The sequence below is a fragment of the Sphingomonas sp. SORGH_AS_0789 genome (assembly GCF_031453055.1).
In the GTDB taxonomy this organism is placed as follows: Bacteria; Pseudomonadota; Alphaproteobacteria; order Sphingomonadales; family Sphingomonadaceae; genus Sphingomonas.
Genome location: NZ_JAVIYV010000002.1, coordinates 1 through 57,671, shown reverse-complemented (window position 1 = coordinate 57,671; position 57,671 = coordinate 1). Strand labels below are relative to the sequence as shown.

Sequence of the window (57,671 nt, the reverse complement as noted above, 5' to 3'; positions counted from 1 at the left end):
CACGTATCTACCTTATTAAAATGATTGACCCAGGTTGGCGCGGCATAATTCTCCATGGCATGAATTTGCCGTAATCTCTCGGGGGATGAATGACAAAAATTCAGTATGTGATTTTCCCAAGACGTCGCGTCCAGAGGGTCGATATAAGTTGGTATATCCCCGGCAATTTCACGAAATACAGCCAGATTGGATGCTATCACTGGCGTACCCGCCTTTAATGCTTCCACGACGGGCATGCCAAAGCCTTCGGCATGCGATGGCATCAGTAATGCACGAGCACCTCTCAACAGCGACGAGAGTTCATCATCTCGGCAGTGGTTGTGTTCGATGACCTTTCCGGCAATGACTGGACAGCGATCAAGCATTGCAAACGCGGCTTGGGCTTCCCAGCCACGCTGGCCGACCAGTATCAATTGAGGGGCAAGTGCTCCCAATCGTTGAACGAGTCTTTTCCAGATTTGCAGCAATAACAGATGATTCTTGCGACCTTCGATCGTACCCACCATCACAAAATATGGCTGATCGTTCGCCGGGTGAATATCATTTTTAGGCAGCGCATCGCTTGCCAACCAAGCCGCGACCATAGGAGGTGTAGGGAGGCTATTGGCCAACGCAAAGCTATGCAGTGAGTCAATCGTCGCCTGTGAATTTCCAATAATACCGCTGGCGCTCTGCAATGCATTAGTTATACGTTGCACATGTCGCTCATATTCTCCCGGCCGACAAAATTCCGGAGCCTCGATCGGGATAATATCATGTATGAAGTGAATAGCGTTTGCTTGGTTTTGACAAATCCAATTTACCAATTTTAAACTGTCAAGACCAGTATGACCAATGTTAAGATAAATATAACCAGCCTTGGGGGGTGTGACACATGCCCTTGGTAGCATATGGACCAATGCCTTTACCATTTGGCGCTGAAAATTTGGATGATGGTTTTTCAGTAAGTTCAAAAGATGCTGGGCGTCCTTGCCCGTGAAGACAGCATATCTACCCTTCCACTGTAGCAAAAGATCAGCATCGCCACCAAAATGGTCGATATAGGCCAAGCAAACCCGATCAATTCCCGTTGGGAGCCGACCCGACCAAAGTCGCCATATCAAGCGACTGATATCAATCAGAAAGGTGCCTTTCGCCACGGCGTGCGTGTTAAGTATGCTAGAGCGAGTCATGCTGGTTGGCATCACGCGCCGCCCCTATTGGCGTCATGGGGATTGGGAAGGTGTGATGACAGGCGGACCATGCAACGCGCGATAGATGATTTGGTCCGGCCCGTCATCTGATGAACGGAAATCTGCCAAAATTCGATAAGTCGATTGCGGCGGATATTGCTCGGCTTCTATAGGCGCGTGGTGCATTCCATCGTCCAACTCATTCACCCTCGCCGTCATGGCGATGCCCGCGGCTGGTTCACTGAGACCTATAACCGCACCACGTTCGTAACGCGGGGCATTGATTGCACCTTCGTGCAGGACAACCACTCGCTATCGGCCCCCGCCTTCACCCTGCGCGGCCTGCATTTCCAGACGCCGGATCGCGGCCAGGACAAGCTGGTCCGCTGCATCCGCGGGCGGATCTACGACGTGGCGGTGGACGTGCGCCGGGGATCGCCGACCTATGGCCAGTGGGTCGGCGCCGAGCTGTCGGCCGAGAACGGGCATCAGCTGTTCATCCCGATCGGCTTCGCGCACGGGTTCCTGACCCTCGAGCCCGACTGCGAAGTCACCTACAAATGCTCGGACACCTATGCTCCGGCGCATGATGGCGGCATCCGCTGGGACAGTGTCGGCATCGACTGGCCGATGCCCGACGGCACCATTCCCGAGCTGAGCGAGAAGGACAAGGTTCAGCCGACGCTCGCCGAGTTCGACAGCCCCTTTGCCTATGACGGCCACCCGCTAGCCCCGCTTTCCTAAAGAGGAATCCACAATGCGCATCTTCGTCACCGGCGGGGCCGGGTTCATCGGCTCGGCGCTCGTCCGCCATCTGATCGAGAACACGACCCATGAGGTCCTGAACTTCGACAAGCTGACCTATGCGGGCACCCTGTCCACGGTCGAGCGGGTGGCCGACAGCAACCGCTATCGCTTCATCCAGGGCGACATTTGCGACGCCGAGGCCGTGCGCACCGCGATTGCCGAGTTCAAGCCCGACGTCATCACCCATCTGGCCGCCGAGAGCCATGTCGATCGCTCGATCGACGGGCCGGGCGCGTTCGTCCAGACCAATGTCGTCGGCACCTACACGATGCTGGCCGAGGCGCGCAGCTATTGGCTGAGCCTGGACGGAGAGGCCAAGGCCGCCTTCCGCTTCCACCATATCTCGACCGACGAGGTGTACGGGACGCTGGGCGACACCGGCCTGTTTACCGAGGACACGCCCTATGACCCGCGCTCGCCCTATTCGGCGTCGAAGGCGGGGTCGGACCATCTGGTCTCGGCCTGGGGGCATACCTTCGGATTGCCGGTGCTCATCACCAACTGCTCGAACAATTACGGGCCTTATCACTTCCCCGAAAAGCTGATCCCGCTGATGATCGCCAAGGCGCTCGATGGCGAGGCCCTGCCGATCTACGGCAAGGGCGACCAGGTCCGCGACTGGCTCTATGTCGAGGATCACGTCCGCGCGCTCCAGGCGGTGTTCGAACGTGGGCAGCCCGGCCGCACCTATAATGTCGGCGGGCATAACGAGCGGCAGAATATCGAAGTGGTGAAGACGCTGTGCGCCATCCTCGATGAACTGCGTCCGCGCGCCGATGGCAAGCCTTATGCCGCGCAGATGACCGAGGTCGCCGATCGCCCCGGCCATGACAAGCGCTATGCGATCGACGCCAGCCGGATCGGCACCGAACTGGGCTGGACCCCGGCCGAGACGTTCGAGACCGGCATCCGCAAGACGGTCGAATGGTATCTGGCCAACGAAGCCTGGTGGCGCCCGCTGGTCGCCGCCAAGGCATCCGAGCGGCGCGGCGTGGCGGCATGACGGCGGATAGCCCCCGCGCGATCCTCGTCACCGGCGCTGGTGGCCAGCTCGGCACCGAGCTGCAACGCTGCGCCTGGCCGCAGGGCTATGAGATCGTCGCCATCGACCGCAACGCGCTCGAGCTGTGCGATACCGCCGCCATCGCGGCGGTGGTCGCCTCGCGTCCTTGGGCGGCGGTCATCAACGGCGCCGCCTATACCGCGGTCGACAAGGCCGAAAGCGATGTCGTGACCGCCTGGGCGGTCAACGCGATGGCCCCCGCCGCCTTTGGCGAGGCGTGTGCGAAGGCGGGCATTCCGCTGATCCAGGTATCGACCGACTATGTGTTCGCCGGCGACAAGCAGGGCGCCTGGGATGTGAACGATCCGGTCGCCCCGCTCGGCGTCTATGGCGCGTCCAAGCTGGGCGGCGAGCTGGCGGTGCGAACCTCGGGCGCACGCCATGCCATCGTGCGCACCGCCTGGGTCGTGTCGGCGCATGGGCACAACTTCATCAAGACGATGCTGCGCCTGGCGGAAAGCCGCGACACCTTGTCGGTGGTCGCCGACCAGCATGGCTCACCGACCAGCGCGGCCGATCTGGCGAACGCGCTGATGACCATCGCGCTGCGGCTGATCGAGGACGAGGCGGGGCCGACCGGCACGTTTCATTTCAGCAATGCCGGGGCCATCAGCTGGGCCGATTTCGCCACCGAGATCTTCCGGCAGTCGTCTGCGCGCGGCGGCCCTTCGGCCGATGTGGTGCCGATTCCCAGCCGGGATTACCCGACGCCTGCGGCCCGTCCCGCCAATTCGCTGCTCAGCCACAGCGCGATCCGCGCCGCCTACGGCATCACCCCGCGCGATTGGCAGATAGCCTTGAGCGACATTCTCGACGAACTGATCGGAGCCACGAAATGAAGGGCATCATTCTCGCCGGAGGCTCCGGCACCCGGCTTCATCCGGCGACGCTGGCGGTCAACAAGCAGCTGTTGCCCGTCTATGACAAGCCGATGATCTATTACCCGCTCAGCGTCCTGATGCTGGCGGGCATCCGCGACATCCTGATCATCTCGTCGCCGGAGTTCATCGACAATTACCGCCGCCTGTTCGGGGACGGCTCGGCCTTCGGCCTGACCATGTCCTATGCCGAACAGCCCAGCCCCGACGGCCTGGCGCAGGCCTTCACCATTGGCGCGGACTTCATTGGCGACGATAACGTCGCGCTGGTGCTGGGCGACAATATCTTCTTCGGCGCACACCTGACCGATCTGCTCGCCAGCGCGGTTGCGCGGCCCAAGGGTGCGACCGTGTTCAGCTACCGTGTCGAGGATCCCGAGCGTTACGGCGTGGTCGAGTTCGGTGAAGGCGGCCGCGCGGTCAGCCTGGAGGAAAAGCCCGAAAACCCGAAGTCCAACCATGCGGTGACCGGCCTGTACTTCTATGACAATCGCGTCGTGCAGTTCGCGCGCAACCTGAAGCCGTCTCCGCGCGGTGAACTCGAGATCACCGATCTCAACCGGCTCTACATGGAGGCGGGCGACCTTTATGTCGAACAAATGGGCCGTGGTTATGCCTGGCTCGATACCGGCACCCATGACAGCCTGCTCGAGGCTGGCGAGTTCGTTCGCACCCTTCAGCACCGGCAGGGCGTGCAGGTCGCTTGCCTTGAGGAAATCGCCTATGAGATGGGCTTCATCTCCGACGATCAAGCACGGGCTGCGGGCGAACGGTTCAAAAAAACCGCCTATGGACGCGCCATCCTCAACGCGGTGGGTGGCCACGATAGGCTGAAGGCGTGAGGAAATGAGCCGTTTCGGTTAAGCGGTAAATTGGATAAAAGCTGTTCTTAACCGCGCAAGATCTGGCAGTGGTGATTTGGTAACATGCGCCCCTGCCAGCCGACTTGTAGGAATCTAGTCGTTGCCAAGCCGAAAGGACTTTACCGCGTGAGCGGTCGGACATTTAAAGATAAGGGCTTTTCATGGCGCATGGCCCTGACGGTACAGGGCAGGGTTATAGGCGCCGTCTTGATGCGTGAGCTACATACGCGTTACGGGCGTGAGAATATTGGCTATCTTTGGCTCATCGCCGAACCATTGATGCTCGGTAGCATTATTGCTCTGCTCCATAGCGGACAAACAGCACATGAAGGCACTATCAATCCGGTAGCCTTGACGGTCACCGGCTATACGATCTTCATCATGTTCCGCGGAATCGTGAACCGGGCGGAAGGGACGTTGCACAGCAATCTACCCTTACTCTACCATCGCATGGTAACAGTGTTTGATATATCTCTCGCTCGAGCACTGCTGGAAGCAGCCGGTACATTTGTAGCATTCACCATATTACTCGGTATAATCATCGTCTTGGGGTTCGCAGATTTGCCAGCGCGGCCTTTGATGCTACTTGCTGGCATTGCCTATATATTCTTTTTTTCGTTTGGTATTTCAATGATTATCGTTGGCGGTACGCATGATAACCGTTTGCTCGAACGGCTTGTCCATCCGTTCAGTTATTTCATGATTCCCCTTTCCGCGGCATTCTATCAGGTATCATGGATTCCCGAGCCCTATCGCCATTACCTGTTGTACAATCCGTTTCCGCAAATGTTCGAACTTGTCCGATATGGGCAATTTCAGGCAGCATCGCCAGAATATGTCGATTTTACGTATATCACCGCGTGGACGCTAATCCTTAATCTGTTTGGTCTCTTGGCCGTACGCGCGGTACGCAGTCGCATTCACTTGAGCTAAGCTCATACACCGCCTTTCAAGAGTGTACGCATGAACATGCATGGTATCATCGCCCCGTCACAGGACGACTTGCCTGAAGAGCGGCCTACTCTCATTTCGCGGATAATCGAGGCCGCACTGCGTCGACGCATGCTGATGCTAATCGTCGTCCTGCCAACTCTTTTGGTGACGGGGTATTATTATCTCATCGCCTCGGATCAATATGAATCTGAGGCACATTTTTTGGTCAAGTCAGCCGAGGGCACGACTGCCACGTCATCAGGCTTCGGCCAACTATTTGGCATCTCTGGTATTGGTGGTTCCGGTGGCGAAGCAGCAAGCGTAGCGGACTATCTCAGATCGCATGATGCGGTCGCACAGCTGCGAAAAAGCATCGGATTGGTCGAACTTTTTCGTCGCCCGGAGGCTGATCTACTCAGCCGACTGAATACGGCGGATCCGACGCCCGAAAGGTTGTTAAAATATTATGATGGCAAAGTTTCGGTAACAACGGACCATGATACCGGCATCACGACTCTAGCTGTGCGCGCCTTTCGCCCGACTGATTCGTACATGATCATCCATCGTCTCTTGGACATGGGCGAACGGCGGGTGAACGAGATGAATGCACGCAGCTACAAGGACGCCATAGCCTCTTCCCAACGGCAGTTGGCTGACGCGGAAAAGGCGCTGGCTGCCGTGCAGGGAGATATCACCGACTATCGCCAGTCCAAGGCAGACGTCGATCCGGAAGGATCTGGCAAGGCGCAGATCGGGCTTGTCTCCACACTTCGGGCCAACTTGGCGGCCGCGCAGGCGCAGTTGGAGACCACGGGAGCCTTTATCAGCCACTCCAGTCCGCAATATATCGCCTTGTCTCGCCAGGTGCAGTCGCTTCGGGCTCAGCTTGCCGCGCAATCGAACAGGCTGGCTGGCGAGACCAGCAATGCCACCATCGCCAGCAATCTCGGCGGCTATGAGGATCTGCGGCTGCGCCAGGAATTTGCAGGCAAGCGGTATGAAGCGGCCGCCGCGACGTTAGCGCAAGCACAGGAGCGAGCCCAACGCCAGCAGCTCTATTTGGTCCGAGTGGTTGACGCCAATCTGCCGGTCAAATCACTATTCCCGCAGCGCGCCAAGATCGTTCTAACCGTGTTTTTCGGTCTTATGTTGGTTTACAGCATTGGCTGGTTGATTGCGGCAGGTGTTCGGGAACACGCTGCCTGATCAAAGTCAGAGAAGCGCGTCGGGTCAACTGATCCGACGCGCGATCAGGGCGAACGGGACGGGTTTATCATTCGTCTGCGGATCAGTCGCGAAATTCAATTGCGCAACCTCTTGGCCATCTGCGATCAGAGATAGTGCCATTCGCTCGATTTCGGGGCGGCTGAAACCCGCCGACGCCGTATCGCCGGTCGCACTGGCATTCGGTCTATAGCGCAGCATGTGGATTGCCAGCCCTCCTGGCCGCAGACAGCGCATACTATTTCTAAGCATCTGAGGGAGGCGTTCCTGCGCCTCGGGAACGTCATAGGCGTCCGTCGACCATAGGAAATCGAAACCCGTCAGTGATGGTGGAATGGTAAGACGGTCAAACAAGGTCAGGTGCACCACTTCGTAGAAGCGATGCGGTGAGCAGAGGTCGTCGGCTTCTAGCAACTCCAGCGCCAGGCCGGGGTCACCATCGGGCAAATCTTCGTGATGCAGGGATGCGCTCAAGATCGCGCATCCCCGTCCAGCAAAATAGGCGGGCAGCCGGCTGCGACGTCGTCCCATTCCCAAACCCGATCCGCCTTTGGGTACAACGTCATAATAATGGAGCGCTTGAAGGATAAAAGCATCCTCCCAATTCTGGATGTCGCAGCCGGCCTGATGAAGGACCGCATTCCAGGCAATCGTCAGAGGATCGGACAATTGTGCAGCCGTCATAGGCTGCGACACCGGGCAGGCAAACAGGACGGGCTGGATCGTCGCCAGCTCGGGCTTCTCCTGCCATCCGTCGATTTTCTTCACGTCGGGTGATGGGGCGGGTGCCTTTTCGACATGATGGGGCAGCGAAGGCGCTTCCCGTTCACGAGGCGACAAGATTAGGCTCAAGGCATCGGCTCGTGCGTCGGTGTCGTCGTTGACGGCCCCGCCGATCATATACCCCATGTTGCGTCTGCTGATGATGTCGACATGGATGATTCCATCGTCCTCCATCGCCTTCGGCAGCGTAATGTCGACTTCCTTTACCAAGACGGGCGCTGTTCCGGGGTGCAGGGAGAAGGCATGTATCCGAACCGTCAAGGTGCCCGTGGCGGCGATCAGCCCATGGAAATGGAGCGTGAAACGGACGGGCCCCAGAACCGGGTAGATGTCGAGTGATTGAAAGGCATATCCGGGTTCGCTTGCCCGATGTTCGCCGCCCAGTCCGGCGATACGGCTAGCCATCTGTCGATGCGCTGCGAATGGATCGATCGGAAGGAAGGTCAACCTTTCGGGATTCGGATCGGCACTCATCGCGGGCGATTGGGTCATGCATCCTTATCCTGTGCCCGGCGATATAGATTATCGAGTGCCTGTGCGTATCGATCGGACGAAAAGCTGGCAGCCTGCAAGGCTCCTCTTCGCGCCAGATCGCGACGCAGCGTCTCGTCCTGGTCCAATCGTTGCAGAGCGGCGGTCAATGCGGCGACGTCATAGGGATCGACGAGAAGTGCCGCCTCGCCCGCCACCTCTTTCACTGCTCCCGTCGCGGAGGACAAGACCGGTGTTCCCAGTAGCATCGCTTCATGTACCGGCAAGCCGAACCCTTCGCACAGCGAAGGGAATGCCAGGGCCCGCGCACCGCGAACCAACCGCATGAGCATGTGACGCGGTAGATAGTCGATCTGGATGATGCGGCGTTCAAGATGCGCGTGACGGGGACTGGCTTTGTCATCGCTACGAGGGAGCAATACTAGTTCCGCTTCACTTTGCCACGCACGCCCTGCAACGATAATGAGTGGTGTATCCGTACCAAGCGAGAGATAGGCCTCGATCAAGCGGCCGACATTCTTCTTTGGCTCGATCGCGCCGAAATACAAAAAATACCCGTCGCGCGGCAGACCGAACGTCACTTCTATCTTGCGAGCGGATTCCTCGGTGGGCTCCTCTAGAATATCCTTGTCGATTTGTGAGATTTGATAGGTATTGATGACCTTGCCTGGGTCAGTGGCGAGAAGTTCGATGATATCGCACCGACTGGTTTCCGAAACGGTGCAGACGGCATCTGCGCGAGCCACGCATGCTGCGACAAGAGCATGGTAGTGACGCTTCTCGTCCAGCGTTGCGAACGGCAAACGCAAGGGCACAAGATCATGCAATGTATAAACATTGCACGCGCCATCAAGAAACACAGGTACCGGATAGGTCCAATGCATGATGTCCGGCGGATTGCGCATCCGCAACCGGGCGAAACGGCCGGTCGCGCGGAAATAGGCATGTGCTCGTTCGAAGAGATAAGGACTGCTCCAAAGCGCGTCGAAAGCTGTCGCTCTGCTTCCCAGGGCACGCGTGTCGACCGTACCGGTCGGTACTGGTATCGCCCTCAGCCCAGGCGCGACACCCAGCGTAGATAACGTGCGCCGCAAACCCTTGCGACGTCCGCGCCAAGGTCTGGGTCTGGCGAGCTGATCGTAGAACAACGTTTCGCGTTGATCCGCCGGACCAGTGACGTCCAACCCATACACACCTTCCACCTGATGCCCCATGGAACGGAGGGTCTGCGCCAGCATCAGGCCATAAGTGGCAACCCCTGTGCCGTTGGGCATGGCAAGATTGTAGCCATCTATTCCGATCCGCAACCGAGATGCCTTCAAACTAGAGTTCGGGCCCAGTTACCTGTGTTGCTCCGGCGCCGCAACGCATCCTCATAGACGGTCGTCAACCGTGCAGCGAACGCATCGGTGGAAAAGGCCGTTGCCCGCCTTGTTCCTCGATCGATCAAAGCGCGATGGAGCACATCGTCGTTGACCAGCCTTGCGATGCCATCCGAGAGGGCCCCGACATCCGTAGGATCAACCTTTAGCGCAGCTTCCCCCGCCACTTCGGCCATCGCGCCGCGATTGCTGGTCAGAACCGGCGTGCCGAGCGCCATCGCCTCTACGATGGGCAGGCCAAAGCCCTCAGCCAACGAGGCGAATAGCAAGGCTCGTGCCTGTGCGATTAATCCCAGCAGTACGTCCCGTTCGACATAAGGGAGGTGTATGACCCCTGAGGTAGCCGCCATGGCCTTCAGAATCGATGGGGCCCGCCATCCGTCTGGCCCGACAATCACCAGCGGTAGGCACGTATCGCTACGGCGATAAGCGGTCAGTATAGCCATCAAATTCTTGCGTGGCTCGATCGATCCGACCACAAGGAGATAGCCGCGCGATAACAATCCTGCCGGCAAGGGCCCCCATGACCGCCGGGGCGCATCGACGGGTTGGCTCGTCTGGATGACGAATTCCGAGGCGCAGTCCAAAGCCCCCATGATCGCCGTCCGTGCATCCTGGGTTACGGTGGTGATGCCGTCGCCCGTGGCGGCGATTGCGTCGAGCACGGCGCGATGCCGACGTGGATCGATAGGAGTGAGATCGGGGTGGTCGAGCGGGATGGTGTCGTGAACGGTGTAAAGGTTGATCCACCCTTCCATCCGCATCGGAACAGGATAGGTCCAATGCATGATCCCCGGTTGACCATCGCACGCAATGGAATAGAATCGGCGATGCATACTGAAATGGACGTGGGCGCGGCGGAATATGTCGCGCCCCTCCAATACTCGGCCATCTGCGTCGCACATATGGCGCAACCGCTGGGTTCCGCCAATCCAGGCGGCGCCCCATTTCCGCCATCCTGGATCGCCGGCACATCGCGCCAGCAATCGGCAGGGCTGATCGCTGATCTGCCGTATGGCGGCTGCCAGTGCACGAGCATAGGTCGATACGCCTGTCCCGCCTTCCCCGAGCATGCGCCCATCCAGGCAAATTGGCACATCCCGATGGGGGAACTCATTCATCGACACAAAGCCTGCCTTTCCAATCGCTGACGAAGCCTGTAGGGCAGCGGCGCAAGCAAGGCGAATGGGTTGGGTGTACCCGACCAATAATGGGATTGATCATGATCCGGTTCGACCATGTGTCGAAAACCTACCATCTTCGAAAGTTCGAGAAGCGGGTCTTCACCGATCTCAACTTCACGATCAAGAAGGGAGATGCGATCGGTATCTGTGGTGCGAACGGTGCTGGCAAGTCGACATTGATGAGGCTGATCGCCGGAGTCGAGCAACCCACGTCCGGTAGGGTTACCCGCACAATGACCACCTCCTGGCCGATCGGCTATGCCAATGCGTTCCAGTCCAGCCTGACAGGCGCGGATAATGCCCGTTTCATTTCGCGGGTCTATAACCGACCTGAACAGGAGCTTCTCGATTTTGTCGAGGATTTTGCGCAGCTTGGTCCCTATCTCTACCAGCCAGTCAGCACCTATTCCGCCGGGATGAATGCGCGGCTGGCCTTTGGGATCAGCCTTGCGATCGAATTTGAGTGCTACCTAGTCGATGAAGTGACTGCGGCCGGCGACGAGCGTTTCCGTCGCCGTTCCGAAGAGGCTCTACTTTCCCGGCGCGACAACGCGACGTTGATCATGATCTCGCATGATCCCGGGACACTGCAGGCCTATTGCCGGACGGGCGCGGTCCTTTATGGTGGAGCTCTCGTTCTATACGATACCATCGCCGAAGCCTGCGAAGTGCATCATCGTCTCCAGGCCCGAGCCATGCGATGAGCGATGGCAATCCCGGCATCGGCCCAGTATTGAGGCCGAGTTTTCGTGCCCGGCCCTTGGTTAGGCTGATCGTCTTCAGGAATCACTGTTCGATGTCATTGAAGTTTGTGGGTCGGCGCTTAACCGGTCTTCTTGGATCGATATCCGTTCTCACTGTCGCGGGTTGTGCGTCCCTGCCCTCGAATGGTCCCACGGCGCGCGCTATCATCCGTCAGTCGAAGGCACCTGACGGTACAGTCAGGTTTCGGATCATCGATCTGGACATGGCGACCGTGGATGCGATGAACGGTCTTGGCGAGGCGCAATCCATGGGGGCGTCGACTCTGGCTTCGTTGTATCAGGAGCGTCGAGTCGACCTGATCGGCCCGGGCGATGTGCTGACGATCACCATCTATGAAGTCGGCGTTTCGCTGTTCGGTGGAGGCGTGCGTGCGGCTCCTGGAGGTTTCGATCCCTCCGCTCATGGTGAAACCTTTCCGGATACGGTAGTCGATGCCAAAGGGCAGATCGACCTGCCTTATCTGGGGCCGATCAGTGTCGCTGGATTGACCGTCGACCAAGCGCAACGTCGCATTGCGGCAAGTCTGCGTGGGAAATCACAGGATCCACGTGTCCTGGTTGCGGTCCGCCAGAATGTGGCCAACACCATTTATGTGTCCGGCGCGGTCAACAAGCCCGGGCGTATTGCTTTGACGCTAGGCCGCGAGCATCTGCTCGATGCTATCGCCAGCGCAGGGGGAAGCGCCAATAGCGCCGATGATACCGTCATTCGGTTCGTGCGCGGCGACAGGATCATCGAGCAGCGCCTGGGTACCATCCGCTCGAACAGCGCGGACGATCTTGTCCTTTCGCCGGGCGATCGGATTGAATTGATCCGTCGCCCCCGGACCTACACCGTTTTCGGTGCCGTGCTGCGGATATCGCAAATTCCGTTCGAAACCGGCGAGGTTTCTCTGGCAGAGGCTCTTGCCCGCTCTGGGGGGCCGAACGACGCGCAGGCCAATCCCTCGGCGATCTTCCTGTTTCGTTACAATCCCGTCGAGGGAACGCAATCCGCCGAGCCGATCATCTATCGGCTCAATATGCTGAAGCCGGAAAGCTATTTCCTCGCACAACGCTTCGCCATGCGCGACAAGGATGTGATTTACATCGCAAACGCGTCGGCTAATCAGCCGGCAAAGGCATTCGGCATCATCAACCAGCTATTTGCGCCGTTCATCACCGCGCGGCAAATCACTAGGTAAGGGTATCGATCACCACCATGTTGCCTCGTGGCGTTCGTCGATCGGAGCCCAAGGTGCTGAACGCGCGCTGCGATCGATGTGACGGATGATTTCGCGGTATGAAGGGAAGCGGCAGCCGTCAAAGGGTTGGCCGACCTGGGTCCAATGGGGATTATAGGCCGGATCCTGAAACAGGGCAGGCCCCCAGCGTTCGTACAGACGAGCCAGCTCGTCCAAATCCCAGGCGACCTGTGATCTGGTGGCATTGATTCCACGCGTTTTTGATTCGTGATGTATAACGTGCAGGTCGGACATCATCACTATCCGTCGACCGGTTTCCCTCACCCGCAAGCATAGATCGATATCGTTGAAGGCGATGGCGAAGCGGAGGGCATCGAATCCCTTGATCTCTATGAAAAGGTCGGTGCGCATCGCGAGGAACGCGCCGGTGACGGCAGCAGCGCTACGCTGCACACGCCATCGGTCATTCGGTCCGGACGCTACAGCGCGCCCTACACCTTCATGAATGGGGCCGCCGCGCCCCATGCCCATGATGATCCCCGCATGTTGAAGCGTATGATCGGGATAGAGCAGAGTGGCACCAACCGCGCCGACATCATCTTGCGACAACGCGTTGCAGAGCATAGCATCCCAGCCCTGGGTCAGCATCTGCGTATCATTGTTGAGAAAGAGAAGCAGCGACGCCTCGCCGGTTTCGACCGCCAGATTGTTGGCGCGTGACCAGTTGAACGGCTCGTCCAGCGTCATGACCGTGGCCGTGCCACGTCGCTGCCACATGTTGAGCAACCGTGCGGTCGCGCTTTCACGGCTTCGATTGTCGATGACGATGATGTCTAGAAGATCGGGGCGCAATGCCTTGGATTGCAGGCTCTCGACCGCGACGCGCAGCATTTCGGCTTCGTCGCGGGTCTGGATCACGACCCGGATGTGATTCGCGTTGGATGACGGACGACTTTGCGCCTCAGGTGCAATGGCGGCGGGAATCGATGGCAATGGCGCATCGGGCAGGGCCTGATCTGCCGCCGCGGGCAGTCTGCGGCACGTGGCCAGCAACAGCGGGAGGTGAACGACCGATCCGTCAGATGCTGCAGCACTCAATATCTGGCCAGCATGACTGCTTAACCCTTCATTGATTGCGACACGCGTTGAGTCGATCATAATGGCCAGTGGCGCGTTGCGCGGATTTCTGAACCAGTCGGGATCGAACATGGGTTGGAACATTGGTTCCATAAACGTTCGCCCTGTCCGCCAATCATCGATCGAATGATCATGATCGCAATAGGCCGCTATGCATTGAGTCCTGGCCGCAGCGAAGGAAAACCATGCGACCGCCTGCCGATCAAGCAGGGTTCCCGCGGCGATCAACAGGACATGTCTGGCATCGCCCACCTGATAGGGTTGGGCATCAATATCTATAAAGCAGACCCTTTCATCGAGCGCTGCCAGACTGGCGACCGAGTGACTGCATATAGCGGACGACGCCAAAATGATGGCCGACCAACGTCCGTCGGTTTGGTCGAGCAATGTCGACAGGCTTGCCCGAACCTCAGCGGGCAATGCCAAACGTGCTTCGATGATGATGGTGAGCGTTTCAGAGAGAGCAATGCCACGTGGCGGGGCACCGATGACGAGTTCCCGTCGAAATTCATCATAACGCGACATGCCGTAGATCGCTTGATCCAGCGGCCGCTCGGGATCAGGGGAGTCGATGGCGGCCGGCTGGTGTCGCGTACTGTCAACATGGGCAGGGATGTGGTCGCGTGCACCAAGCGCGATCAGTTGGTCGATTGCATCGGCGAATGTCGGATCCCGGGAGAGGCTATTAAGGCAGCATACGATGGCGCCATCACGATCGCCCTGCCGTTTGCGGACATGCGAGAGATGGAACCAGTTTTCCGCCACATGCGGAGCCAGCTGGAGCGCGCGATCATAAGCCTCGGCAGCCGTAGTCAGGTCCCCGGCTTCCTTTGCGGCATGGCCATATTGGACCCAAGACCGCATATCCTTGGGCCTGTGACTTAGATAGGCCTGATATGCTGTGGCGGCTGCGCTCCAATCCCGGTTGCGCGCGTAATTGCGTGCGACGGTTCGCAGCCGAAAGGCGGCAAGATTCAACATCGTTCCACTCATGTCCGCCAGTCGGTCGGATTGACCTAGTGGAACAGCCCGACTTGCGCTAGCGCAGCCAGCTATATCGAGGCGATATTTCGAAGGAAACTGCGCAGTGAAGTCGTCCATTCTGCAATCGCTCGTCGCGCGTGCAAAACGATCGCAGGCTTATTCGAAAACCGCTAAAGCGAGCGGTAACCGAGCGCGTGATATGCGTGATTGGCCCGCTGCCATCGAATATTACCGCGCTCATCTCGCGGAAAAACCTAATGATATCGCGATCCGGGTACAGCTCGGCCATGCATTGAAGGAAGCCGGACTCCACCAGGATGCTTTGGCATCCTATCAAGCCGTATTGCGGATCACACCGGATGACGCCGATCTTCTGCTAAGCATCGGGCACCTTCTCAAGCTGATGAATGACCCAACCGAGGCGCTGGCCTTTTATCGCAAAAGTGCGGACATCGATGGCAATCGCCATGCCTTGACAGAAATAGATCATCTGCTGCTGGCGGGCGTATCGCTCACCCTCCCGATCGAGAGGGGGCGGATCATGGACATCCTCACCACTCGCAGTACGGGACTGACGCCGATCGATGTGTATGACGTAGCGCTCGTTGCTCAGGACGATCGATTGCAGTTTGTCTCACACGACCCTTGGATACTGTTCCACCTGGACCCCGCTCTTGCTAAAGCTGGAGGCTTGGGCATTTTGACGATTGATGCCCGTCCTTTCGACAGCGAGCACTCGCTCTCCGGGCAAATCTATCTGGATTATGGTGACGGCTTTCAGGAGAAGACCAGTCTTCCCTTTTCATCGACGAACGCCCCCATTTCTCTGCTTTTGGCTTATCCTGAGCATGTCCGGGCCGTGCGTTGGGATCCGGATCGGAAATCCAATATCATCCATCTGCCGACATTGTCATTTCGACCCGTCGACGATGTCGCCGAAGCGGAGATTTTGGTACGGGAAAGCGCTGCGTCGGACCTCGATCCTACTCCATTGATCGAATTGGCAAAGGCATGTTTCGATCGTATCGCCATGAGGCCACAGGAGGCAGCCGAGGCGACATTGGCGATGATGGTATCAAGCTTCGACCTTGATGCCCATTATCGTCGCTGGCTTTTCCGATATGAGCGCCCGTCGCCCCGCGATTATGGCATTATCGCAACCATGACGAACAGCATGGCATACAAGCCGACCTTCTCGTTCGTCATGCCGACATACAATACGCCGCTCCCACTGCTGCGCGATTGTCTGGATGCCATGCTGGCACAGACCTATACAGACTTTGAAATCTGTGTCGCCGACGACCATTCGCCCAATCCCGATGTGATCTCGGTACTGGCCGAATATGCTGCACGCGATGCACGCGTCAAATATGTCCGCTCACCCAAGAATGGCCATATCTCCGACGCCAGCAATCGTGCGTTGAAATTAGCGAGCGGCGAGTTCATCGTGTTGGTTGATCATGATGATGTCATACCGGATTATACGCTGTTTGTGGTTGCGTATTATTTGAACCTCCATCCCAATGCAGATGTACTGTTCTCTGACGAAGACAAAATTGACCTACATAACAATCGCTTTGCGCCATATTTTAAGGGAGAGTTTAGCAAATTCCTGATGTACGGCCATAATATGGTAAGCCATCTCGGCGTTTATCGCCGCTCACTTGTTCAGGAAATTGGCGGTTTTCGTTTGGGCCTGGAGGGAAGCCAGGATTATGACTTGTTGCTGCGGTGTTACGAACGCAGCAGTGACGAACGGATCGTTCATATTCCCCACGTGCTGTATCACTGGCGGACAACGCCCGGATCCACCGCGATCTCACCGGATCAGAAGGGATATGCGATCGTCGCGGCGCAGTTGGCCATCAACGGGCATTTTGAGCGGACGAACATGCCCTTCCGGTCCTGTGACGGTTTTGCGCCCGGCTGCACGGGCGTTCGCCCTGCTCACAATCTTGATACGACAGTTTCCATCATCATCCCGACGCGTAATGGGCTTGATGTCCTAGAACCCTGCATCGATTCGATTCTGAAAACCGTGCCGGAGCATGTCGAGATTCTGGTCATCGACAACGGGTCGGACGACCCCGCGACACTGGCCTATCTCGACACCATGGCGAGCGAGGGCACGCTTCGCGTCCTTCGATATGACAAACCGTTCAATTTTTCCGAAATCAACAACTTCGCTGTCACGCACGCCACTGGTGATATCCTGTGCTTTCTCAATAATGACACCGAAGTTCTTGCAAGCGACTGGCTGGCGCGGGCCCGGGCGCTCTTGTCGCTCGATGAGGTCGGTATCGTAGGATCGCGACTACTATATCCAGATGGCACGCTTCAGCATTTCGGGATCGCACTGGGTATGGGAGAGCATCGTGTGGCCGGAACGCCGCATGGCGGCTGTCACGGCACCGACCCGGGCTATTTCGGCAAGGCCCAACTGATGCAGGAATTCTCGGCCGTCACTGCAGCATGCCTGTTCATGCGGCGTGCTCACTTCCTGCAGGTAGGGGGCTTCGATCCTGAGTTGCGGGTCGCGTATAACGATATCGATCTATGCCTAAAAATTAGATCCTTGGGACTGAAAATCGTCGGCGATCCGGATATTCTACTGATCCATAAGGAAAGTCGTACGCGAGGCAGCGACAAGAAGGGCGAACGCGCCCGTCGCCTTGCCGATGAAGCCGCATGGATGCATGAGCGCTGGTCGGATCTGTTGCTGAATGACCCCTATTATTCCCCCAACTTGTCGCTTGATCGACTGGATTTTGCGCCAGCTACGCCGCCACGCGTGCCACTGCCGTGGCAGCAGGGTGCGATCACAGCGGTCGTGAAGTGATCGAGGGAACGATCGCAGTGCCGCAAGTTGCCGAAGGGGGCCTCCCCTATATTTGTTGCGCCGCGCGGCAGATGTATGGCATCAGCGCCGTTCCTCCTGGCTTGCATGGCGATGTGCCGGATGTGGACATGGCTGATCCGGCAGATTTCGGTATCAGCGCGATTAACGAGATCTATCGCACGCTGCGTTATCACTGGTGGTTGCGCGACGATATGTTCGCCAATCCGAGCGATCAAACGCGTGATCTGGCGTCATTCTACGCGTCGTTATCGACACAAAATTGTCCGACATCAATGTTGGTGCAACTCGAAGATGCCGTTCTAGCACAGAGTGTGATTTACGCTCGATCGTCGACCGCTCCGGCCATTGTTTATGAAACCCATCGTCCGAATGACCGGATGGCGGTTGGGTTGCTCGATCGTACTGCAATAAGATCGGCCGATCGATCGCGTTTTGCAGATCCGACCTGGATGAATTTCTTCGTGGGATCGGCTGGGTCATCGAATTACGGTCATTGGCTAGTCGACGATCTGCCGCGGTTGAAAGCCGTGGCGGCATTGATGCACCGTGACGAGCGACCTGTTCGAATACTGATCCATGGATATGGCCAGGCGATCGACACGGTTCGTATAGAGTCTATTCGCCTGCTTTTGGGCGAGGACACCCATATCGATCTGCTCGATCCCCATATCCCCTACCATTTCGACGAACTTTTTTACGTAACCCCTGTCACGCACCATCCCGTTCAAAAATCACCAGCGGCCATGGATTTCGTCGCTCGTGAGGTACTCTCGCGTTTCCCGTCCGATCATGATGGCGCGGGGGGGGCCATGCTCTTGTTCGTAGACCGAGCTTCCCAGTACGGGCGAACCCTATCCAACCATGACCCAATCCGACAGCTCGCCGAGGAACATGGCTTTACGACATTCGATCCAGCCGGGCAAAGCTTCGCCGACCAGGTGCGTATGTTTGCCAATGCTCAGGTCGTCATCGGGCAAATGGGCGCGGCGATGACAAATACGCTGTTTTGCAGGCCGACCACAACCGTGATCCATCTCGCTCCCGCTGGATGGATCGAGCCATTTTACTGGGACTTGTCGGTCGTGCGGGGGCATCATTACCGTGTGCTGTTCGGGGAGGTGACCGATCCGACGCTCCCCCCCCATCGCAGCGATTTCACCATTGCCCCAGACGCCCTAAAGCAGGCGATCGACTCGCTATAGGCCGGTCTTTTCCAGTCGGGCGATGACCCCCCGAGTAACCTGGTCGAGGGCTTCGTCGGAAAAGAAGCCGCCTGGGATCAAGCAGCGATCGATCAGGACACGGCGGAACGCAGCAAAGATTTTCATGTCGGGACGGCCCGGATCACTCCAAAAGGCGTCCAACCCGCGCTGGAATGTAATTCCCTCCATGTCATACACGGCTTGGCCCAAGGCAATGACCGGCACTCCGGCAGCCAGGGCCAAGGTTCCGCTGGTGCTGTTGATCGTCACCATGCCTTTCGCTTTGCGTGCGATAGGGACCATGTCACCGCTTTCCAGATAATCGATGCGGTCGACGACATTGTGTAACTCGGCCAGCGCCATCGTCTCGCCCCGCCAGTCTCGCACCCCGTTGTCGAGGGGGTGTTCCTTGATGACCAAGCGTAGCGGTGCCGGAGCATGCGATGCGAACGAGCCGATAACCAGCCTCAGCGCATCGGAAATGCCGGCAAAATCAGAATGTAGTCGGATTTGGGCGTCGGAGTCGAGCTGTAGCGGGAACAGCATATAGGGCTCGCTCTGCTGATCCAGCGCTGCGATCTGCGCTTGCGATCGTAGGGCAGCTTGCTTGCGGTGGCGAAGTCGGCGTGCCCACCCCATTGCCTCGACCAGCGGGTGCCAGGGGCGATGATTCTGCCAATGGGGATAATACCAACGGCTGAGAACGTCGGCCGTATTGTAGATGACCGCCTCCCAGGCGCGGCGTCGAAAAGACGATGGCACCTGATGATGCTCAGGTTCAGGAGGGAGGCACGCCGCCTCTGCTTGATACCATGCAGGGTCGCGGGGCAGGCTCGAATGTCCGTTGACGCCACCCGGCTCGAACGTCACCCAGTCAGGGCGGATATAGCCCTCCTCGAACACATGGATCGGGATTCCGATGTCCCGACACACCCGGGTTGCAATCATGTGCAGAGGGCGACAGTCGCCAAACAACATGACATCGGTAATATGCCGCTCGCGGATAAGCGCGGTGAGCGCGTCGGGCCAATCTTCTGGCGATCCGCGAAAATCAATTCCGTTCGGCAAGCGCCAGAATGCCCGGTCGCCGCCATTGAAATTGACCTTGTAAACCTCATAACCGGACTGACGCAGCGCCTGGCCTATCCGGCGGAACAAGGGTCCCATCAGACCTTGCAGAAGCAAAATCTTGCGCGTCGTGGACTGCTTTGCAGGGCCCAGCGCCGCGACCTTGGGAGTGAGGGCGGGCTGCCGCATTCAATCATCCTTTATGTACATCAGCCATACGTCGCCGGGCGCAACGCATCGCCGTTCCTTGCTTTTCATGGTGCCATCGGCACGGTCGATGGCGGCTAACCGATCCTGGGTTCCGGATGCAAGGCCATCTGTCGTGACAGTGTACGCATCCCTTGTTATATGGGATGAGTGTTTGGCTGTTACCGCAGATCCTTATGCCGGTGTCATGCCACTTATTGCGAGTGATGTCTTGTAAGTGACAATCATATTAGGTTTCCTGTCATTCTTCGTCGCGCAACTATGTGGTCTGACGTTCGATATATTCGTGCGCCCAAAAGGATGGCGGCATGTCTTTTGCCGAAGATGGCAGGGCATGGTACTCAATATACTATGCGTTACCATATCATTCGGCTTTTTCCTTGCTATCTCGGGCAACGCTATAGTTGCAGGTGGAATGGTTTGCGCGCTGCTCGCGCTAATCTCTACCGCGTCTAATGCAAAGTATGCAATGCTCGGCGAGCATCTTCTGTTTTCTGATTTTGCCTTACTTGCCGCACTGTTCCGCCAGCCAGGCTTCTATTTTAGCGCGCTTTCGGGATATCAGAAGTGGATATCGATCCTGATTGGATTGGCGCTCCTAGGCGCACTCGCCAAATTATTCGTGCCGGATCTTGGCCCGCACCTTGTCGGTCTTGCGCTCATGTTGGCAACTATCGTGATCATGGGTATGACGCTTCATAGTTCGGCCTTTGCCAAGCTGGCGCCGCGCCCGGATGCCGAAGCCGATTTGCGGCGTCACGGCCTTATCGCCAGCTTGCTGCTATACTGGCAACGTTGGCATGAAACTGGCGATCCGCCTGCCCTTCCCACTCCTAGTGGCGTCAAGGCAAACGAAGCAGCGACCACTCCGGAGTTGATCGTGGTCGTGCAGTGCGAATCCTTTGCCGACCCGGTCGCATTGACTGCAAATGTCGAACTGACGCTGCCCGGTCTGATGCGGGCACGGGCCGCATCATGTCGATGGGGCGATCTGAACGTCAGTGGCTTTGGCGCCTACACGATGCGAACCGAATATGGCGTGTTGTTCGGACGCAGCGAGGCCGAGCTCGGCTTTCGATGCTATGACCCGTTTCTCACAGCTCGGGGCGAAGCCTCCTATGCCTTGTCGACGCGGCTAGGCGCCATAGGGTATGATTGCGTCTTCGTGCATCCACATGACCTGCGCTTTTACGGGCGAGATCAACTGATGCCGGCAATCGGATTCGATCGCATGGTCGGAGCTGATCATTTTCCCCCTGTGCCTCCGGGTAAGGGGCGGTATGTTGGCGATCGGACAGTGGGTGCCAAGCTGTGCGATCTGATCGATGCGGCCACTCAACCCACGCTCCTTTATGCCGTGACCATGGAAAATCATGGTCCATGGATGAAGGATCGGGTCCCAGGATCGTCTGGAGGATTGGAAGCCTATCTCCATCATGTGCGCAACAGCGACGCGATGCTGTCAGATTTGATGGACCATCTGGCCAATAGCGGACGCACCGCGCTGCTGATATTTTTCGGCGATCATCGGCCAAGCATACCCGGCGCGATCGAGCCGGGGCCGGTACGTCATACCCCTTATGTCATGCTACGGTTTGCACAAGATACACAGATTTTGTCCGCAGAGCCGACTGATCTTACGCCAGACGCACTGCATCATGCCATATTGCAGATGGTAGATTAGGCACGCGCCGCGCTCAGGAGGGGCGGATGTCGCGAAGCACCCGATCACGCAGCCTGCTGGGTAAAAATGCGTCAACGAGACGCAGTAAACGAAATGGCCATGGTAAAATCAGATGGCCCCTTCCCTGCCTGCTTGCCCGGTCTATGCGTCTTGCTACAATCTCTGGTTGCATCAGCAAGGCGCCGGGCACAGGCACCTTACGCCCGGCAGGCGTATCTATCGGTCCAGGCGAAACCAGCAGCACCTGAACGCCATAGGATGCGACCCCAATCCGAAGCGCCTCGGCAAACCGCGCTAATCCGGCCTTCGTGCCAGCATAGGCAGCCGCAAAGGGAAGAGAATGAAAGGCTGCCGCCGAGCCGATCAGAATGATGCGTCCGCATCCGCGAGCCGCCATGCGTTCGGCCAGCGCAGCCGCCATGGCTGCGGGCGTGACGAAATTTATCACGCCCAACCTTAGAACTCTTGCAGGATCCTCGCCGCATTCTCCCGCAGATGCGATGTCGCCCAAACCGGCTGCTAATATGGCGATATCGACTGGTGCTCGCAGATCATCGTCAATAAGTGCGGCCACGGCTGCTGCGCTGTCGATGAGGTCGAGCGACCGTATCGTAACCGTAGCTCCGGCGAGCTGGCAGTCCCGCGCCACACCTTCCAAACGTGTCTGATCCCGCCCCCAAAGCCTTAGGCGCACGCCAGGATAGGCATGGTGGCGAGCAAGGGCGGCGCCCAGTCCGCTGGATGCACCCGTAATGAGAATATCTTCCGGTTTTTTCATCCGATTTCTGTTGCGGTGGCAAGTGGCTAGTTTGAGGCCAATCATTGCGCGTTGCAGCATGTTCGCTTGACAGAATTAACGTAGCCCTGTCCATAGCCAGCATGGGAACGCGTCAAAATGATTGGCATCCGTCTCGGCGCAGAACCGGGAAAAGAGCTTCGCCGCGTCTCCGTTTGTTCCATAATGATTTTGTGGAACGCCTGACGATCATATCGCCGCGTACCTTCTTTGTGACATGGGCGATACTGCTTTCGCTGATTATGTGGGCTGGTTGGGGAACGGTTGGGCTTTTTGGCGGATCAGGATTGGTGCTGGGCGGTCTGCTGACGTGGACTTTGTTCGAATATGCCATGCATCGCTTCGTTTTTCATCTCCGCTCGAACTCGCGAATCGGCCAGTCTCTTGGCTTCCTCATGCATGGCAACCACCATGTCGATCCAAACGACCCGTATCGGAATATGATGCCGCTGGTGGTCAGCATCCCTTGGGTGGCCGGCCTGACAGGAATGGCTGTTTGGCTGTTGGGGACCAAGGCGCTGATTTTCATGGCCGGCTTCACCGCTGGCTATGTCATCTACGATACCGTGCATTACGCCTGCCACCAACTGCCGCTACGGGGCGGATTGATGGGGGCGTTGCGCCGCCACCACCTGCGGCATCATTACGCCGGGAAAGACGGAAATTATGCCATCACGGCGATCTTCTGGGATCGCCTGTTCCGCTCTTACCTTCCCGCCAAAGGGATACATGCTCGGTCGGACATTCCGTCTTAACGACGCATTTTCATCAATCGTCCTTGTATTTGCCGGATGCGCGTTACCCATCCTAGTCGATTGACCGTCTCGCCGGTTGTCATGCGACTAATCAGGGTTTCCGGCCCGCAAGGCAAACCGGTAACGGGATCAAGATACCGCGGATAGAGGATCAGGACGGTGGCGACGAGCTGATCGAGAGTCAACATCCGCCCGCGTCGAGGTGGGCAAGGCAAGAGATCACGCGTCAATCCCCATCCCGCATAGAAGGGCATACCGTGACAAGTCACGTCACGATCACGCATCAGCGCCTCGAAGCCCGTCAAAGATGTCAGGACATGGACTCCATCGACGCGGTCGAGCAATTCGGCCATTCCCCCGCCCCGGACCACCCGATTGGCCACGGTCAAGACATCACTGTCCGGTACCCCCCCTTTGCGATGACCGGCATCGACATCGGGATGGGGCCGGAACCATATCTCAGCTTCGGGTTCGAGAGAACGAGCGCGCCGCAGCAACTCCAGATTGTCAGACAGTCCTCCGCCGCCCAACCGAACCGACATGTCATCCGAGACCTGTCCAGGCACCAGTATCAGGCGGCGTTCCGACTGACGTTCGGGGAAGTCATGCCCACCACCTCCGGCATATTTGCTGATCCGTGCTGCCACGATATTTGTTCGCAAAACACGAGCTTGTTCCAGCAATGCCGGCGACCATTGCTGGCTGGCGAGTAGAGCCTCCAGATCGCTGGGGCGGGCGGGATCATAATGAATGCCACGGCGATCAACGGTCACTGAAGAGGGAGGCACCATGTCGCTGCCAAGACCGATCGATCGAACGAAGCCATCCTCGACCCGGATCAGTGGTACACCTGCGGCTTCGGCGCGTCGTGGCATGCCCGCCGATATGCGTGAAGGCCAAACGGCGACGGCTCCCCCAACACGCGATGCATGGGCAATAGCCCGCTCTTCGGATCGCATGAAGCGAAGCCGCTTGCCAGGCGACCATAGAAAGCGGGTGATCTCCCGGCGCTTCCACCACGAGATCCCACAGGCCGCGACAATCCCGCGATTGGCGTCGAACACCCGTCGCCATAGTGCAAGCTGAGCAATTACAGTCTCGATATTCGCATCCGCCCCTGTGAACGGATCGCGGTATCGTGCACGAAGCAGGTGGTTACCGGTTCGCTCGCGAATATCGATCTCGGTCCCGCCATAAATGCCCGGAGACGTAAGTTCTACGGTTCCTCCCGCAATCATGGTCAATGCGGCCCATTCATCGTCGCCGTGTGTGATCACGTGCACATTGGGGCCGAGTACTGACCATGGGTCGATGTTCGCCGATACGGGTAGGCAGTATGCTCGGTCTCGCGGGGGCCTTGAAGGAATCCCTTCTTCGGCGGACCGCAGGCGATAGATCAATCGGTAGCTAGTATCCGGCGCGGGCGGTGCCCAAAATGCTCCTCCCACGCGAGCATGCCGAATCAAGGAAAAGACGCGGTCGATCTCGGCATCGTCAATCGCCATGTCGGGTTCGGCAGACACGATGACGGACAGGTCAGGTACACCGTCTGGGAAATCTGGCCCCCGCAGAAGGGGAAGAGAGACGCTCATAGAAAGAAAATATGTCCCATCACGGCAGGCAATTCCAACACAACAGTCGTTTGCCTAGGGCGTCCGCTTCGATCACACCGAACGCGCCCGTCCGGAGCTTCAACGATGGACGCGCAGTAGCCTGTTCTCGCAGTTGCGCATCGGCCAGCAATGCGAACCTGGCTGCGCCGTTGCTCGTGACGAGCAGCGTCGTATCGTTCGTGTCATGGTCGAACAGCGTCTGCCAACCGACGATCCTGGCTTGGCTATCGGATGTCCACCCGGGGGGGGCGGTGCCCAGGCTATCCCATGCGGCCAGTGCCGCACGCCCGATCCGCCTGATCACCACTTCTTCAGGCTGATTTTCGTCTGGGCCATGATCGATCTCAGCCAAGAGGTCCGAAACGTCCAATGGTGGGGCAACGGGTAGGGTCGAACGGATAATTTCGGCCGTTTCTCGGGTGCGCCGCAGAGGCGATGTCAAGATACGCGTCACCGCCTTTTCCTGGCTTGCGAACCATGCCCCCAGCCGTCGCGCTTGAGACCGGCCCGAAGCAACGAGCGGCAGGTCGGTGCATGCACCGATGCGGCGGGGCGTTTCCCCTTCGGCAAAAGTGTTGCCGTGGCGTACGATGACGAAAGTCCGCTTCATCGGCCGTGGGGATCCCCGAAGCGGCGTATCAGGGCTTCGGCCATCAGGATATCCTCTGCCGTGTCGATACCCGACATCGCGTGATCCGGAGGGGTCACCTCGATCGTCTGGACGTCCAGTCCCATTTCAAGAAAGCGCAGCTGCTCCAGCCCCTCGAGCTGTTCATATCGTGAAGGGGCTTCGGCCTCAAACCGCTCTAGGGCTTCCAACCGATACGCATAGAGGCCAAGATGCCGAAAAATGGGTGAGAACGACTCCTGTTCGCGTAAGGCGGCTTCGTCGCGTATCGCAGGGATAACTTCCTTTGAAAACCATAGCGCTTTCCCCACACTATTACGCACGCAGGTCGTGCCGCTGAATGGAGAGCGCTGCTTATGCGCACGCATGGCATCCAACGCCTTCCAATCAAGCCGGACGACGGGTGTGACGCAAGCCGCCATGTTTTCCCGGGCCGCAGAGATCAAGGCCGCAACCATGGCAGCGGGAATGAAGGGGGTGTCGCCCTGGAGATTGACGACGATGTCGGGACGCTTGTCATGCTGCATGGCGGCCGCAAAGGCCCTTCCTGATCCCGAGCTGATATTGGATGCGGTCATTGTGACGGGATAGCCCAAAGAAGCAGCATGATCCGCGACCCGCGGGTCATCCGTTGCAATCACCACATCGCATCGTCCGGCCATTTCCGCCGCAGCCCGTGCAACATGCGCGACACGTGCCAATAGACTATGTCCGGCAATAGGGATTAGTGGCTTGCCCGGCAGCCGCGTCGATCCAAAGCGGGCGGGGACAACGATCAAGTCCACGGGGTGTCTGTTCAAGCTATACCTGCACGAAGCAGGTCGTGCACATGCAGGGCACCGACCGGTTTTCCGTTTTCACAGACGAATAGGACGGTTACCGCATTCTCGTTCATGATGCGCAGTGCCTCGGTCGACAGCGTCGTTGAACACACGAACAATGGGTTCGGCGTCATATGACTTTCTATCTCGTCGTTAAGACGCTGAGTCGCAAAGCTGCGGCGCAGGTCACCATCGGTGAAGGCACCCACCAACTTGCCATTCGCATCGACAACGGCTGTCGATCCATAGCGTTTGCGGCTCATTTCGAACGTCGCGTCCATAATTGATGCACCCAGACGCACGATAGGAACCTCGTCGCCCCGGCCCATCAATTGCTCAACGGTCGTAAGTTGCGCACCTAACTGACCGCCAGGGTGAAAAGTGAGGAAATCAGATTTGGAGAACCCACGGCGTTCAAGCAACGCGATGGCCAAAGCGTCACCCAATACGCCCTGGAGCGTGGAAGAAGACGTCGGGGCCATCAAATGTGGGCATGCTTCGCGGACATGCGGGAGTATCAGGCAGATATCTGCTGCACGACCCGCCGTGCTGTCCGGTTTTGCGGTCGCTACGATCAGTTTGACGCCAAAGCGATGACAATAGGCGATCATGTCGCCAAGCTCGGTCGTTTCGCCTGACCATGTGATGGCCAATACCGTATCCTCCGAGGTGATCATCCCCAGGTCGCCATGGCTTGCCTCACCCGGATGGATGAATATCGCGGGCGTACCGGTCGAAGTCATCGTGGCTGCGATCTTGCGTCCAATGATCCCACTTTTACCCATGCCACTGACGATCACCCGCCCCGTCGTCGCCTCGATCGCGGTAACGGTCTGAACGAACGCCTCACGTAACGGAGAGCTTTGCAAAGCGGCAGCGAGGACACTCAAAGCCTCACTCTCGATCTGTAGGGTATTCAAACCGGACGTCAGTACGGCATCGGATATCCGCTTTGCCTCTATGGTACGCAACACACAATCCTTCCGGCGCATGCCACTTTTGCATATAGCAAACGGGCCTCTCGCTACGCTAACACGACATAACAGCTGTCGTGGTTGCCATACCGCAAGGCATAGATTGATCCAATCCTTATCGAACACCGCTTCAGGTAATGGCTTGGGTCGAACAACATTCGTATCAGACCAAGGAAAGCAGACGGCAAATGAAGCTTTTGGGCAGGCAGGTTGGCAATGATGCGCCGTTGTTCTTGATCGCCGGACCGTGCGTCATCGAAAGCGAAAATTTGGCCCTTTCCACTGCCGAGAAACTCAAGGCCATAGCCGACAGATTGGGCATTTTTCTGATATATAAGAGCTCTTTCGACAAGGCAAACCGGACCTCTGGAGATTCCTTCCGAGGAGTGGGGATCGATGAAGGGCTGCGTATCCTCGCCAAGGTGCGGACAGAGGTCGACCTTCCGGTTCTGACCGATGTGCATGAGATGGATCAGGTCGACGCCGTTGCAGACGTGGTCGACATGCTTCAGACACCCGCATTTCTGGCACGCCAAACCGATTTTATTGCCAAGGTTGCAGGCAGCGGAAAGCCGGTCAACATTAAGAAAGCGCAGTTCATGGCACCGGGCGACATGAAGAATGTCGTGGCAAAGGCGCGCGGGGCAGCCGCGGCGGCTGGAGGCGACCCAGATAATTTTACGGTTTGCGAGAGAGGGGTTTCATTCGGCTACAATAACCTAGTATCGGATATGCGTAGCCTTGCGATCATGCAGGAAACCGGATGCCCGGTGATATTCGACGCGACCCATTCGGTGCAACTGCCAGGCGGACAGGGTGACCGATCCGGAGGGCAGCGCGAGTTCGTACCGCTATTGGCACGGGCTGCCGTCGGAGCAGGTGTCGCTGGACTATTCATGGAAACGCACCCTGATCCCGATCAAGCTTTATCGGATGGCCCCAATGCAGTGCCGCTGCACGAAATGGAGCCGCTATTGCGCAGACTAATGGCTATCGACGCCGTCGTAAAAGGCTAGAGCGGTTTCCGGCCGACCTGAGTCGATGAAGGATTTCGATTGGTGCGGTGATCTGATTCAGGATGCTGGCTGGATGGAGGCCAGCATGGATGGGCAAGCCGTTGTCGATGGGCCTGCGGTCGCGAGCGTTGGCGGCTGTTGACGAGGGGATGAGTTGCCGGGCTGCGGCGCGACGGTTCGGGGTGGCGGCCGCGACGGTGATCCGCTGGCACGATCAGCGCCGCAGCACGGGTGGCTATGCCGCCAAGGTGCAGCGCGGGGACACGCGGTCGCGTCGGATCAAGGCGCATGCGCCCGTGATTCTGGCGCTGCACGAAGCGCGGCGCGACATCACGCTTAACGAACTGCGCCGGGAGCTGGGCCGCGCCGACGTCCTGAGCCAGCGGGAGGCATGGTTCGACGGCCAACTCGATTTCGACTCCGCGCGTTTGGTGTCATCGACGAAACGTGGACAGCAACCAACATGACCCGCAGCCACGGCCGCTGCCGGCGAGGCAAGTGAACCGCCCCGGGTTTGCCGGAGGCCGTGGGTTGTGAGTTACGCTGCCATATCCAGGTTCTCCGCGGCAGCATAATATTGCTTTTCGGCTTCGGCAGGCGGGATGTTGCCGATGGGCTCCAGCAGCCGGCGATGGTTGAACCAGTCGACCCATTCGAGCGTGGCGTATTCGACGGCTTCAAAGCTGCGCCACGGCCCACGCCTGTGGATCACCTCGGCTTTGTAGAGGCCATTGATCGTCTCGGCCAAAGCGTTGTCGTAGCTGTCGCCGACGCTGCCAACCGATGGCTCGATCCCGGCTTCGGCGAGGCGCTCGGTGTATTTGATGGAGACGTATTGCGACCCACGGTCGCTATGATGGACGAGACCGCTTCGATGGGCCGGCCGGCGGTCATGAAGCGCTTGTTCCAAAGCATCGAGGACGAAGCTGGCATGCGCTGTCCTGCTCGCCCGCCAGCCGACGATGCGTCTCGCGTAAGTGTCGATGACGAAGGCGACATAGACGAACCCCGCCCAGGTAGCGACGTAGGTGAAATCCGACACCCACAGCATGTTCGGCGCTGGCGCGTAGAACCTGCGGTTGACGTGATCCAGCGGGCACGGCGCTGCTTTGTCGCTCATCGTCGTGCGAACCGGCTTGCCCCGGATCACGCCCTGTAGACCCATATCGCGCATCAGCCGCTCGATAGTGCAGCGGGCGACCGGGAAGCCCTCGCGCATCATCTGCCGCCAGACCTTGCGGACGCCGTAGACCGCGAAGTTCTCGGCGAACACACGCGCCACCTCGGGCTTGAGAACCTGATCCCGCTGTGCCCGCGCCGACAGGCGCATTGGATCCTGCCGCTGCGCGACACGCTCGAAATACGTCGATGGGGCGATCGGCAAGACGCGGCAGATCGGCTCGACCCCATAGGATTTACGGTGATCGTCGATGAAGGCGATCATCGCCGGAATGGGCGGTCGAGCTCCGCCTGGGCAAAATATGCGGATGCCTTGCGCAGGATCTCGTTGGCCTGTCGAAGCTCGCGGACTTCGCGTTCTAGCGCCTTCATCTTGTCAGCGACCTCGGTCGGAACGCCAGCGCGCTTGCCGCTGTTCACCTCCGCCTTCTTTACCCACTCATGCAGCGTCTGCGGAACGCAGCCAATCTTCTCGGCAATGGAAACTACCGCTGCCCATCGCGATGGGTGATCGCGCTCGTGATCCAGCACCATCCTTACCGCTCGCTCGCGGACTTCAGGCGCAAACTTGTTCGTCGTCTTACTCATACAGGCTCCACCTTCTCAGGAGTTGGAGCCTCCGACAAACCCGGGGCGGTTCAAAGCGGTTGCGGATGGGTTACCTGCATGGCCATCGCAAGAGGACCACGCTGATCGCAGACCTGCGCATGACCGGCATGGTCGCACCGATGGTCCTCGATGGCCCGATCAACGGCGACTGGTTCGAGGCCTATATCGACTAGGTCCTCGTACCCGACCTCCGATGCGGCGACGTGGTCATCATGGACAACCTATCCAGCCACAAGCGCGCCAGCATCCCCGATCTGATCGAGGCGGCCGGTACACCGCTCATGTTTCTTCCGCCCTACAGCCCCGACCTCAACCCGATCGAAAAGGCCTTCTCCCGCCTCAAAGCCATACTCCGAAAAGCCGGCGAGAGGACGTAGCAGGGCTGTGGTCCCTTATCGGCAAGCTTGTCTGCTTCTTCCAGCCTCAGAAGTGGGCCGACTACTTCAGCTCTTGCGGCCATGACCCAGACTGAACGGAAACCGCTCTAGAATCCCGGTTAAGACCCCGGTATCGAACAACTCTATCGGGGGGCGATCTATGAAATTCGACAGTGGAAGCGGACGCACCTCGGCTCATGATCGATGGATAACGACATCCGGCTGACCGATCTCCCGAAGCGATGACATGCGTCGAAGTGCTGGACCAAGCGACGGTGGGACTGGCTCTACCCCGCGTCAGGTCAACACGTACTTGCGCGCGCGGTCGGGCAGATGCGGGGCGAGCGCCACCGCAGTCGCGCGCAGCGAGACAATGGTCGCGCGGCGCCAATTTTAAAGGTGGCGATGGGCTTGGCGCCGTCCAGCTCGACCGTGCCGACCATATGGTGTTGGCTGCCGGTGCGCGGCTCGATCGCGATCTCGAAATGCGGCTGGCTTTGTGTCAAATAGGCCATCATCGCCTTGCCGCAATGATCGGAGCCGAACAGCCGGACCACGCTGTCGGGCAGGTCATATTCGACATCGGCCAGCCCCAGCACATTCTGGCCGATCAACCCGGTCTGGCCGATATCGGTGCCCCCGACGAGGGACTCGACACGAGGGATGTCGAGCTTGGCGAGCGTGAAAATGCTCGACCGTCGCCCGCATCACACCGCCCATCCGGCCGCGAGTCACCAAAGGCGTATCAAGCGCGCTGTCTGGCCATAAATGGTATCTGACAATTTCGGCAGCGAGGCATCGGGCGGGCGCGATCCTGCCCGCCGCTCCTGCATCACCCCCTGGTCAGATACAGCGCCCGCAGCTTCGCGATCTGGCTCGGCCCCAGGCCCAGCTCGTCCTGGAGATACCCCATCGTCCCGCCCGGATGGCGGTCGGTCACCGCGAACACCGCGTCGATATAGCGGCGGTCGACCCCGGCGAAGGTGCGCGCCGCCTCGGGCGAGAGTTTCGCCCAGAAGCCGGTCGGGTGGGCGGGCGGCGGGGCCATGTGCTGGTTGGAAAGGAGGTAATCCTCGACGATCGTCGCCCTCGGCACGCCCAGCGCGGTCAGCAGGAGCGCGGCCGCGACGCCCGTCCGGTCCTTGCCCGCCGTGCAGTGAAAGGCCAGCGGCACGTCGCCCGCCAACAGCTCGGCGAACATGCGGCGGTACTGGCCGTTGAACTGGTCGAGCAGTTTCGGATAGGTCGCGGTCATCGCCGCGACCACCTGCTCATGCGTCCAGGTCGACGGATCGCCGGGCAGCGCCAGGCCGCTCATGTCGAGCGCGTAATCGTCGCTCAACACCTTCGGCTTGCGGCCCGCAGGCCAGAGCGTCGGCTCGCCCGCCCGCTCGCGCGTGTCGCGAAAGTCGCAGACGGTGCGGATGCCCAGCCTTTGCAGATAGGCGTAGTCCGCCGGGGTCAGGTCGTGCATCTGCCCCGAGCGATAGAGCAGCCCCCATTTCACCGTCCGGCCATCACTGGTGCGATAGCCGCCCAGATCGCGGAAATTGCGGCCGCCCTGAAGCGGCAGCACGCGGCGGTGCACCGCCCCCGCCACCGGGGCGGGCGCCGAAGCCCCCACCCCCGCCGGGACCGCCAGCAGCATCGCCAGGGCGACCGCGCGGCGCATCAGAACTTCACCGTCGCTTCCAGGCCATAGGTGCGCGCCTCGTTGAAGAAGCCCGACATGCCGGTCGCGGTGTTCAGCGTCTTGTAGAACAGATGCTGCTCGTTCAGCAGGTTGCGCGCCCAGGCCGACACGCTCAGCCGCGCGCCGGTGTCGTTCAGCGCGATGTCGGTCACGCCGATCCGGCCGTTGACGATGAAGCCCGGATCGCCCTTGGGCTGGTTCACCCCCGGCGCGGGGTCGTTGTAATTGGCATAGAAGCCGCTGTCGTAATTGGCGTCGAGATGCGCGACCAGGCTGTAATCGCCCATCGGCCGCTCATAATCGATCGCGCCGCTGGCGGCGTGCGCGGGGGTATAGACCGGATAGATCTTGATCGGCGTGGCGACGACCGTGCCGTTCACCCCCTGCGGGAAGGGGTTCACCGTCGCCGGGATGGTCAGGTCGTTATAGGAATAGCTGGCGGTCAGCGTCAGGCCCGCCATCGGCGCGACGGTCAGCTCCGCCTCGATCCCCTTGGCGCGGCCGGTGCCGGGCGCATTGGTCGTCTCGATCGTGGTGCGGGTGGTCTCCAGCAGCTTGCCGTTCGCGTCGAACTGCAAATAATTGGCCTGGAAGTCGATCTGGATCGACTTGTACGCGCCGGTATAGGCGGCCAGGTTCAGCCGGACGCGGCGGTCGAGGAACTCGCTCTTGGCGCCGATCTCGAACATCGACAGCGTTTCGGGGTTGAACGGCGCATAGGTCAGCGAGCGCGAATTGGCACCGCCCGACTTATAGCCCTCCGACCATTTGCCATAGACATGCACCGCCTGGGTCACGTCATAGGCCAGCGTCACCAGCGGATCGACCCGCGACCAGGCCGCGTCCAGCGCGCGCGGCGCGACCACGCCGTTGACGCTGGGGGTCTTGCCGTTGACGATGAACAGCTCGCCCCGCTTCATGTCGCGGGTATAGCGCGCGCCCGCGGTCAGGTGCAGCCGGTCGTCGGCGATTCCCGGAGTCCAGGTCGCCTGGCCGAACGCGCCGATGCTGCGCGTCGTGATCCGGCTGGCGCGGTCATAGGGGACGGTCGCGATATTATAGGTGGCGACCGTGGCGGCGGTACCGTTGGCGTTCCACAGCATCGAGTTGAACGCCTGGGCATTGTCCTCGGTATGCTCGCGGTAAGCCATTGCGCCCAGGACATATTTCAGGCGCGGCGTGTCGCCGATCAGCTGGATTTCCTGGCTGAACTGGTTCTGCGCGAACCCGGCCAGGCTGTAGCGGCTGAACGCGCCGTTCGGCTTGTAGGTCGAGCTGTTCTGCCCGCCATTGTCATACTGGCTCTGGTTCAGCTCGCGATAGGCGGTGATCGACTTGAGCTGGAGCCCCGGCGCGATGTCCAGGCCCAGGGTCAGGCGGTGGCCATGGGTGCGCCCGATGCTCTCCTGCTGCGGCACGCCGATGCTGGCGGTGCGGACGCGGTTCGGCTGGAGCGGCAAGGCGGGCGCGCGGGCCAGCGTTCCGGCCGTGATCGCCTGGAGATAGAGCGGGGTCGAGGCGTCATAGGAGGTGTCGAAGGCATAGTCGGCGCTGACGCCGCTTTCGGGCTTCCACAGTATCTCGACATGCGCGCCGTGCCGGTCGAAGCCGTTGAAGTCCGCCTGGCCGGGCAGCGGGTTGGCGACCAGGCCGTCGCGCTTGGTGACGATGCCGTCCAGCTTGACGCTGAAATTATGCCATTCGGGCAGGTTGAGATGCGCCTCGGCCTTGTGGCTGCCGAAATTGCCGATGCCGGCGGTCGCGGTGAGGCCGAACTGGCCGGTGGGCTTCCTGGTCACGATGCTGACCGCGCCGCCTTCGGTATTGCGGCCGAACAGCGTGCCCTGCGGACCCTTCAGCACCTCGATGCTCTCGATATCGTAGAGCGCGGTGCCCAGCCCCTGGGCGCGGCCGAGGTAGACGCCGTCGATATAGACGCCCACGCCCTGATCGCGCGCGGGCTGGTTGCTGTCGGCCAGCACGCCGATGCCGCGGATGTTCATGATGAGCGCCGAGTTGCGCGAATAGAAGGGCGCGACGCGAAGCGACGGGATCGCGCCGTCCTGAAGGTCGACCAGCGACTGGACGTGCCGGTTCTGGAGATCCTCGGCGGACAGGACCGAGATGGCGATCGGGGTCTTCTGCAGGCTCTGGGGGCGCTTCTCGGCGGTGACGATGACCTCGTTGAGCGAACCGTCGGCATTGGTCTTCTGGTCGTCGGGCGCGGCGGTCTTGGCCGGTTCGGGCTCGGCCGCAAAGGCGGGCGTGGCAAGCAGAAGAGCCAGTGCGCTGGACGCAAAGAGCCGCCCCGCGAAACGCAGGTTGAACGAGGTCATGATATGGATTCCCCCCAAAGGATTATGCGGCCGTCCCTTGGTACCGGATCATTGCGGCTTGATGACGTTTTGCGGGGATGCTGCGGTTTTTATGATGACGATTGTGTCATCTTGGGGGCGGGTCAATCCTACGCCGAGCCCGGCAACCCGAGAATATCGCTGCGATCCGTGCCGTCCATCAGCAACGTCGCCTTCAGAACAGGCGGTCGAGGTCGCGCACGCCTTCGACAACCGCAACGATCTCGACCTGATCGGCGTCGGCGTCATGCTCGTAGAGGATCAGATAGCGCCCATGAACGAGCGTGCGGGCGCCTGGTCGGATGTCGTCGCGGGACGTGCCGATGCCGGGGAAATCCCGCAACCTTTCGATCTTGGCGTCCAGCGCCAGCAGCAGCCTGTCGGCAGCATGGTCGTCATCCCGCGCGATATAGGTCCAGATCCGTTTGAAATCCTCGCGGGCGCGACGCGATAGGACGATCGCGGTCATCTCAGCCCGCAGCGCGTCGGCTTCGCCTCGGGCTTCTGCGATAATCGCCTTCATGTCGAGTGGACCGGCAATACCGCTGGTCTTGCCCTTGTCCCATGCGTCGCGCAGCAGCCGCAATTCCTCCGCACGAAAGGCCCGGCGCTCGTTCCACAGGCGCATCGCATCGCGCACCACTTCGCTCGCCGACGCATATTCTCCCGCCGCGATGGCGGCATGGATCGTCTCCGCCATCGGCTCGGGGACCACGACGGTCATTCTGGCATATTCACCCATCGTAGAACTCGCATCCATCGATGCTGTTCATAATAATTCATAACGGCAGAGGCTGCAAGGATATCGCCTGCCCGCTCTGTGAGGAGCAAGGGGTGGAGCGGCCTGGCCCGCTCCACCCCCGGTCGATCAGAAACGCAGGCGCAGGCCCGCCGCGATCGTTTCCTGGTGATCGTCGCGGCCGGTCTGCGCGCTGCCGGTCGCATAGAGGTCGATCCCGTTGCGGAAGCGATAGGCGACCCCGCCCGTGGCCGTGCCGACCAGCGGCGCGCGGGCGGCGCCCAGCGCGACCAGGCCCAGGCCGCCCCCGGCATAGCCGCCCAGCGCGACCGCGCGGTTGCCCTCGATCTGGTAGCGCGCGCCCAGCGTCACGAACGGGCGGAACGGCGCGTCCGACGCATCGCTGCGCCCGACCGTGATCCCGGCATCGGCAAAGCCCGCGACCAGATCGCGCCGCGCGACGGTGAGCGCGAAGGGGCTGCCCCCCGTCTCGCCCACGCCCGCCCGGCGGGTGCGCAGATAGGTGATCCCGGCGCGCGGGGTCAGTGCCCAGCCCTCCGGCATCTCGGCGGCATAATGGACCGACAGGTCGCTGGTCCATGTGTGCAGGTCATAGCGGCCGAAGCCCGAGGCCGTGCCCGGCAGCGCGCGGGTGGTCCGCGCCTGCGCACCGTCATAGACGATCGACGCACCGAAGCCGAAGCCGTTCGGCATCGCATAGCGGCCATGCACGCCCGCGACCACGCCATCGGCCCTGGTGGAGGCGGCGAGCGGGGCGATCGACTGACGCGTGTCGAGCCAGCCGCCGAACGCGCCGATCATCCACTGGCGATCGCCGTAACCGACCCCACCCAGGAAGCCATAGCCGCGCGTCTGCGCCGTGCTGGTCCCCTGGGTCCGGTCGGCGCCCAGCGTGTGCCACTGGCCGAGCGTCTGGGCGAAGGTGAAGACGCCGGCATCCTCCCGCGTGGTGGCGAAGGCGGGCCCGCGCGCCGCCTGGACCAGCCCCAATGCATTGTCGACGCCGATCTGCGATGCCGAGGCATAGGCCTCCGGCGTGATCTGCGCGAAGCCACGCGGATTGGACGCGCCCGAGGGGGTCAGCAGCGACGGGAGCGCGGCGAACAGCGTGCTGGTCGCGGGCTGCTTGGCCAGGGTCGCATTGGCATAGTCGATGCTGCGCGCCACCTGCGGGCTGAAGGCGGCATCGCCCAGGAACTGGCCGAGCAGCTGGATGCGGTCGGCGCGCTGGACGATGAAGCCGAACAGGTCGGCGGGCTTCAGGACATTGGCATAGCTGCCCGAGATTCCGCCGCTGGCGACGATCAGGTCATAGGAGGTGCCGGGGCGCAGCGCGCCGCTGGAGACGATCTGCAACGTCGATCCGCTGCCGATCGTCATCGCGCCGTTGACGATCAGCTTGTCCGACACGGTCGGGGTCAGCTCGAAATAGGACAGCGAGCCGCTGGCCAGCGTGACGTTGCCGTTCACCGTCATCGTGCCTGGCGACGCGCCGGGGCTGAGGATGCCCGCGACCGTCACATTGCCGTTGACCGTCCCCGCCGAACCGAAGGTCGCGCCCTGGCGAACCAGGAACTGCGCGGCGCTCATCGTCGACCCGGCGAAACCGACCAGGCGGCCGCTCGCCATATCGACCGAGCCGAAGGCGGCATTGCCCGACACCGTGGCATAACCGCCGGTCATCGCCAGCGCCTCGACATTGGCGACGTTGGTGAAGGCGACCGGCGCGGCAGCGGTGCCGCCCGACAGCGCGATCGTGTCGGTGCCCGCCCCGCCATCGACCGCGCCCGCAAAGGTGCCCGCGATGGTGAAGCGCTGGTTCCCGCCGGTGAAGGCGAGCTGGCCCGCGGTCAGGCTGCTGCCCGAGGCGATGGTCAGGTCGGTCGCGGCGTTGACCTGGGCATAGCTTTGCGCGCCCGTCAGGGTCAGCGCGCCGGTCCCTTCGGTCGCCAGCGTCTCGAACCCGGTCAGCGTGCCCGCCGCCAGCATCTGATTGCCCGCCAGCTCCAGCGTGGCGGTGTCGTTGCCCGCGCCGCCCGCGACGCTGCCGATCAGGACCGAACCCGCCGCCAGACGGAAGCTGTCATTGCCCGCGCCCAGGTCGATGACCCCGGCCAGCGTGCCGCCCTTGGCGACGGTCAGCGCCGTATCGCCGTCACCGAAGCCGAGCGGCGCACCCTGCGACCCCAGCGAACCGGTGACGGTCAGCGCGTTGCCGGTCAGCGACACAGTCTCGAATCCGGTCGCCACCCCGCTCAGCACCACCGGCGCATTGGCGGCGAAGCGCAAGCTGTCGGTGCCGGCGCCGCCATCGTAACGGCCCGCCGCATTGGTCGTGCCCAGCGCCAGCAGGTCGTCGCCCGCGCCCAGCGAAACGCCGGCGATATCGCCATCGACGCGCAGCTGCTCGGCCGCGTCCGAGCCCGTGACCGATCCGATCCGGTTGCCCGCCAGCGCCACGTTCAGCCCCGTACCCGCCAGCGCGACCGTGTCGAAGCTCTGGTCGAGCGTCAGCGACAGCGTGCCGGTGCCGGTCACCGCCAACTGCTGGAAATTGCTGCGCTGGCCGATGCCGCTGCGGTCGCCCGCGAGCAGCACGCCGTAGAGGTTGGTGCCCGTGCCGCCATCGAGAGTGCCTAGGACGCGCGAGCCCGCGCCCTCGACGAAGCTGTCATTCCCGCCGCCCAGCGCGACCGAACCGGCGATGGTGCCGTAATTGACGACCGTCTCGTTCGCATCGGTGCCGGTGATGGTGACCGGGCCGGTGCTGGTCAGCGTCTGGCCCGCCGCGACGGTCACCGTTCCGCCCGCGACCCCGATCGTGTCGAAGCGGAAGGTACCGGCATAGGTGACATTGCCCTGTCCGACCTGATTGAAGCGCTGGAAATTGACGAACTGGTCGCCATTGACCGTCCCGCCCCCGGTCGCGTCGACGATCAGGCTGTTCGTGCCCGTGCCGCCATCGACCGTCCCGACCAGCGTCGCGCTGGCGCGGTGCAGGAAGGTGTCGTCGCCCGCGCCGAGGAACACATTGCCCTCGATCCGGCCGTAATTCTCGATCCGGTCATTGCCGTCGCCCAGCGCGATCGACCCGAAGATGCTGCCGGTGTTGACGATCCTGTCGTCGGTCGCGCCGATGCTGTGGATCGCCCCCGCCAGATAGGGACTGCCGATCTGGCGCACGAGGGTGTCATTGGCGGCCAGCGTGGTGCCCGCCCCGCCGCGAATCGTCCCGGCATTGGTCAGGTCGAGCGCGGCGCCGTTGGCCCTGACCGCGACGGACAGCGGCCCGGTCGCCTCGATCGTGCCGGTCGCGGCGTTGGTGATCGTGGCGGTCGCGGTGCCGTTGCCGAAGACCGACACGGCCGCGGCGATATAGGTGGTGGGGGCGGTGGGATCCTTCGGGACGCTGGCGCCCGCATAGGGATCGGTGATCGTCACCCCGCCGCAATTGGCGCGGATCGTGCCGCTGTTCGTGATGGCGATTCTCTGGGCGCCGGTGGTGGTGGTGCCGGAGCCGTTGAAACCGGCGCGGACGCCATAGCCCGATGTCCCGCTGGCGTCGATCGTGCCGCTATTGTCGAGGCGGATCGAACCGCCCGTGCCCCGGTAATCGTCGATGGTCAGCAGGGCGGCCGACCCGCCCTGCCCGGTCGCGGTGATCGATCCGCTGTTGGTGACGGCGATCGCAAAGGGCTGCGCGGGGTCCGATGCCGACGCGCTGTAATAGCTGTAGCGGCCCGCATAGGCGTTGACGCCCTGCGTGACCGTGCCGCTGTTGTCGAACTGGATCGACCCGCCCAGATTATTGTAAATCTGAAGCAGGACGCCCGAACGCCCCTCGTCGGTGGAGGCGATGGTGCCGCTGTTGGTCAGCGCGATCTTCTGCGGCTGCGGCGCGTCCGGGGGCGTCGTACCGTAATAGCTGTAGTCGCTGGCAAAGGCGTTGAACCCCTGGGCGATCGATCCGCTGTTGGTGGCGGTGATCGCCCCCCCATTGACCGACAGGTTGACGCCGCGACGGCTGGCGTCGTTCAGGATGCTGCCCGAATTGGTAAAGCTCAGGTCGCCGACCGCATAGATGGAAACGGCGGTGCGCTTCAGCGCCGCATCGCCGACCGTGCCGGTGTTGGTGAAGCGCGAAACCTGGCCTGAAATGGCGCCCTTGACGACGGCCTGGTTGGTCAGGGCGGCCAGCATGGCCTGCGGCTGCGGCTGGTAGTAGTAATAATTGGCGTCACCGATGGTGACGTCGCCATCGACATTGGCGGTGTTGACGATCTGGCCATCGCCCCGGAGGCCGAGCGACGTCAGCGCAGCGTCGGCTCCGATAGTCACGACCGTATCGGCGCCGATCGCCTGGACGTCTTCGCGCTCGAAATTGATGGCGGTCAGCTTGCCCAGTGCTGCGCTCGCCGATTTGGTGAAGGCGTGACGGTACGTGTCCGTCCCGCCGCCCCCATCGATTGTCCCGGTCACGCCGGTCTGGCCGTCCGTCTCGACGAACAGGTCATCGCCATCGCCGAAGCGCAGATTGCCGGTCAGCGTGCCCCCATTACCGGTATAGACCGCGCTGGCGTAGGAACGACCGCCATAGGTGGTGTAGCCCAGATCAACGTCGCCGGTGATCGTACCGGCATTGACGATCTGGCCGCCCGCCACTTGGATCGCAGACCGGCCCGTCGCTCCCGCGATCGTGCCACCGGCCAGATTGCGGATCGTGATGCCGTAACCGGAATTATAGCTCTGGGCGATCGCGACGCCGCCCGTACTGGCGATCCGACCACTATTCTCGATCACCGTGGCATAGCCGCTGTAATCGAGCAGGACGGCCGAGCCGCCCACCTCGATCGTGCCGCTGTTGACCAGCGTGCCGATGCCGGAGACGCCGGTTGCCGCGCGGCCATTCGTGGCCTGAACGATGCGCCCGCTGTTCGTAAAGCTCTGCACGCCCTGGGCACCGACCGCGCCGTCGAGCGTGATCGTGCCCTGGTTGGTCACGGTCTTGCCGCCCGAGATCGCCGCGATCGGGTTATAGCCGTTGGTGGTCCGCCCGCTGGCCGCGATGGTGCCGATATTGGTGAAGATATCGGTGCTGCCGAGCAGGACGACCCCGCCCAGATAGAGATTGGTGTTGGCCGGGACCAGCGACAACGTGCCGCGGCTGATGATGGTCAGGGCGTTGGCGGCAGAGCTCTCGCCAGGTGCCGTCGTGCGCGAGAGGGTGGAGATCGCCGCCCCCATGGTGGTGGCGATATCGGCGGTGACGTCCACCGTTCCCTGCCCGGCCAGGGTCAGCGCCCGACCCGAAGGCGTGCCGGTCAGGGTCAGCGTTGCCTTGTCGAACAGCTCATAGCCGACTTTGGCGAATGTGGTGGAGGTCGGCAGCGTCGTGCTCGTGTCGTTGCGAACACGCAGGCGCAACCCCGCCCCCGAACCCGACACCGTGCCATTGATCCCCGCAAAGCGGTCGCCGCTGGTTCCCGCCAGTTCGGCGACCAGCAGGTCGCTGCTCGACAGCGTCAGATCGCCGTTCAGGATACCGCCGGGCAGCGCGTAATAGATGTTGGTGCCGTAGAAATAGTCCGACGACGTCCCGCCGAAGGTCACGCTGCCGTTGATCGTACCCGCATTGGCGATCTCGGCGCTGAACACGGTGAAATTGCCGTTCGGCCCGATACCGCGCGTGCCCCCGGTAACGACGCCGCCCGCCTGGTTGTTGAGCCGGCCATAGGCGTTGATGAACAGACCGGTCCCCGTCGCGGTGATCGTGCCGCTGTTGTTCAGGCTGCTCGACAGCTGGACCCCGGCGGTCGAGCCCTCGATCCGGCCGCTATTGGTCTGGGTGGCCCCCGACGACGCCGACAATATCGCACCGATCCCGCCGGTCGAGCGGATCGTGCCCGAATTGGTGAAGCTCCCGATCAGCGACACGGCGGTCCCGCCTGCCGTGATCGTACCCGAATTGACGACCGTACCTTGCGAGGAGAACGAAAGGCCGCCCATGGTCGCGGTGATCGTGCCGCTATTCTCGAAGCTTTTCACCGAACCCAGCGATACGGCAAAGCTGTCGACCTGCGATCCCGTGCCGGTGATGCTACCGGCATTCTTCACGATGGCCGCGCTGTACGAGGCATATTCGTCGGCCAGGACCGTGCCGGTGCCGCTGAGCGCGGTATTGTTGACCAGCGTGCCGTCGCCGCCAACGCGCAAGGTCCCCGTCGTTGCAAAGCCGCCTGCCAGCGTGGCGGTCATCTTCGCATCGGTAACCAGGGTCAGCTGTTCGAAATTGGTCGGCAGTGTCAGCGCGGAGGACAGGCTGGTGTCGCTCGTCAGGCGAACGCGCAGCGTGTCCGTGCCCGCCCCACCGTCGATAGCGCCGCTGATTCCGGTACGGATCGCGCCGTTCGCATAGCCGACGGTCAGCGTGTCGTTGCCAGTGCCCAGACGAAGATCGCCCGTGATCGTGCCGAGCGTGTTGTCGACTGTGCTGGTATCATAGCCATATTGGTTGGCGGTCGTCGTGATGCCACCGACGATCGTGCCGCTGTTGACCAGATTGACCCCGCCACTACCCTGGATGGCGATGGTGCCGGCGGTGGTGATCTGACCGCCGGCCTGGTTGACGAGCGACACGCCGATGCCGGCGATGGCCGCGCCCGTGCCCGTATTCGCGATCGTGCCGCTGTTGGTCAGCGTCGAGGTACGGACATTGGCCAGCGTCGCAGTGGTGCTGGCGCTGCGGATCGCGCCACTGTTGGTCCAGTTGAAACCATAGACTACAGAACTGTAGGTCGCGCCCACATCGATCGCGCTGCGGCTGCCGCCATCGATGGTGCCGGCATTGGTCAGCGTGCCGACGGGGCCGCTGATCGCGCCGATCGTGCCGCCTGCGCGGTTGGTGATCGTCTGGAAGCCCGCATAGGTCGGGTTGCTCGACAGCAGCGCATAGCCGTCCGAGCCGGTCCCCGTGCCGCTGATCGTGCCGCTATTGTCGATCGACGCGGTCGTGCTGCCATAGCCGTTGCCGGTCTGGCCGAGGACGATGCCGTTCGCGCCGCTGATGCTGCCGCCCGCGCGCACCGTCACCGACAGCTGGCCGCTGGAATAGCTGTTGGCGGTGGTCTGGCGGACGAACTGCACGCCGGTCTGGCCTGCGCCATCGACCCGGCCGCCCACGGTCAGCACCCCATAGGGATAGCTGGTGGCCGAGGTCGGGATCGCAAAGGCGATGGCCGGCGCGCCGCTGTTCGTCACCGTCGCCCCGGTCGCCACATCGACCGTGGTGCCCGAGGTCGTGACGGTCAGGCCGTTGCTGTCGGTGCCGCTGCACGTCGTCGTGGTGTTGGCCTGGGTCGGATCGGGGGTGCATTGGGCGAAGGCCGGGCCCGCCACCATCACCGCAAGCAGAATGGCACTCGATTCCAGAGCGCGCGCCTTCACCTGCCGAGCGCGCGACATTGCCTTCACCATTTTTCGAAACCCCCAATTGTCGTACGATTCCTATGATGAAGCCGAGGTCATGTCACGTGAAATCATGACATAATCGTCATGACGAAATAAAGTCATTTGTCTTTTCTTGGTGCGACCGGGGTTACCGAATTTCCATCATTGACGGTTCGGGGGTCGCAAAGGATCGGGCGATCCGATCACTTGCGCGGCCAGTTGCCGGTCGACGGCACCGAAGCAAATCGGCGCCGCTCAGGGATGCGGCGTCAGTACATGGTCCGGATCGAGCAGTTCCAGCGCCGCGCCCTCCCCCATTTCATCCGCACGGTGCCAGCGCCACAGCACCAGCGCGGTGCCGCCCGGATTCTGCGCGGAGGGGACCAGCGCGCCCTCCGCGCCGCGCGCGATCAGTTCCTGCGCCAGCGCCCAGCTCGGCGGGAGGCCGCCTTCGATTCCGGCGATGGCCTTCCAGGGTGCGGCCAGGGCCTGGGCGATCCGCTCGTCGGCCGCGTGGCCCTGTCCGTCGGTCAGGTCGGCGATCGCGGTCGCGTCCAGGCGATAGGGGGCGAGGGTGCCGGGCTTGGCGAGGCCCTGATAATATTCGGCGATGGCGGTGGCGTGGTCGGTGCCCAGATAGAGCGCTGCCTGCCCCGGCGCGTTCCAGCGGCCGCCATGCCGCCGCGCCCCCTCCCCCGACCAGGGATCGCGCTGGTAACGGATCGCCAGCATCCGCCAGAGCGGGCAGCGCAGCGCGCGCAGGGGATAGGGCACCCCGTCCCCCTTGGCCGTCAGGAATAGACCCCCTCGGCCATGCGATCCAGGTCGCCCAGGACCAGCGCGGCATGGCCTTCCTCGACCAGCTGTTCGGGGGTCTTGCCGAAACCGGGCAGCGGCTGGTGGCGGAACCAGATGATCGCGCGCCCCTCGTCGCCCGACAGTTCGGCCGCGCGCGCGATGATCCGTGCGATCTCGCCGAGCCGCGCCTGGACCGCCGGACTTCCCGGCTTGGCGGCCATGGTGTTGCGGTTGACCTGCGCCAGCTTGGCCAGCCGGGTCAGCGGCAGCCGCAACCGCTCGGCCATGCGGCGCGGGGCGATCATGTCGTGATCGCGGATATCGTCGAGAAAGGCGGCGAGCATCGGCACACTCCTTGCCCGTTATATGCCTGTTTTTTGCCCCATTCGCAAGACGAGCCTGACAGGCGGAGCTATTGCGGCCATCGGGAATTGATCCAGATCACCCATCCGGCATCGGGACCGAAAAGGGTGAGGATCGGGAGCGGGATTTGAAGGAAGCGATCGGCTTTTCCAGCGAGGGCCTGGCCGAAGAGGTTGCCTTTGCCCGCTACCGCGAACTCTATGCGCAAGGGGCCGATGTGGTGCGGCTGGACGGGCCGTTCCGGGCGCGCGTCACCGGCTGGCGGTTCCGCCACCTGCTGCTGTTCGACCGGCATCTGTCGGGCATGGCGCATGCGCGCGAGGAGCGGGTGCAGGCCGACGGGTTCGACCATATCGTCCTCCACCATGTCCTGTCGGGCACGCTGGTCGGCCATCCGCGCAGCGGGTTCGAGCGCGCGGGGCCGGGCGACATCGTCTTTCTCGACACGCGGCGCGGCCACCGGACCGAGGCGCGCGACCTGCACATGATCACCGCCAGCATCGCGCGCGACCTGGTCCATGCGGCGCTGGGTAGCCTGGGGGCGCTGCATGGCCAGGTCGCGCACGCGCCCGACACCGCGATGCTGGGCGATTTCCTGCAATCGCTGGTCCGCCATGCGCCGATGCTCGACGACGGGCACGACCGCGCCTTTGCCCGCGCGCTGATCGAGTTGCTGCCGACCGCGCTGGGCGGCCCGCGCGACGTGGCGGTGGAGGCGCGGCGCCAGGACCATCTGCGGCGGGAGGCGGTCGACCGGCTGATCGACCGCGAAATCGCCGATCCGCAGCTGACCGGCACGGCGATCGCCGAGCGGGTCGGCCTGTCGCGCGCGACGCTCTATCGCCTGTACGAGCGCAATGGCGGGATCGCGCGCTATGTCCGGCATCGCCGGGTCGACGCGGTACGCCGCGCGCTGGAGGGGGCGGTTCCCGTATCGCTGGACGAGCTGGCGCGGGCTTATGGGCTGGGCGATGCGGCCGGGCTGACCCGCGCCTTTCGCGCCGAACATGATGTCGATCCCGACGCCTATAGGGCCCGGATGCGCCAGGGCCAGGCGGACAGCGCCACAATGGGGGCGCGGCGCTGGAACGGCTGGATGACCGAACTGGATTAAGGCCGACCGACATTCAGTATTTTCCCCTCTCCCCTGGAAAGGGGAGAGGGTTAGCGAAGCTTGCCAGCGTGCTGGCTAGCGCAGCTTGGGTGAGGGGTACCGCGAGCCCAGAGGCTCGCGCGCTCGCTTCGCGAGCGCCCACCCCTCACCCAGCTCCGACTAAGCCTTTGCTTTCGCAAAGGCCAAGTCTGCGCAACCCTCTCCCCTCTGCGAGGGGCGAGGGACGGAAAGGCATGGATTAATGGCGACCCGGCCTAGCGGGCGCGCCGATAGGCGAGCAGCGCCGCGCCGCATCCCAGCGCGCAGGTCGCGCCCAGCACCAGCGCCACCGCATCGGCCAGTCCGGTCAGCGCATGGCTGGCGATCCCGACCAGCCACGGGCCCAGCGCCGTGCCCGACAGGGTGATGACCGTCAGGAAGATCGCCGTCGCCTCGACCCGGAGGGCGGACGCGATGCGCGCCTGAAGCCCGATCAGCCCGTTGGCCAGCGTCACCGACAGGCCGATGACCGCAACGGCCAGCGCCGCCAGCGTCCCGCCCCAGCCCCCGCCCCGCGTCAGCGGCCACAGCGCCAGGCCGCACAGTCCCAGGCCCAGCAGCATCAGGCCGGGCGTGGTCCCGCCTCCCCTCCCCCGCCCCAGACGGTCGGACAGCCAGCCGCCCAGCCCATGGCCCAGCACCCCCGCCACCATCATCACCAGCCCGACCTGCGCACCCGCCAGCGGCGGGGTCAGGCCATGCTGCCGGATCATCAGGCTGGCCGACCAGCTGGTCAGCGACTGGAGCGCCAGCGCGGCGCACAGCGCGGACAGGATATGCGGGGCCAGGCTCGCGCGGTCGGCGATCATCGCGCGCAGCGCCTGGCGCATCCGGATCGCGGCGCTGCCCGGCCGGGCGACGGGATCGGGCCTTCGCCCCACATGCCAGGCGAGCGGCAGGCCGACCGCTCCCATCGCGAACAGCACCAGCCGCCACGGCACCGGCCCGGTCGCGGGCGCCAGCCCCGCGAACAGCGCGAGCAGCGTGCCGCCCCCGATCATCGCCAGCCCCCGGCCCAGCGAGGCCCCGGCGGTGAACAAGGCGATGCCGCGCCCGCGATGGCCGGGCTCCATGGACAGCGCGATCAGCCCGACCGCGGCGGGGCCGATCGCGGCCTGGGCCAGCCCCATCAGCATCCGGGCGGGGACCAGCAGGGCGACCGACGCCGCGCATCCGCACAGGATCGTCGCGACGCTCGACCCCAGAAGCGCCAGCGCCAGCAACCGCGCCAGCGGCCAGCGCCGGGCCGCCAGCACCATTGGGACGATCGCCAGCCCATGGACCAGCGCGAAGGCGGGCCCCTGGACGAAGCCGATCGCGTCGTCCCCCAGATGCAGCTCGGCCTTGATCGGCTCGACCAGCACGGACAGCAGGAAACGGTCGCCGACCGCCAGCATATGGACCAGCGCCATCAGCACCGCGACGCCATATCCCCTGTGCGGTGTCGATCGCGTCACGCAATGCCCCTGGCGTCAGCCCCGCGCGGTCCTCCGGGATGGAGGCCATGCGCTGTCGCGATCGCAACGCTCATAGGATGCGGCGGGCCCCTCGCAAAGCCCGATCCGGATCGGCAGCGCGGGCGACGGGTTTTGCAGCGCGGTCGCGTCCGCCCAGTCGCCACCCAGCCAGTGCGCCCGGTCCTCGGGCGCGACGATCATGGGCAGCGTCGACCAGGGCCCCTCGCCCCCCGCACAGCCCAGCATCGCGAAGCCATGCGCGCCCGCATGGCGGCGCCACAGCCCCGCCACGGTGAAGACCGGCTGGCCATCGAGCGTGAACCAGACCGGGCGGTCCTCCTGCCCATCGGGCGAAGACAGCGCGCCGCGCGCGGCGGTCACCGGGATCAGGCAGCGTTGCGCGGGGACCCCGGCCAGTCGCCGCCACCAGGGCAGGGTCAGGCTGAAGATCCGGGTGGTCGGCCAGCACGCCTCGCCCCCGCTGATGTCCCAGCGCTGGGTATCGAGGCCCAGCCCCTGCGCGCCCTGGCGCAGGACGAAGGCGGGATGCCCCGGCACGAGATCGCGCAGCCGCGACCATGCGCCCCAGGAGACCCGATGCGTCCAGGCGACCGCGAATTCCGCGCACAGCTCGTCCGCGCTGCGGTCCAGCGTCGCGCGGTCGGACACGGGATGCGTCGCGCGCGGCAACGGGCCGGGCAAGGCGGTCATGACGCCCTGGCCCACACCCATTTGCGGCGGTTCTGCGAATAGCGGCGTCGGACCGGCTGGCAGAACAGCAGGTGGCGGCGATGGTCGTTCTCCAGCGTCACGACCCGGCACAGGACGAAGACCGTTCTCCACTGGCGCGTCCGGGCGAACGGAAGGGCCAGCGACATCTTGGGGAAGCGCAGGATCACGATGGTTTCTTACCAGCTTGGACAGGGTGGGACGGGGTGACGCCATGGGAAGCGGCCCCGGCCCGATCCTGGCAATCTAGATCAGTCCGGGGCGGCTGCCCATTACGGAATGGCCAGTGTCTCACGATTGAGACGATCGCTCCGGAACCGGATGGAATTTGGGGTTAAAGCCGGATTTCGGCCCCGATCGCCTCCGCCGCCAGCCCGCGTATATCGACCCGCGCCTTCAACCGCGCGCACAGCAACGCGGTGCCGCTGATCTTGCGCTGGACGAACAGCGTCTCGACATGGGGCACGTGCCAGGTGTCGCGGTCGGCGATCATGGCGCGGGTTTCCTCGCGCACCACCGGCACGAAGGCGCGGTCGCCGAAGTCGAAGGGGCCTGCCTTCGCCATCGTATCGTCGATCGCGGCGATGATCCGGTCGACCGCCGGGCGGTGCGCGGCGACCGCCCTTTCGCCCAGGAAACCCGTCTCCACCGCGATCTCGCGGATGCGGTCGCGGTCATGCGCCAGCCCGGCCTCGATCAACCGGCGATAGGAGGCGGCGGTCTCGGGCGGCACGTCGCGCGCCGCGCCGAAGTCGAGGAGGACCAGACGCCCGGTCTCCGCCTGCCAGCGGTAATTGGCGAAGTTCGGATCGGTCTGCATCATCCCGAACTCGAACAGCTCGCGCAGGACGAGCTGGATCAGCGCGGTCATCGCGCCGTCGCGGGTGGCCTGGTCGGCCTCGACCAGCGTCTCGATCGGCTGGCCGGGGATATAGTCCATCGCCAGCACCAGCGACGTGGTCAGCGACGGCTCGGGCGCGGGCACGACATAGCGCGGATCGCCCGCCAGCCGCTCGCCAAAGCTACGCATCCGATCGGCCTCGCGCCGATAATCCGCCTCCTCGGCCAGCTGCCGCTTGGCTTCCTCCAGCAGCGGCTTCAGGTCGACCGAGGGCGGGATCAGGTTCGACACGCGCAGCAGCGTCGCGACATTGTCGACATCCGACCCGATGCTGCCCTGCACGCCGGGATATTGCACTTTGATCGCCAGCACCCGGCCATCGGGCAGGGTCGCGCGGTGGACCTGCCCGATCGAGGCGGCGGCCATGGGGGCCGCCTCGAAATGGCGGAAGCGGCGTCGCCAGTCGGGGCCCCATTCGGCCCGGAGCACCTTGTCGAGCTGCGCGGGCGGCATCCGGTACGCCTGGTCGCGAAGCCGCGCGAGGATGGCCTGGAGCTCGGGCGGCAACAGGTCGCCCGCGTCCATCGAGATCATCTGGCCCAGCTTCATCGCCGCGCCGCGCAAATGCGACAGCCGGTCAGCGACCCGCGCGGCATTGCCGGGGGTAAGGATCAGGTCGCCAAGCTTCGGCCGCTCGCCGCTGGCCAGTCGCCGCGCGCCCTCGGCCAGCATCCCGCCCGCGACCCCGCCCGCCAGCCGCCCGAACGCGCCCGCGCGCGCGAAGCGGCCGCTGGGGACGGCGCGGTGCCGGGGCGGCTGCCCGGACTGGGATGGGGGATTGCTGTCGTCATCGGCCATGATCCGGGATAGCGGCGGGCGGGCGGCTTGGTTCCGTCGCCCCGGCGATCACGCTTGCCGCGACCCAGCCCGCCAGGATCATGACGAAGGGCATGGCGGGATAGTGATAGCGGGTCTGGCCGGTGAAGCCGAAGGCCAGGACGGTGCAGAAGACCGGCATGGCGGCAGGGATCAGCATCGCCGCGCCGGGCGCCCCCCGCCACGCCGCGCGCGCCGCCCGGCCGGTGCCGACCAGGCCCAGCGCCAGCACCGCCAGATAGAAGAGCTGGTTCACCCCCTGCATCGCGCGCCACAGCCCGCGCCGCGCGGGATGGCTGGCATCGAGCGGCCAGAAGCCGTCGCTGTCCTTCCACCAGAGCAGCCCCATCTTGCGCAGGCCGAGCAGCCCCCAGCGCAGCGGATGCGCGGCGATCCAGTCGATCGCCAGCGTCTTCAACCGGCGCTCCATCTCCATCTGGCGCTCGACCCGCTGGGCAAAGGGGATGCCGACCTGATCCCACAACGGCGACCGCTCGACCTGGAAATAGCCGCCATCGGCCAGGTCGTTGGCCCCGGCGTGCAGCGCGACGCCGCCATTGCTCGACACCAGGACCGGCGCGCCGAGCATCGCCTGGTTGCGCCAGCTCCAGGGCAGCAGGACCGTCGCCATGCCCGCCAGCACCAGCGCCAGCGTCAGCCCCGCCCGCCGCACGCCATGGCCGCGCCACGCCACCGGCAGGACCAGCGCCAGCAGCACCGGGAACAGCATCATCTGCGGCCGCATCAGCGCCCCCGCCCCCAGCACCAGCCCGGCGAGCAGCGCAGGGCCGATCCGCCCCCGCGCCTTCAGCATCAGCGCGGTCCCCGCCATGACGATCGCGGTCGAGCTGGGTTCGGCCGCGGTGTCGCCGCTATAGGCGATATGCGCGGGATAGACGGCATAGAGCAGCGCCGCGAGCCGCGCCGCCCCCTCCCCTGCCCCCAGATGCCGCGCGAACCACAGGATCAGCGCCAGCGTGGAGGCCTGCGCGATCAGGTTGACCAGGATCGGGCCAACCAGCGACGGCCCGAACAGCGCGGTCGCCAGCCCCAGCAGCGCGGGATAGCCGACCGGCCAGAAGGCGGTGGGAAAGCCCCCTTCCTGATAGCCCAGCCCTTGCGCGATCTCGCGCCCCCGGATCAAATACCAGAGCGAGTCGCCGCGCGGCGCGATCGGAAAGGCGAGGATCAGCCCCAGGCGCAGCGCGATGGCGGCCAGCAGGATCGCGGGGATCACCCGGCGCGAGGTGGCGAAGCCGTACCAAAGGCCGGACGGCGCGCGCACAGGATATGGCATGGCGTGATCCCCCCGTGACGATCCTGTCCCCATCGCCGTCCCCCGCTTCCCCCCGGATGCCTCCCCCACGGGACAGGCGAGGGCGGCCGCGCATCGGAACGGCGATCCGGCTTAGGATGGCGGGGGCGCCGGGGACAAGGGGACGGCGACCGGGCGCTGTGCCGGGGCGGGATGGCCGACCGCGCCCGGCTCGTCAGCCGGTGACGGCGACGATCCCCAGCGACGGCTCCATCGGCAGCCGATCGGCGCTGCCGTCATGCACGCCGTTCAGATCGTCGGGATCGGTGGCCAGGCCATAGGACACGCCGCGCGCGCCGGTCCCGATCGCGCCGTGCGACAGCAGGATCGTCGTCCGGCTGGTCCGCACCGCAGCGGTGATCGGCACGGCCTGTCCATTGTCGGTGACCTGAAAGCCCAGGATCGCGCTGGCCGGGGTGACGTCGACGCCGTCCGCCAGCGCCAGCGTCACCTCGGTCTGGCTCGCCCCGACCGCGCGCGCCGAGGCCAGGCGCGGCCCGCGCGGGCCCGGCTGCCCCTGCAACCAGGCCAGGACCTGCGCGGCGAAACGCTGGCCCGACCGGACCTGCCCCTGTTCGCTCTGGTGGATGCCGTCGACCACCGGCAGGTCATAGGTGGTGAAGCCATAGCGGACATGGGGATCGCCCAGCGCGACGGTCATCTCCGCCTGGCGCTGGATCGCCTGCATCCGGTGCAGCCCGGCGTCGCTGCCCCCGATATTCTGCGACCCGCCGATGAAGACGGTCAGGTCGGGCAGCCGCGTCTCGCTGCGCAGCGCGGCGATCAGCGTGCGGATCAGCCCCAGCTGGGTGGCGAGATCGCCGGTCAGCCGGTCCGCGACGTCGTTGCGCCCGACCTGCAACAGCACCGCATCGACCCCGCCCGCCGCGACGATCGCGCGGACCAGGTCGGCGCGCATCGTCGAGTGGGTCGCGGCCCATTGGATCAGCGTCGTGCTGCCCACCCCGCCACGGACATAGCGCACCGTCCGCCCGGTCGCGGCGTTGATCGCCAGCCCCGCCGTCTTGCCGAACGCCCCCCGGCCGAGCGGCGCGAAGCTGATCCCGTCGCCGGTCGACACGACCGCCGAACTGGTCGCCGGGCCGTCATAGTTGGACAGATATTGCGCGCTGCTGCTCGACCCGGCGAAGGCGATGGTCAGCCGGTCGGCCGCCAGCGTGGTCGGCCGCGCGGGGGTCGGTGTCGGTGTGGGAGTCGGTGTGGGCGTCGGGCCGGGTTGCGGGGTCGGGGTGGGGGTCGGGATGATCAGGTCCGATGGCGCCCTGTCATCGGCGCAACCGGGGATCAGCGGCAATGCGATCGTACAGGCGGTGCCGGTGAGGAAACGGCGTCGGCTCGGAAAGGGCGTATCGGTCACGGATCAACTCATGGCGGGGGAAGCGGGGCGCCCCTGCGCCATTAACCATCAATATAGATTAAATGTGACGCGGAATTTCATTCCCGCGTCATGCGCCCTCGAACGACCGGAGGATGGGGCACGGCCCCGCCCCCTCGCCCGCGCATCGCTCGGCCAGCGCGTGGAGCGAGGCGCGCGCCTGTTCGAGCGCGGCGATCTGCGCATCCAGCGCGACGATCCGCTCCCGCGCGAGCTGGCGCACCCGCGCCCGGTCGTCGGTCGCGTCGAGCGCCAGCAGCTCGCCGATCTGCTCCAGCGTGAAGCCCGCCGCCTGGCCCGAGCGGATGAAGCGCAACCGCCCCAAATCCTCCGCGCCATAGCGCCGGACCCGCCCCCCCGCGCTCGCCCCGGCGGGGCGTTCGGGCGTGTCGAGCAGCCCACGCCGCTGATAATAGCGGATCGTCTCCACCCCCACCCCGCCCTCGCGCGCCAATCCGGCGATGGTCCATTCCGACACGTCTTGACTCCGTACCATGGTACGGATGCCATATGGCGCATGGACCCCAGTCGGAGAAGGACCATGACCGCCACCCGCAAAGCCATTCTCTACCGCATGGTGATGCCGACCCATATTTGCCCTTACGGCCTGAAGGCGAAGGACCTGCTGCGCCGACAGGGTTACGAGGTCGAGGACCACTGGCTGCGCACCCGCGAGGAGACCGACGCCTTCAAGGCCCAGCATGGCGTGAAGACCACCCCGCAAATCTTCGTCGGGGGCGAGCGGGTGGGCGGCTATGACGATCTGCGCCGCTTCTTCGGAAAAGCGGTCGCCGATCCCAGGGCGACCAGCTATCGCCCGGTCGCCGCGCTCTTCGCGATGACCGCGCTGATGGCGCTGGCCACATCCCAGGCGGTCTATGCCACCCCCTTCACGACCCGCGCGGCCGAATGGTTCATCGCGTTCAGCATGGCGGTGCTCGCGCTTCTGAAGCTCCAGAATGTCGAGAGCTTCGCGACCATGTTCCTGAACTACGACCTGCTCGCCAAGCGCTGGGTCCCCTATTCCTATATCTACCCCTTTGCCGAGGGGCTGGCCGGGGTGCTGATGATCGCGGGCGTGCTGACCTGGCTGTCGGTCCCGATCGCGCTGTTCATCGGGGGCATCGGCGCGGTGTCGGTGGTGAAGGCGGTCTATATCGACCGGCGCGAACTCAAATGCGCCTGTGTCGGCGGATCGAGCAACGTGCCGCTGGGCTTTCTGTCGCTGACCGAGAATCTGATGATGATCGGGATGGCGGTGTGGATGGTGGTGTCATGATAATCCTCCCCGGCACGGGGAGGTGGCAGGCCGCAGGCCTGACGGAGGGGGGCTTCCTCACAGGTCGCCCTTAGCGGCACGCCCCCTCCACCATGCTGCGCACGGTCCCCCTCCCCGTGCCGGGGAGGATTTGGGAAAGTTTCCCCGGGGAAACATCCCCCTCCCCCTTCCCTCCACCTTGCCCGATTGAATGAACTTTGCCATTAACCACCCCCAAAAGCTTCAAGGGGTGCGCGAGTGGCGGAAGATCATGCAATGCTGTCCCAGATCGGGGATCTGGCCAGCGCGGGCGAGCGGATGATCGAGCGGCTCCGGCGCAAGGCGTTCCTGCCCGAAAGCCGGAAAGGTCTGCACGTCCGCTTCGGCATTGCCGAGGCCGCGCAGCTGCTCGGCTGTTCGACCAACCGCATCCGCATGGCCGAGGAGGATGGCCGCCTCCCCCCTGCCCCGACCACCGACAATGGCCGACGCCAGGGCTATACGGTCGAGGAACTGCTCCACATGCGCGAGGTGCTGGGCGCCTCCCCGGCGCGCGCGCCGCTCGATATTCCGGCGATCATCGCGGTACAGAATTTCAAGGGCGGCGTCGGCAAGTCGACCGTCACCACCCATCTCGCCCATTATTTCGCCGTGCAGGGCTACCGCGTGCTGGTCGTCGATTGCGACAGCCAGGCGACGACGACGACTTTGTTCGGCTTCAACCCGCATTTCAACGTCACGCGCGAAGAAACGCTCTACCCCTATCTGTCGATCGACCCGACCCAGACCGACCTGGCCTATGCGGTCAAGCCCACCCCCTGGCCCAATGTCGACCTGATCCCGTCGAACCTCGAGCTGTTCGACGTGGAATATGAGCTGGCCGCGGCGGGCAGCGATGGCGGATCGGTGCTGGCGGCCCGCTTCCGCAAGCTGAAGCGGGGCCTCGCCGACCTCGCGCGCAATTACGACGTGGTGCTGCTCGATCCGCCCCCTGCCCTCGGCACGATCAGCCTGGCGGTGATGCAGGCGGCCAATGCGCTGCTGGTACCGATGGCCGCGACCACGCCCGATTTCTGTTCGACCGTCCAGTTCCTGTCGATGATGGACCAGGTGCTCAACCAGCTGACCGGGGCCGGGATCGAGGTCGACTACCAGTTCGTCCGGCTGATCTGTTCCAAGTTCGACGGCAACGACCCCAGCCATGCCATGGTCCGCGCGATCATGGAGCAGAGCTTCGGCCCCGCGCTCCTCCCCGTCCCCATCCTCGAATCGGCCGAGATCAGCCATGCCGCGATGCGGATGATGACCGTCTATGAACTCGAAAAGCCGATCGGCACGCCCAAGACGCACAAACGCTGCCGCGCCAATCTGGACGAGGCGATGCGCCAGGTCGAGCAGCTGGTCCGCCAGAGCTGGGGCCGGGTCGAACCGCTGAGCGAGGAAGCGGTGATCCATGCCGCGGCTTGATCGGCTTCCCCTTTCCTACACGACAATGTTCTGCCTATGTTCCGGGCGGGAGGCATAAGATGGCGCGTAAACAATCCGATTATCTGGCGGCCCTGCTGGCGGAGGAAGAGGGCGACGCCCCCTCCCCCACCCCGGCCCGCGAGCCCGTGGCGGAACGCAGCCGGGGCACGACGCTGCTCGGCCGCGAGTCCGCGCTCGCCCGCGTCGCCAGCGGCGAGGTGCGACAGGTCACGCAGCTGCTGCTCGATCCGGCGCGGGTGAAGATATGGTCGGGCAATGCCCGCAACTACGACCTGCTGACCGAGGCGCATTGCCGCGAGCTGATCGACTCGATCATCGCCGAAGGGGGGCAGAAGGTCCCCGCCGTGGTCCGCCGGATCGAGGGCGATCCCGATCATGATTACGAGGTGATCGCAGGCACGCGGCGCCACTGGTCGATCAGCTGGCTGCGCGCCAACAGCTATCCCGACATGGTCTTCGTGGCGCAGGTCGCGCAGCTGGACGACGAGGCCGCGTTCCGCCTCGCCGACCTCGAGAACCGCGCGCGCGCCGATGTCTCGGACTATGAGCGGGCGCGCAATTACCTGGCCGCGCTGACCACCCATTATGGCAATCACCAGACCCGCATGGCCGAACGGCTGAAGCTGTCCAAGGGCTGGCTGTCCAAGATGCTGAAGGTCGCCGCGCTGCCCGACGAAGTGGTCGCCGCCTTCGCCTCGCCGCATGAGGTGCAGCTCAAGCCCGGCTATGCGCTGGCGCAGGCGATGCAGGACAAAAGCGAGGCGTCGGCCATCATGAGCGTGGCCCAGTATATCACGCGCCAACAGGCCGAGCGGCGCGAGGCGGGGCAGCCGCCCATCCCGGCCAACGAGGTGCTCCACCGCCTGCTGACCGCGCGCAAGATGATGCTAGGCGAGGATGGCGAGCCGGAACGCTACAGCTATCACAACCGCTATGGCCGCCCCGTGCTGTCGGTCCAGTCGGCCAATCGCCAGGGCGTGACGGTGCGACTCCATGCCGGATCGGGCGCGGATGTCGAGGAAATCGTGACGGCGCTGCGCGGTGCTCTGGCGCATCTCGAGCAGACGGGCAGGGGGCTTCAGCCCTGATGTTTCCCCGGGGAAACACGCTTGCCCGCTCATCTCGCATGTTTCCCCGGGGAAACATGCGCCGGGGTCATGACGCATGAGCACGAAGCCCAAGGACGGATCGGCCGAACAGTTCGAGCTGTTCCTGCCCTATCTCGCCGACCTGCCGCTGCGCGACCAGCGCGAGATGATGGAGCGGCCTTTCTTCAGCCTGGCCAAGTCGAAACGGGTCAAGCCGATCGACTATCGCTCGCCCGACGGCAAGCTGTGGGTCCATGTGTCGGGCAATCCCGATTATGGCATGGCGACGATCTGGGATGCCGACATCCTGATCTATTGCGCCTCGATGCTGGCCGACATGGCGCGGCGGGGGATCAACGACGTGCCGCGCAAGCTGCACCTGATGCCCTATGACCTGCTGCGCGCGATCGGGCGCCAACCGACGGGGCGTGCCTATGAGCTGCTCGGCCAGGCGCTCGACCGGCTGGTGTCGACCACGGTGAAGACCAATATCCGCGCCGAGAATAGGCGCGAGGCGACGTTCAGCTGGCTCGACGGCTGGACGCAATTGGTGGACGAAAAGACCGAACGTTCGCGCGGCATGACGATCGAGCTGTCCAGCTGGTTCTATGAAGGCGTGATGATGACGGGCGGCGTGCTGTCGATCGACCGCGCCTATTTCGACATTTCGGGCGGGCGCGAACGCTGGCTGTACAAGGTCGCGCGCAAACATGCCGGCGGGGCAGGGGAGGGGGGCTTCGCCATCTCCATGCCGACCCTGTTCGAGAAATCGGGGGCCGAGGGGCAATATCGCCGCTTCAAGTTCGAGATCGCCAAGATCGCCGAACGCAACGAGCTGCCCGGCTATGCCCTGACGCTCGAACAGGCGGAGGGCAAGCGCGAGCCGAGCCTCAGGATGCGTCGGCGGGCGGAAGGGGAGGGGGCTGGCCCCGCCGTCCCCCGCGCGCCCGAAAAAGACCAAAGCCGCTACCGCGCCATCGCCCAAGGCCCCGACGCCGGAGGACACTGCGCCGCCCCCCGTCGATCACGACATGGATGCCAGCGGGCTGATCCGTCGCAGCGTCAAGAGCCTGTCGACCCGCTCGACCTTCGGCGAAATCACCGACGCGACCCTGGCCCTGCTGCGATCCGAATGTCCGGGCTGGGACTATCAGACGCTGCACGCCGAATTCAAAGCCTGGGTCGAGGGCGATCCGGCCCGCACGCCGGTCAGCTATCAGAACGCCTTTATCGGCTATGTGCGCCGCTTCGACGCGAAGAACCGGCACCTGCTGCGCTGACGATAGGGGAGGGGGGCGCGGCAATGGCGCTCCCTTCCCGCCATTTTGGCCGCTGGAATTGCGACGCAGGAGGGATGCGCAGCGCAAACGCGTTCCCGAAATATCGCGTGTTCGATCGTCGCTACGATCGCGTGTCCCGGCGGGTCGCCACTTTGAACCTCACCACGCGGGATCGGTCGAAAACTGATTCAATCCGACCCGCTCCAACGGCGTCCGTCCCGCCTTTTCGATATATCAGGAACGGGCAACGATACTCCCGGAACGGTCGGGCGATACATCGGGAACGCCCATCACGATATTCCGGGAACGGACACTCGATATGTCGGGAACGCGAGGGGTCCAAAAAAGCGAGCGAATTCGGCATTTTAGCCTGTGGAAAACACGGCTTAACCCTTTAAATCCCTTCTAACGCTCTAACCCTTCCGGATATGTTTTTTTGAGCTTTTTTGAAGAGCTTGATGAGTTTTCTGAATCAGTCGCCTTTTCGCTTTGGGTTTGCCCCCTATCGATTCACAAAGGGCCATGCCGATCGCACGCGAACATCGCTGGCTCTACCCGATCGACTGGCGCGAACTGTCCGCGCTGATCCGCTTCGACCGCGCCAAGGGGCGGTGCGAGCATTGCGGGCGGCCGCACGGACGCGACATCGTGCATCTGGGCGACGGAACCTGGTGGGACGACACCCACGCCCGCTGGCGCGACGGCCGGGGCAGGGGGGTCAGGGCACTGCCCAGCCC

The 57,671-nt window shown here is 63.0% G+C and carries 43 protein-coding genes, 4 pseudogenes and 1 other annotated feature (1 of these 48 running past the window's edge); of the genes and pseudogenes, 21 read left to right on the top strand and 26 right to left on the bottom strand.

Features of this window, described 5'->3' with window-relative positions; genetic code table 11:
- Window positions 1–1,049 carry the 5' portion of a glycosyltransferase family 1 protein gene (locus QE360_RS18855; protein WP_309704374.1) on the bottom strand. Its footprint begins 52 nt before the window's first position, so 1,049 of the gene's 1,101 nt are visible here — the first part of the coding sequence; it begins with the start codon at window positions 1,047–1,049; its stop codon lies off the left edge, out of view.
- Between the two features lie 300 nt (window positions 1,050–1,349).
- On the opposite strand from QE360_RS18855, the gene rfbC reads away from it, so the two are divergent.
- The 6 genes from rfbC to QE360_RS18825 all read left to right on the top strand — a co-directional run bounded on the left by rfbC (window position 1,350) and on the right by QE360_RS18825 (window position 6,922).
- A complete protein-coding gene (gene rfbC, locus QE360_RS18850) occupies window positions 1,350–1,916 on the top strand; it encodes a dTDP-4-dehydrorhamnose 3,5-epimerase (RefSeq protein ID WP_309704373.1) in 567 nt (188 codons plus the stop codon).
- A 13-nt stretch (window positions 1,917–1,929) separates the two neighbouring features.
- Window positions 1,930–2,982: a dTDP-glucose 4,6-dehydratase gene (gene rfbB / locus QE360_RS18845; protein WP_309704371.1), complete on the top strand. Its 1,053-nt coding sequence runs from the start codon at window positions 1,930–1,932 to the stop codon at window positions 2,980–2,982.
- Window positions 2,979–3,881 (top strand): dTDP-4-dehydrorhamnose reductase, encoded by a 903-nt coding sequence (rfbD, locus tag QE360_RS18840; protein ID WP_309704369.1) that lies wholly within the window; start codon window positions 2,979–2,981, stop codon window positions 3,879–3,881. The genes rfbB and rfbD overlap by 4 nt, the downstream gene beginning before the upstream one ends.
- Window positions 3,878–4,762, top strand: coding sequence for a glucose-1-phosphate thymidylyltransferase RfbA (rfbA, locus tag QE360_RS18835; RefSeq protein WP_309704366.1), 885 nt, complete (start codon window positions 3,878–3,880; stop codon window positions 4,760–4,762). Before rfbD ends, rfbA begins: the two co-directional genes overlap by 4 nt.
- 147 nt (window positions 4,763–4,909) lie before the next feature.
- The gene (locus QE360_RS18830) at window positions 4,910–5,716 is read left to right on the top strand and encodes an ABC transporter permease (RefSeq protein ID WP_309704364.1); all 807 of its coding nucleotides are present in this window, start codon (window positions 4,910–4,912) and stop codon (window positions 5,714–5,716) included.
- 30 nt (window positions 5,717–5,746) lie between these two features.
- Window positions 5,747–6,922: a lipopolysaccharide biosynthesis protein gene (locus QE360_RS18825; RefSeq protein WP_309704363.1), complete on the top strand. Its 1,176-nt coding sequence runs from the start codon at window positions 5,747–5,749 to the stop codon at window positions 6,920–6,922.
- 24 nt (window positions 6,923–6,946) lie between these two features.
- On the opposite strand, the gene QE360_RS18820 is transcribed toward QE360_RS18825, so the two are convergent.
- The 3 genes from QE360_RS18820 to QE360_RS18810 are packed head-to-tail and all read right to left on the bottom strand — an operon-like array spanning window position 6,947 to window position 10,718.
- Window positions 6,947–8,215 carry a hypothetical protein gene (locus QE360_RS18820; protein ID WP_309704361.1) on the bottom strand — a complete coding sequence of 423 codons (1,269 nt, stop codon included), beginning with the start codon at window positions 8,213–8,215 and terminating at the stop codon, window positions 6,947–6,949.
- Window positions 8,212–9,489 (bottom strand): glycosyltransferase, encoded by a 1,278-nt coding sequence (locus QE360_RS18815; protein ID WP_309704359.1) that lies wholly within the window; start codon window positions 9,487–9,489, stop codon window positions 8,212–8,214. Before QE360_RS18815 ends, QE360_RS18820 begins: the two co-directional genes overlap by 4 nt.
- 44 nt (window positions 9,490–9,533) lie before the next feature.
- Window positions 9,534–10,718 carry a glycosyltransferase family 1 protein gene (locus tag QE360_RS18810; RefSeq protein ID WP_309704358.1) on the bottom strand — a complete coding sequence of 395 codons (1,185 nt, stop codon included), beginning with the start codon at window positions 10,716–10,718 and terminating at the stop codon, window positions 9,534–9,536.
- A gap of 101 nt (window positions 10,719–10,819) precedes the next feature.
- On the opposite strand from QE360_RS18810, the gene QE360_RS18805 reads away from it, so the two are divergent.
- Together QE360_RS18805 and QE360_RS18800 are read left to right on the top strand one after the other, a co-directional pair.
- Window positions 10,820–11,485, top strand: a complete 666-nt coding sequence (locus tag QE360_RS18805; RefSeq protein WP_309704356.1) for an ABC transporter ATP-binding protein — start codon at window positions 10,820–10,822, stop codon at window positions 11,483–11,485.
- A 263-nt stretch (window positions 11,486–11,748) separates the two neighbouring features.
- Window positions 11,749–12,729 carry a polysaccharide biosynthesis/export family protein gene (locus QE360_RS18800; RefSeq protein ID WP_309704354.1) on the top strand — a complete coding sequence of 327 codons (981 nt, stop codon included), beginning with the start codon at window positions 11,749–11,751 and terminating at the stop codon, window positions 12,727–12,729.
- A gap of 9 nt (window positions 12,730–12,738) precedes the next feature.
- Here QE360_RS18800 and QE360_RS18795 read toward each other — a convergent pair whose 3' ends face one another.
- Window positions 12,739–14,847 carry a glycosyltransferase gene (locus QE360_RS18795; RefSeq protein WP_309704352.1) on the bottom strand — a complete coding sequence of 703 codons (2,109 nt, stop codon included), beginning with the start codon at window positions 14,845–14,847 and terminating at the stop codon, window positions 12,739–12,741.
- A gap of 106 nt (window positions 14,848–14,953) precedes the next feature.
- Here QE360_RS18795 and QE360_RS18790 point away from each other — a divergent pair, with 106 nt between their 5' ends.
- Window positions 14,954–17,689 carry a glycosyltransferase gene (locus tag QE360_RS18790; protein WP_309704350.1) on the top strand — a complete coding sequence of 912 codons (2,736 nt, stop codon included), beginning with the start codon at window positions 14,954–14,956 and terminating at the stop codon, window positions 17,687–17,689.
- Window positions 17,686–18,912 (top strand): glycosyltransferase family 61 protein, encoded by a 1,227-nt coding sequence (locus QE360_RS18785; protein ID WP_309704347.1) that lies wholly within the window; start codon window positions 17,686–17,688, stop codon window positions 18,910–18,912. The genes QE360_RS18790 and QE360_RS18785 overlap by 4 nt, the downstream gene beginning before the upstream one ends.
- On the opposite strand, the gene QE360_RS18780 is transcribed toward QE360_RS18785, so the two are convergent.
- Window positions 18,907–20,169 (bottom strand): capsule biosynthesis protein, encoded by a 1,263-nt coding sequence (locus QE360_RS18780; RefSeq protein WP_405052692.1) that lies wholly within the window; start codon window positions 20,167–20,169, stop codon window positions 18,907–18,909. The genes QE360_RS18785 and QE360_RS18780 overlap by 6 nt on opposite strands.
- Before the next feature lie 235 nt (window positions 20,170–20,404).
- Between QE360_RS18780 and QE360_RS18775 the strand changes: the two genes are divergently transcribed.
- The gene (locus QE360_RS18775; RefSeq protein WP_309704345.1) at window positions 20,405–21,871 is read left to right on the top strand and encodes an LTA synthase family protein; all 1,467 of its coding nucleotides are present in this window, start codon (window positions 20,405–20,407) and stop codon (window positions 21,869–21,871) included.
- 13 nt (window positions 21,872–21,884) lie between these two features.
- On the opposite strand, the gene QE360_RS18770 is transcribed toward QE360_RS18775, so the two are convergent.
- Window positions 21,885–22,649 carry an SDR family NAD(P)-dependent oxidoreductase gene (locus tag QE360_RS18770; protein WP_309704343.1) on the bottom strand — a complete coding sequence of 255 codons (765 nt, stop codon included), beginning with the start codon at window positions 22,647–22,649 and terminating at the stop codon, window positions 21,885–21,887.
- A 191-nt stretch (window positions 22,650–22,840) separates the two neighbouring features.
- On the opposite strand from QE360_RS18770, the gene QE360_RS18765 reads away from it, so the two are divergent.
- Window positions 22,841–23,422, top strand: coding sequence for a sterol desaturase family protein (locus QE360_RS18765; RefSeq protein WP_309704342.1), 582 nt, complete (start codon window positions 22,841–22,843; stop codon window positions 23,420–23,422).
- Here the strand turns inward: QE360_RS18765 and QE360_RS18760 are convergent.
- The 4 genes from QE360_RS18760 to QE360_RS18745 form a co-directional block, all read right to left on the bottom strand.
- A complete protein-coding gene (locus QE360_RS18760; RefSeq protein WP_309704434.1) occupies window positions 23,419–24,660 on the bottom strand; it encodes a beta-3-deoxy-D-manno-oct-2-ulosonic acid transferase in 1,242 nt (413 codons plus the stop codon). The genes QE360_RS18765 and QE360_RS18760 overlap by 4 nt on opposite strands.
- A 373-nt stretch (window positions 24,661–25,033) precedes the next feature.
- Window positions 25,034–25,645: a histidine phosphatase family protein gene (locus tag QE360_RS18755; RefSeq protein WP_309704340.1), complete on the bottom strand. Its 612-nt coding sequence runs from the start codon at window positions 25,643–25,645 to the stop codon at window positions 25,034–25,036.
- Window positions 25,642–26,448 carry a 3-deoxy-manno-octulosonate cytidylyltransferase gene (kdsB, locus tag QE360_RS18750; protein WP_309704338.1) on the bottom strand — a complete coding sequence of 269 codons (807 nt, stop codon included), beginning with the start codon at window positions 26,446–26,448 and terminating at the stop codon, window positions 25,642–25,644. The genes QE360_RS18755 and kdsB overlap by 4 nt, the downstream gene beginning before the upstream one ends.
- An 11-nt stretch (window positions 26,449–26,459) precedes the next feature.
- Window positions 26,460–27,455: an SIS domain-containing protein gene (locus QE360_RS18745; RefSeq protein WP_405052691.1), complete on the bottom strand. Its 996-nt coding sequence runs from the start codon at window positions 27,453–27,455 to the stop codon at window positions 26,460–26,462.
- A gap of 191 nt (window positions 27,456–27,646) precedes the next feature.
- On the opposite strand from QE360_RS18745, the gene kdsA reads away from it, so the two are divergent.
- Window positions 27,647–28,474, top strand: a complete 828-nt coding sequence (gene kdsA / locus QE360_RS18740) for a 3-deoxy-8-phosphooctulonate synthase (RefSeq protein ID WP_309704336.1) — start codon at window positions 27,647–27,649, stop codon at window positions 28,472–28,474.
- 89 nt (window positions 28,475–28,563) lie between these two features.
- Window positions 28,564–28,973: pseudogene (locus tag QE360_RS18735) on the top strand (helix-turn-helix domain-containing protein); the annotation flags it as partial.
- A gap of 39 nt (window positions 28,974–29,012) precedes the next feature.
- Here QE360_RS18735 and QE360_RS18730 read toward each other — a convergent pair.
- A protein-coding gene (locus QE360_RS18730; RefSeq protein ID WP_309704334.1) for an IS3 family transposase occupies window positions 29,013–30,241 on the bottom strand; the annotation gives its coding sequence in 2 pieces (ribosomal slippage) (window positions 29,013–29,953 and window positions 29,953–30,241; 1,230 coding nt in all).
- Window positions 29,844–29,960, bottom strand: a sequence feature (AL1L pseudoknot). It overlaps the preceding gene by 117 nt.
- Before the next feature lie 53 nt (window positions 30,242–30,294).
- Between QE360_RS18730 and QE360_RS18725 the strand changes: the two are divergent.
- Window positions 30,295–30,734 (top strand): annotated as a pseudogene (locus tag QE360_RS18725) (transposase); the annotation flags it as partial.
- A gap of 207 nt (window positions 30,735–30,941) precedes the next feature.
- Here the strand turns inward: QE360_RS18725 and QE360_RS18720 are convergent.
- The 7 genes from QE360_RS18720 to QE360_RS18690 all read right to left on the bottom strand — a co-directional run bounded on the left by QE360_RS18720 (window position 30,942) and on the right by QE360_RS18690 (window position 44,034).
- The gene (locus QE360_RS18720) at window positions 30,942–31,253 is read right to left on the bottom strand and encodes a hypothetical protein (protein WP_309704332.1); all 312 of its coding nucleotides are present in this window, start codon (window positions 31,251–31,253) and stop codon (window positions 30,942–30,944) included.
- Between the two features lie 218 nt (window positions 31,254–31,471).
- Window positions 31,472–32,311 (bottom strand): tyrosine-protein phosphatase, encoded by an 840-nt coding sequence (locus tag QE360_RS18715; protein WP_309704330.1) that lies wholly within the window; start codon window positions 32,309–32,311, stop codon window positions 31,472–31,474.
- Window positions 32,311–34,668 carry a TonB-dependent receptor gene (locus QE360_RS18710; protein ID WP_309704328.1) on the bottom strand — a complete coding sequence of 786 codons (2,358 nt, stop codon included), beginning with the start codon at window positions 34,666–34,668 and terminating at the stop codon, window positions 32,311–32,313. The genes QE360_RS18715 and QE360_RS18710 overlap by 1 nt, the downstream gene beginning before the upstream one ends.
- A 193-nt stretch (window positions 34,669–34,861) precedes the next feature.
- Window positions 34,862–35,410 carry a type II toxin-antitoxin system RelE/ParE family toxin gene (locus tag QE360_RS18705; protein ID WP_309704325.1) on the bottom strand — a complete coding sequence of 183 codons (549 nt, stop codon included), beginning with the start codon at window positions 35,408–35,410 and terminating at the stop codon, window positions 34,862–34,864.
- Between the two features lie 144 nt (window positions 35,411–35,554).
- A complete protein-coding gene (locus tag QE360_RS18700; RefSeq protein WP_309704322.1) occupies window positions 35,555–42,907 on the bottom strand; it encodes an autotransporter outer membrane beta-barrel domain-containing protein in 7,353 nt (2,450 codons plus the stop codon).
- A 240-nt stretch (window positions 42,908–43,147) separates the two neighbouring features.
- On the bottom strand, window positions 43,148–43,666 hold the full coding sequence (locus QE360_RS18695) for an RES family NAD+ phosphorylase (RefSeq protein WP_309704320.1): 519 nt from the start codon (window positions 43,664–43,666) through the stop codon (window positions 43,148–43,150).
- A 17-nt stretch (window positions 43,667–43,683) separates the two neighbouring features.
- The gene (locus tag QE360_RS18690; RefSeq protein WP_307104866.1) at window positions 43,684–44,034 is read right to left on the bottom strand and encodes an antitoxin Xre/MbcA/ParS toxin-binding domain-containing protein; all 351 of its coding nucleotides are present in this window, start codon (window positions 44,032–44,034) and stop codon (window positions 43,684–43,686) included.
- Window positions 44,035–44,180: 146 nt separating this feature from the next.
- Here QE360_RS18690 and QE360_RS18685 point away from each other — a divergent pair, with 146 nt between their 5' ends.
- Window positions 44,181–45,167: a helix-turn-helix domain-containing protein gene (locus tag QE360_RS18685; protein WP_309704317.1), complete on the top strand. Its 987-nt coding sequence runs from the start codon at window positions 44,181–44,183 to the stop codon at window positions 45,165–45,167.
- A gap of 254 nt (window positions 45,168–45,421) precedes the next feature.
- On the opposite strand, the gene QE360_RS18680 is transcribed toward QE360_RS18685, so the two are convergent.
- The 7 genes from QE360_RS18680 to QE360_RS18650 all read right to left on the bottom strand — a co-directional run bounded on the left by QE360_RS18680 (window position 45,422) and on the right by QE360_RS18650 (window position 52,316).
- Entirely contained in the window at window positions 45,422–46,663 is a 1,242-nt protein-coding gene (locus tag QE360_RS18680) for an MFS transporter (RefSeq protein WP_309704315.1), read from the bottom strand.
- 15 nt (window positions 46,664–46,678) lie between these two features.
- Window positions 46,679–47,374 (bottom strand): hypothetical protein, encoded by a 696-nt coding sequence (locus QE360_RS18675; RefSeq protein WP_309704313.1) that lies wholly within the window; start codon window positions 47,372–47,374, stop codon window positions 46,679–46,681.
- The gene (locus QE360_RS18670) at window positions 47,371–47,562 is read right to left on the bottom strand and encodes a hypothetical protein (protein ID WP_279333562.1); all 192 of its coding nucleotides are present in this window, start codon (window positions 47,560–47,562) and stop codon (window positions 47,371–47,373) included. Before QE360_RS18670 ends, QE360_RS18675 begins: the two co-directional genes overlap by 4 nt.
- Window positions 47,563–47,726: 164 nt before the next feature.
- Window positions 47,727–49,091 carry an AarF/ABC1/UbiB kinase family protein gene (locus QE360_RS18665; RefSeq protein ID WP_309704310.1) on the bottom strand — a complete coding sequence of 455 codons (1,365 nt, stop codon included), beginning with the start codon at window positions 49,089–49,091 and terminating at the stop codon, window positions 47,727–47,729.
- The gene (locus QE360_RS18660) at window positions 49,081–50,406 is read right to left on the bottom strand and encodes a glycosyltransferase family 39 protein (protein ID WP_309704308.1); all 1,326 of its coding nucleotides are present in this window, start codon (window positions 50,404–50,406) and stop codon (window positions 49,081–49,083) included. Before QE360_RS18660 ends, QE360_RS18665 begins: the two co-directional genes overlap by 11 nt.
- A gap of 193 nt (window positions 50,407–50,599) precedes the next feature.
- Window positions 50,600–51,802, bottom strand: a complete 1,203-nt coding sequence (locus tag QE360_RS18655; RefSeq protein ID WP_309704305.1) for a sialate O-acetylesterase — start codon at window positions 51,800–51,802, stop codon at window positions 50,600–50,602.
- 88 nt (window positions 51,803–51,890) lie between these two features.
- Window positions 51,891–52,316: a MerR family DNA-binding protein gene (locus QE360_RS18650; RefSeq protein WP_279333555.1), complete on the bottom strand. Its 426-nt coding sequence runs from the start codon at window positions 52,314–52,316 to the stop codon at window positions 51,891–51,893.
- Between the two features lie 45 nt (window positions 52,317–52,361).
- Here QE360_RS18650 and QE360_RS18645 point away from each other — a divergent pair, with 45 nt between their 5' ends.
- From QE360_RS18645 to QE360_RS18625, 5 genes and pseudogenes are all read left to right on the top strand, one after another.
- On the top strand, window positions 52,362–53,099 hold the full coding sequence (locus QE360_RS18645) for a glutaredoxin family protein (RefSeq protein ID WP_309704301.1): 738 nt from the start codon (window positions 52,362–52,364) through the stop codon (window positions 53,097–53,099).
- A gap of 255 nt (window positions 53,100–53,354) precedes the next feature.
- A complete protein-coding gene (locus QE360_RS18640; RefSeq protein ID WP_056434743.1) occupies window positions 53,355–54,545 on the top strand; it encodes an AAA family ATPase in 1,191 nt (396 codons plus the stop codon).
- A 59-nt stretch (window positions 54,546–54,604) separates the two neighbouring features.
- Window positions 54,605–55,654, top strand: coding sequence for a ParB/RepB/Spo0J family partition protein (locus QE360_RS18635; protein ID WP_309704299.1), 1,050 nt, complete (start codon window positions 54,605–54,607; stop codon window positions 55,652–55,654).
- Between the two features lie 76 nt (window positions 55,655–55,730).
- Window positions 55,731–56,934: pseudogene (locus QE360_RS18630) on the top strand (replication initiator protein A).
- Between the two features lie 522 nt (window positions 56,935–57,456).
- A pseudogene (locus QE360_RS18625) lies at window positions 57,457–57,671 on the top strand (hypothetical protein); the annotation flags it as partial.

Coding starts and splice junctions, on each gene's coding strand:
- QE360_RS18645 (WP_309704301.1), top strand. CDS start 52,362: ATGACCGCCACCCGCAAAGCCATTCTCTACCGCATGGTGATGCCGACC.
- QE360_RS18800 (WP_309704354.1), top strand. CDS start 11,749: ATGGCGACCGTGGATGCGATGAACGGTCTTGGCGAGGCGCAATCCATG.
- QE360_RS18710 (WP_309704328.1), bottom strand. CDS start 34,668: ATGACCTCGTTCAACCTGCGTTTCGCGGGGCGGCTCTTTGCGTCCAGC.
- QE360_RS18755 (WP_309704340.1), bottom strand. CDS start 25,645: ATGAAGCGGACTTTCGTCATCGTACGCCACGGCAACACTTTTGCCGAA.
- QE360_RS18665 (WP_309704310.1), bottom strand. CDS start 49,091: ATGGCCGATGACGACAGCAATCCCCCATCCCAGTCCGGGCAGCCGCCC.
- QE360_RS18810 (WP_309704358.1), bottom strand. CDS start 10,718: ATGAATGAGTTCCCCCATCGGGATGTGCCAATTTGCCTGGATGGGCGC.
- QE360_RS18825 (WP_309704363.1), top strand. CDS start 5,747: ATGAACATGCATGGTATCATCGCCCCGTCACAGGACGACTTGCCTGAA.
- QE360_RS18760 (WP_309704434.1), bottom strand. CDS start 24,660: ATGATTGCGGGAGGAACCGTAGAACTTACGTCTCCGGGCATTTATGGC.
- QE360_RS18650 (WP_279333555.1), bottom strand. CDS start 52,316: ATGGTACGGAGTCAAGACGTGTCGGAATGGACCATCGCCGGATTGGCG.
- QE360_RS18820 (WP_309704361.1), bottom strand. CDS start 8,215: ATGACCCAATCGCCCGCGATGAGTGCCGATCCGAATCCCGAAAGGTTG.
- QE360_RS18715 (WP_309704330.1), bottom strand. CDS start 32,311: ATGCGCCGCGCGGTCGCCCTGGCGATGCTGCTGGCGGTCCCGGCGGGG.
- QE360_RS18815 (WP_309704359.1), bottom strand. CDS start 9,489: ATGCCCAACGGCACAGGGGTTGCCACTTATGGCCTGATGCTGGCGCAG.
- rfbB (WP_309704371.1), top strand. CDS start 1,930: ATGCGCATCTTCGTCACCGGCGGGGCCGGGTTCATCGGCTCGGCGCTC.
- QE360_RS18780 (WP_405052692.1), bottom strand. CDS start 20,169: ATGCGGCAGCCCGCCCTCACTCCCAAGGTCGCGGCGCTGGGCCCTGCA.
- QE360_RS18690 (WP_307104866.1), bottom strand. CDS start 44,034: ATGCTCGCCGCCTTTCTCGACGATATCCGCGATCACGACATGATCGCC.
- rfbA (WP_309704366.1), top strand. CDS start 3,878: ATGAAGGGCATCATTCTCGCCGGAGGCTCCGGCACCCGGCTTCATCCG.
- QE360_RS18795 (WP_309704352.1), bottom strand. CDS start 14,847: ATGTTGAATCTTGCCGCCTTTCGGCTGCGAACCGTCGCACGCAATTAC.
- rfbD (WP_309704369.1), top strand. CDS start 2,979: ATGACGGCGGATAGCCCCCGCGCGATCCTCGTCACCGGCGCTGGTGGC.
- kdsA (WP_309704336.1), top strand. CDS start 27,647: ATGAAGCTTTTGGGCAGGCAGGTTGGCAATGATGCGCCGTTGTTCTTG.
- QE360_RS18635 (WP_309704299.1), top strand. CDS start 54,605: ATGGCGCGTAAACAATCCGATTATCTGGCGGCCCTGCTGGCGGAGGAA.
- QE360_RS18640 (WP_056434743.1), top strand. CDS start 53,355: ATGCTGTCCCAGATCGGGGATCTGGCCAGCGCGGGCGAGCGGATGATC.
- QE360_RS18660 (WP_309704308.1), bottom strand. CDS start 50,406: ATGCCATATCCTGTGCGCGCGCCGTCCGGCCTTTGGTACGGCTTCGCC.
- QE360_RS18705 (WP_309704325.1), bottom strand. CDS start 35,410: ATGACCGTCGTGGTCCCCGAGCCGATGGCGGAGACGATCCATGCCGCC.
- QE360_RS18675 (WP_309704313.1), bottom strand. CDS start 47,374: ATGACCGCCTTGCCCGGCCCGTTGCCGCGCGCGACGCATCCCGTGTCC.
- QE360_RS18770 (WP_309704343.1), bottom strand. CDS start 22,649: ATGAAAAAACCGGAAGATATTCTCATTACGGGTGCATCCAGCGGACTG.
- QE360_RS18700 (WP_309704322.1), bottom strand. CDS start 42,907: ATGTCGCGCGCTCGGCAGGTGAAGGCGCGCGCTCTGGAATCGAGTGCC.
- QE360_RS18805 (WP_309704356.1), top strand. CDS start 10,820: ATGATCCGGTTCGACCATGTGTCGAAAACCTACCATCTTCGAAAGTTC.